This window comes from Azospirillum sp. SYSU D00513, from assembly GCF_017356015.1.
Classification (GTDB): Bacteria; Pseudomonadota; Alphaproteobacteria; order Azospirillales; family Azospirillaceae; genus Azospirillum.
In genome coordinates this window covers 55,351-111,689 of the sequence record NZ_JAFIQV010000011.1, presented here as the reverse complement: position 1 = coordinate 111,689, position 56,339 = coordinate 55,351, and the positions used below count along the sequence as shown (strand labels likewise).

At 68.8% G+C, this 56,339-nt stretch carries 54 protein-coding genes (1 of these 54 running past the window's edge); 39 read left to right on the top strand and 15 right to left on the bottom strand.

All coding sequences use genetic code 11. The features are described 5' to 3' along the window. Positions 1-7: 7 nt before the first annotated feature. The 12 genes from nuoN (at position 8) to JUB11_RS10670 (ending at position 11,578) form a co-directional block, all read left to right on the top strand. A complete protein-coding gene (gene nuoN, locus JUB11_RS10725) occupies positions 8-1,456 on the top strand; it encodes an NADH-quinone oxidoreductase subunit NuoN (protein ID WP_207458525.1) in 1,449 nt (482 codons plus the stop codon). Next, positions 1,453-2,280, top strand: a complete 828-nt coding sequence (locus tag JUB11_RS10720; protein ID WP_207458524.1) for a biotin--[acetyl-CoA-carboxylase] ligase — start codon at positions 1,453-1,455, stop codon at positions 2,278-2,280. Before nuoN ends, JUB11_RS10720 begins: the two co-directional genes overlap by 4 nt. A 1-nt stretch (position 2,281) precedes the next feature. Next, the gene (locus JUB11_RS10715) at positions 2,282-3,055 is read left to right on the top strand and encodes a type III pantothenate kinase (RefSeq protein WP_207458523.1); all 774 of its coding nucleotides are present in this window, start codon (positions 2,282-2,284) and stop codon (positions 3,053-3,055) included. Next, entirely contained in the window at positions 3,052-4,749 is a 1,698-nt protein-coding gene (locus JUB11_RS10710; RefSeq protein WP_207458522.1) for a ribonuclease J, read from the top strand. Before JUB11_RS10715 ends, JUB11_RS10710 begins: the two co-directional genes overlap by 4 nt. Positions 4,750-4,795: 46 nt before the next feature. Next, positions 4,796-5,200 (top strand): methylmalonyl-CoA epimerase, encoded by a 405-nt coding sequence (gene mce, locus JUB11_RS10705; RefSeq protein ID WP_207458521.1) that lies wholly within the window; start codon positions 4,796-4,798, stop codon positions 5,198-5,200. A 278-nt stretch (positions 5,201-5,478) separates the two neighbouring features. Further along, the gene (locus JUB11_RS10700) at positions 5,479-5,733 is read left to right on the top strand and encodes a DUF1467 family protein (RefSeq protein WP_207458520.1); all 255 of its coding nucleotides are present in this window, start codon (positions 5,479-5,481) and stop codon (positions 5,731-5,733) included. Positions 5,734-5,740: 7 nt separating this feature from the next. Further along, positions 5,741-6,340 carry a DNA-3-methyladenine glycosylase I gene (locus JUB11_RS10695; RefSeq protein WP_207458519.1) on the top strand — a complete coding sequence of 200 codons (600 nt, stop codon included), beginning with the start codon at positions 5,741-5,743 and terminating at the stop codon, positions 6,338-6,340. Positions 6,341-6,760: 420 nt separating this feature from the next. Next, positions 6,761-7,648, top strand: a complete 888-nt coding sequence (locus JUB11_RS10690) for a hypothetical protein (RefSeq protein ID WP_207458518.1) — start codon at positions 6,761-6,763, stop codon at positions 7,646-7,648. 19 nt (positions 7,649-7,667) lie between these two features. Then, positions 7,668-8,075, top strand: a complete 408-nt coding sequence (locus JUB11_RS10685) for a hypothetical protein (RefSeq protein WP_207458517.1) — start codon at positions 7,668-7,670, stop codon at positions 8,073-8,075. A gap of 99 nt (positions 8,076-8,174) precedes the next feature. Beyond that, a complete protein-coding gene (gene proS / locus JUB11_RS10680; protein WP_207458516.1) occupies positions 8,175-9,488 on the top strand; it encodes a proline--tRNA ligase in 1,314 nt (437 codons plus the stop codon). A gap of 169 nt (positions 9,489-9,657) precedes the next feature. Beyond that, complete coding sequence (locus JUB11_RS10675; RefSeq protein WP_207458515.1) at positions 9,658-10,905, top strand: lipoprotein-releasing ABC transporter permease subunit; 1,248 nt, start codon at positions 9,658-9,660, stop codon at positions 10,903-10,905. Next, a complete protein-coding gene (locus JUB11_RS10670) occupies positions 10,898-11,578 on the top strand; it encodes an ABC transporter ATP-binding protein (protein ID WP_207458514.1) in 681 nt (226 codons plus the stop codon). The genes JUB11_RS10675 and JUB11_RS10670 overlap by 8 nt, the downstream gene beginning before the upstream one ends. A gap of 403 nt (positions 11,579-11,981) precedes the next feature. Here the strand turns inward: JUB11_RS10670 and JUB11_RS10665 are convergent, their stop codons facing one another. Beyond that, positions 11,982-12,518, bottom strand: a complete 537-nt coding sequence (locus JUB11_RS10665) for a GNAT family N-acetyltransferase (RefSeq protein ID WP_207458513.1) — start codon at positions 12,516-12,518, stop codon at positions 11,982-11,984. 113 nt (positions 12,519-12,631) lie between these two features. Between JUB11_RS10665 and JUB11_RS10660 the strand changes: the two genes are divergently transcribed. Further along, positions 12,632-13,489, top strand: a complete 858-nt coding sequence (locus tag JUB11_RS10660) for a dienelactone hydrolase family protein (RefSeq protein ID WP_207458512.1) — start codon at positions 12,632-12,634, stop codon at positions 13,487-13,489. 19 nt (positions 13,490-13,508) lie between these two features. Here the strand turns inward: JUB11_RS10660 and JUB11_RS10655 are convergent, their stop codons facing one another. Next, positions 13,509-14,126, bottom strand: a complete 618-nt coding sequence (locus JUB11_RS10655; protein ID WP_207458511.1) for a hypothetical protein — start codon at positions 14,124-14,126, stop codon at positions 13,509-13,511. A gap of 157 nt (positions 14,127-14,283) precedes the next feature. On the opposite strand from JUB11_RS10655, the gene dnaE reads away from it, so the two are divergent. The 16 genes from dnaE (at position 14,284) to gloA (ending at position 32,176) form a co-directional block, all read left to right on the top strand. Next, entirely contained in the window at positions 14,284-17,778 is a 3,495-nt protein-coding gene (gene dnaE, locus JUB11_RS10650) for a DNA polymerase III subunit alpha (RefSeq protein ID WP_207458510.1), read from the top strand. 213 nt (positions 17,779-17,991) lie between these two features. After that, positions 17,992-18,780 (top strand): 30S ribosomal protein S2, encoded by a 789-nt coding sequence (gene rpsB, locus JUB11_RS10645; RefSeq protein WP_207458509.1) that lies wholly within the window; start codon positions 17,992-17,994, stop codon positions 18,778-18,780. Positions 18,781-18,897: 117 nt separating this feature from the next. Further along, positions 18,898-19,833, top strand: a complete 936-nt coding sequence (gene tsf, locus JUB11_RS10640) for a translation elongation factor Ts (protein WP_207458508.1) — start codon at positions 18,898-18,900, stop codon at positions 19,831-19,833. An 87-nt stretch (positions 19,834-19,920) separates the two neighbouring features. Next, positions 19,921-20,676, top strand: a complete 756-nt coding sequence (gene pyrH, locus JUB11_RS10635; RefSeq protein WP_207458507.1) for a UMP kinase — start codon at positions 19,921-19,923, stop codon at positions 20,674-20,676. Positions 20,677-20,679: 3 nt separating this feature from the next. Beyond that, positions 20,680-21,237, top strand: a complete 558-nt coding sequence (gene frr, locus JUB11_RS10630; RefSeq protein ID WP_207458506.1) for a ribosome recycling factor — start codon at positions 20,680-20,682, stop codon at positions 21,235-21,237. 7 nt (positions 21,238-21,244) lie between these two features. Continuing rightward, a complete protein-coding gene (locus tag JUB11_RS10625) occupies positions 21,245-21,994 on the top strand; it encodes an isoprenyl transferase (protein ID WP_207458505.1) in 750 nt (249 codons plus the stop codon). Continuing rightward, positions 21,972-22,802 (top strand): phosphatidate cytidylyltransferase, encoded by an 831-nt coding sequence (locus JUB11_RS10620; protein WP_207458504.1) that lies wholly within the window; start codon positions 21,972-21,974, stop codon positions 22,800-22,802. The genes JUB11_RS10625 and JUB11_RS10620 overlap by 23 nt, the downstream gene beginning before the upstream one ends. Positions 22,803-22,828: 26 nt before the next feature. After that, positions 22,829-24,007, top strand: a complete 1,179-nt coding sequence (locus JUB11_RS10615) for a 1-deoxy-D-xylulose-5-phosphate reductoisomerase (protein ID WP_207458503.1) — start codon at positions 22,829-22,831, stop codon at positions 24,005-24,007. 19 nt (positions 24,008-24,026) lie between these two features. Then, positions 24,027-25,160 carry an RIP metalloprotease RseP gene (rseP, locus tag JUB11_RS10610; protein WP_207458502.1) on the top strand — a complete coding sequence of 378 codons (1,134 nt, stop codon included), beginning with the start codon at positions 24,027-24,029 and terminating at the stop codon, positions 25,158-25,160. 35 nt (positions 25,161-25,195) lie between these two features. Further along, entirely contained in the window at positions 25,196-27,535 is a 2,340-nt protein-coding gene (gene bamA, locus JUB11_RS10605) for an outer membrane protein assembly factor BamA (RefSeq protein ID WP_348771407.1), read from the top strand. A gap of 3 nt (positions 27,536-27,538) precedes the next feature. Then, positions 27,539-28,198, top strand: coding sequence for an OmpH family outer membrane protein (locus JUB11_RS10600; RefSeq protein ID WP_207458500.1), 660 nt, complete (start codon positions 27,539-27,541; stop codon positions 28,196-28,198). A gap of 161 nt (positions 28,199-28,359) precedes the next feature. Further along, on the top strand, positions 28,360-28,830 hold the full coding sequence (gene fabZ, locus JUB11_RS10595) for a 3-hydroxyacyl-ACP dehydratase FabZ (protein WP_207458499.1): 471 nt from the start codon (positions 28,360-28,362) through the stop codon (positions 28,828-28,830). Beyond that, entirely contained in the window at positions 28,827-29,621 is a 795-nt protein-coding gene (gene lpxA / locus JUB11_RS10590) for an acyl-ACP--UDP-N-acetylglucosamine O-acyltransferase (RefSeq protein ID WP_207458498.1), read from the top strand. The genes fabZ and lpxA overlap by 4 nt, the downstream gene beginning before the upstream one ends. 26 nt (positions 29,622-29,647) lie before the next feature. Beyond that, the gene (lpxI, locus tag JUB11_RS10585; RefSeq protein WP_207458497.1) at positions 29,648-30,550 is read left to right on the top strand and encodes a UDP-2,3-diacylglucosamine diphosphatase LpxI; all 903 of its coding nucleotides are present in this window, start codon (positions 29,648-29,650) and stop codon (positions 30,548-30,550) included. Further along, the gene (lpxB, locus tag JUB11_RS10580; RefSeq protein WP_207458496.1) at positions 30,547-31,770 is read left to right on the top strand and encodes a lipid-A-disaccharide synthase; all 1,224 of its coding nucleotides are present in this window, start codon (positions 30,547-30,549) and stop codon (positions 31,768-31,770) included. Before lpxI ends, lpxB begins: the two co-directional genes overlap by 4 nt. 10 nt (positions 31,771-31,780) lie before the next feature. Beyond that, entirely contained in the window at positions 31,781-32,176 is a 396-nt protein-coding gene (gloA, locus tag JUB11_RS10575; RefSeq protein ID WP_207458495.1) for a lactoylglutathione lyase, read from the top strand. A 61-nt stretch (positions 32,177-32,237) separates the two neighbouring features. Here the strand turns inward: gloA and JUB11_RS10570 are convergent, their stop codons facing one another. The 4 genes from JUB11_RS10570 to gltX form a co-directional block, all read right to left on the bottom strand. After that, entirely contained in the window at positions 32,238-33,287 is a 1,050-nt protein-coding gene (locus tag JUB11_RS10570; protein WP_207458494.1) for a hypothetical protein, read from the bottom strand. A 118-nt stretch (positions 33,288-33,405) separates the two neighbouring features. Beyond that, entirely contained in the window at positions 33,406-33,585 is a 180-nt protein-coding gene (locus tag JUB11_RS10565) for a hypothetical protein (RefSeq protein WP_207458493.1), read from the bottom strand. Between the two features lie 16 nt (positions 33,586-33,601). Continuing rightward, the gene (gltA, locus tag JUB11_RS10560; protein ID WP_207458492.1) at positions 33,602-34,924 is read right to left on the bottom strand and encodes a citrate synthase; all 1,323 of its coding nucleotides are present in this window, start codon (positions 34,922-34,924) and stop codon (positions 33,602-33,604) included. 97 nt (positions 34,925-35,021) lie between these two features. Then, positions 35,022-36,434 carry a glutamate--tRNA ligase gene (gene gltX / locus JUB11_RS10555; protein ID WP_207458491.1) on the bottom strand — a complete coding sequence of 471 codons (1,413 nt, stop codon included), beginning with the start codon at positions 36,432-36,434 and terminating at the stop codon, positions 35,022-35,024. A gap of 138 nt (positions 36,435-36,572) precedes the next feature. On the opposite strand from gltX, the gene JUB11_RS10550 reads away from it, so the two are divergent. Then, positions 36,573-38,708, top strand: coding sequence for a ComEC/Rec2 family competence protein (locus tag JUB11_RS10550; protein WP_207458490.1), 2,136 nt, complete (start codon positions 36,573-36,575; stop codon positions 38,706-38,708). Between the two features lie 21 nt (positions 38,709-38,729). Here the strand turns inward: JUB11_RS10550 and lexA are convergent, their stop codons facing one another. The 7 genes from lexA to JUB11_RS10515 form a co-directional block, all read right to left on the bottom strand. Then, entirely contained in the window at positions 38,730-39,437 is a 708-nt protein-coding gene (lexA, locus tag JUB11_RS10545; RefSeq protein ID WP_207458489.1) for a transcriptional repressor LexA, read from the bottom strand. Positions 39,438-39,551: 114 nt separating this feature from the next. Further along, positions 39,552-40,778, bottom strand: coding sequence for a gephyrin-like molybdotransferase Glp (glp, locus tag JUB11_RS10540; RefSeq protein WP_207458567.1), 1,227 nt, complete (start codon positions 40,776-40,778; stop codon positions 39,552-39,554). Positions 40,779-40,789: 11 nt separating this feature from the next. After that, the gene (gene moaC, locus JUB11_RS10535; protein ID WP_207458488.1) at positions 40,790-41,275 is read right to left on the bottom strand and encodes a cyclic pyranopterin monophosphate synthase MoaC; all 486 of its coding nucleotides are present in this window, start codon (positions 41,273-41,275) and stop codon (positions 40,790-40,792) included. Further along, positions 41,272-41,748 (bottom strand): GNAT family N-acetyltransferase, encoded by a 477-nt coding sequence (locus tag JUB11_RS10530; protein ID WP_207458487.1) that lies wholly within the window; start codon positions 41,746-41,748, stop codon positions 41,272-41,274. Before JUB11_RS10530 ends, moaC begins: the two co-directional genes overlap by 4 nt. 11 nt (positions 41,749-41,759) lie before the next feature. After that, positions 41,760-42,548, bottom strand: coding sequence for an indole-3-glycerol phosphate synthase TrpC (trpC, locus tag JUB11_RS10525; protein WP_207458486.1), 789 nt, complete (start codon positions 42,546-42,548; stop codon positions 41,760-41,762). Next, on the bottom strand, positions 42,545-43,594 hold the full coding sequence (gene trpD / locus JUB11_RS10520) for an anthranilate phosphoribosyltransferase (protein WP_207458485.1): 1,050 nt from the start codon (positions 43,592-43,594) through the stop codon (positions 42,545-42,547). The genes trpC and trpD overlap by 4 nt, the downstream gene beginning before the upstream one ends. Beyond that, positions 43,591-44,181: an aminodeoxychorismate/anthranilate synthase component II gene (locus tag JUB11_RS10515; protein WP_207458484.1), complete on the bottom strand. Its 591-nt coding sequence runs from the start codon at positions 44,179-44,181 to the stop codon at positions 43,591-43,593. The genes trpD and JUB11_RS10515 overlap by 4 nt, the downstream gene beginning before the upstream one ends. A 164-nt stretch (positions 44,182-44,345) precedes the next feature. Between JUB11_RS10515 and JUB11_RS10510 the strand changes: the two genes are divergently transcribed. From JUB11_RS10510 to JUB11_RS10500, 3 genes are all read left to right on the top strand, one after another. Continuing rightward, the gene (locus JUB11_RS10510; protein ID WP_207458483.1) at positions 44,346-44,654 is read left to right on the top strand and encodes a BrnT family toxin; all 309 of its coding nucleotides are present in this window, start codon (positions 44,346-44,348) and stop codon (positions 44,652-44,654) included. Positions 44,655-44,709: 55 nt separating this feature from the next. Then, positions 44,710-45,000, top strand: a complete 291-nt coding sequence (locus tag JUB11_RS10505) for a helix-turn-helix domain-containing protein (protein WP_207458482.1) — start codon at positions 44,710-44,712, stop codon at positions 44,998-45,000. A gap of 179 nt (positions 45,001-45,179) precedes the next feature. Next, positions 45,180-46,349 carry a divergent polysaccharide deacetylase family protein gene (locus tag JUB11_RS10500; protein ID WP_207458481.1) on the top strand — a complete coding sequence of 390 codons (1,170 nt, stop codon included), beginning with the start codon at positions 45,180-45,182 and terminating at the stop codon, positions 46,347-46,349. Between the two features lie 98 nt (positions 46,350-46,447). Here JUB11_RS10500 and trpE read toward each other — a convergent pair whose 3' ends face one another. Together trpE and JUB11_RS10490 are read right to left on the bottom strand one after the other, a co-directional pair. Beyond that, a complete protein-coding gene (gene trpE, locus JUB11_RS10495) occupies positions 46,448-47,959 on the bottom strand; it encodes an anthranilate synthase component I (protein WP_207458480.1) in 1,512 nt (503 codons plus the stop codon). A gap of 55 nt (positions 47,960-48,014) precedes the next feature. After that, complete coding sequence (locus JUB11_RS10490) at positions 48,015-49,895, bottom strand: SurA N-terminal domain-containing protein (protein ID WP_207458479.1); 1,881 nt, start codon at positions 49,893-49,895, stop codon at positions 48,015-48,017. Between the two features lie 186 nt (positions 49,896-50,081). On the opposite strand from JUB11_RS10490, the gene tpiA reads away from it, so the two are divergent. The 6 genes from tpiA to JUB11_RS10460 all read left to right on the top strand — a co-directional run. Next, positions 50,082-50,837, top strand: a complete 756-nt coding sequence (gene tpiA / locus JUB11_RS10485; protein WP_207458478.1) for a triose-phosphate isomerase — start codon at positions 50,082-50,084, stop codon at positions 50,835-50,837. Between the two features lie 238 nt (positions 50,838-51,075). Further along, positions 51,076-51,408: a preprotein translocase subunit SecG gene (secG, locus tag JUB11_RS10480; RefSeq protein ID WP_207458477.1), complete on the top strand. Its 333-nt coding sequence runs from the start codon at positions 51,076-51,078 to the stop codon at positions 51,406-51,408. 196 nt (positions 51,409-51,604) lie between these two features. Next, a complete protein-coding gene (locus JUB11_RS10475; protein WP_207458476.1) occupies positions 51,605-53,233 on the top strand; it encodes a CTP synthase in 1,629 nt (542 codons plus the stop codon). Positions 53,234-53,398: 165 nt separating this feature from the next. After that, the gene (gene kdsA / locus JUB11_RS10470; RefSeq protein WP_207458475.1) at positions 53,399-54,229 is read left to right on the top strand and encodes a 3-deoxy-8-phosphooctulonate synthase; all 831 of its coding nucleotides are present in this window, start codon (positions 53,399-53,401) and stop codon (positions 54,227-54,229) included. Positions 54,230-54,375: 146 nt separating this feature from the next. Further along, positions 54,376-55,653, top strand: coding sequence for a phosphopyruvate hydratase (gene eno / locus JUB11_RS10465; protein WP_207458474.1), 1,278 nt, complete (start codon positions 54,376-54,378; stop codon positions 55,651-55,653). Between the two features lie 453 nt (positions 55,654-56,106). Next, a protein-coding gene (locus tag JUB11_RS10460; protein ID WP_207458473.1) for an ATP-binding cassette domain-containing protein crosses the window boundary here: on the top strand, positions 56,107-56,339 show its beginning. Its footprint extends 1,381 nt past the window's final position; the window shows 233 of its 1,614 coding nt (coding positions 1-233); its start codon is at positions 56,107-56,109; its stop codon lies beyond the right edge, outside the window.

The window sequence follows — 56,339 nt, the reverse complement described above, 5'->3', positions numbered from 1 at the left end:
TTCCGACATGACCGCAACCTTCCCCGATATCTGGCCGGCGCTGCCGGAGATCTTCCTGGCGCTGTCCGGCATGGCGTTGCTGCTGATCGGCGTGTTCCGCGGCGACGGCTTCACGCGCGGCGTCTCCTACCTGACCGTCGTGGCCATGCTGCTCGCCGCCGTCCTGGCGATGGGCTACGGCAGCGGCCGCGTGGTCACCTTCAACGGCCTTTTCGTGATGGACGCCTTCGGCGTCTTCATGAAGGTGCTGGTGCTGGTCGCGGCCGCGCTCTGCGTCATGCTCTCGCTCTCCTTCAACGAGCGTGAGCAGATGGCCCGGTTCGAATACCCGGTCCTGATGCTCTTCTCGACCGTCGGCATGCTGATGATGGTGTCGGCCAACGACCTCATCTCTCTCTATGTCGGGCTGGAGACGCAGAGTCTTGCGCTCTACGTCATCGCGGCCTTCCGCCGCGACAACGCCAAGTCGTCGGAAGCCGGCCTCAAGTACTTCGTCCTCGGCGCGCTTTCCTCCGGCATGATGCTGTACGGCGCGTCGATGGTGTACGGCTTCGCCGGCACCACGGCCTTCGACCGCATCGCCATCCTGTTCGCGCAGGGTCAGGTCCCGTCCACGGGCGTGATCATCGGTCTCGTGTTCGTGATCGCCGGCCTGGCCTTCAAGGTGTCGGCCGTTCCCTTCCACATGTGGACGCCGGACGTCTACGAGGGCGCCCCGACCCCGGTCACCGCCTTCTTCGCCGCCGCCCCGAAGGTCGCCGCCGTGGCGCTCTTCACCCGCCTGCTGATCGAGCCGTTCGGCGACCTGATCCAGCAGTGGCAGCAGGTCGTCGTCGTCAGCTCCATCCTGTCGATGGCGCTCGGCTCCTTCGCGGCGATCAGCCAGACCAACATCAAGCGCCTGATGGCCTACAGCTCCATCGGCCATGTCGGTTACGCGCTGGTCGGACTGGCCGCCGGCACCGAGGAAGGCGTGCGCGGCGTGCTGATCTACATGGCGATCTACATCGTCATGAACGTCGGCACCTTCGCGGTCATCCTGTGCATGCGCCACCAGGGCCGGAACCTGGAGGAGATCAAGGACCTCGCCGGCCTGTCCCGCAGCAACCCGCTGCTGGCCGGCGCCATGGCGGTCTTCATGTTCTCCATGGCGGGCATCCCGCCGCTCGCCGGCTTCTTCAGCAAGCTCTACGTGTTCCTCGCCGCCATCGAGGCCGGGCTCTACACGCTGGCGGTGATCGGCGTGCTGACCAGCGTCGTCGGCGCCTACTACTACCTGCGCATCGTCAAGATCATGTATTTCGACGAGCCGGTGGAGAGCTTCGACAAGGTCAACGATGACGGCATGACCGCCATCTTGGTCGGCACCAGCCTGTTCACGCTGCTGTTCTTCGTCATCCCGGCTCCGATCCTGAACGGTGCCGCCGCCGCCGCGACCGCGCTGTTCGCGGGATGACCCAGTCCCGGTCGCCGGGGGAGGGCGTTCCGCGCCTTCCCCCGGGCTACTCGCTCAAGGCCTTCGACTCCGTCGGCAGCACGAACGACGAGGCGAAGGCCTTTGCGCGTCTGGGAGCCGCCGAAGGCACGGTCGTTTGGGCACGCCGCCAGGAAACCGGGCGCGGCCGGCGCGGCCGTGCCTGGAGTTCGCCCGAGGGCAATCTCTACAGCTCCATCGTTCTGCGCCCCGGCCGCCCGCCGGCTGAGGCCGCGCAGATTTCCTTCGTCGCCGCCCTCGCCATCGCGGAGACCGCCTCCTCCGTCCTGCCGGACGGCGCCGACGTCCGCTGCAAGTGGCCGAACGACGTGCTGATCCACGGCCGCAAGCTGTCCGGCATCCTCCTGGAATCGGAGCCGGCGCCCGACGGCGGGGTCGCCTGGGTGGTGCTGGGCGTCGGCATCAACCTGCGCCATTTTCCCGAAGGCACGGAATACCCCGTCACCTCGCTGGCCGCCGAGGGCGCTCCGCGGATCGAGCCCGCGGCCCTGCTGGAAATCTACGCCGCCAATCTGGCGCTCTGGTACCGACGCTGGCTGGAGGGCGGGTTCGCGCCCATCCGCGCCGCCTGGATCGAGCGGGCGACTGGGCTTGGCGCGCCGGTGGTGGTGCGTCTGTCGGACCGGACGCTCACCGGCGTCTTCGCCGATCTGGACAGCGACGGCGTTCTGTTGCTTGATCCCCTGAAGGAACGGGGGGAAGGGGCCGGAACTGGCCGCCTGCGCATCGCGGCTGGCGACGTGTTCTTCCCGAACCCGTCCTCTCCTGGTCCGGCGGAGTCCTGACATGCTGCTCGCAATCGATGCCGGCAACACGAACGTGGTGTTCGCGATCTACGACGGCGACCGCCAGCGCGGTCTGTGGCGCATCGGCACCGACCGCAACCGCACCGCCGACGAGTACATGGTCTGGCTGATCCAGCTCATGGGCCTGAAGGGGCTGAAGGCCGTGGACATTCACGGCGCGGTCATCGCCAGCGTCGTTCCGGGCGCGACCTTCAACCTCAAGCGGCTGTGCAAGGATCATTTCGGCTGCGAGCCGGTCATCGTCGGCCAGCCGGAGGTCGAACTCGGCACCCGCGCCCTGGTGGACAAGCCCGAGGAGGTCGGCGCCGACCGGCTCGTCAACACGGTGGCGGCCTTTGCCGCGCACAAATGCGCGATGATCGTCATTGATTTCGGAACGGCAACGACCTTCGACGTGGTGGACGAGGACGGCAACTACCGTGGCGGCGTGATCGCGCCGGGCCTGAACCTGTCGCTGGAGGCGCTGCAACTCGCCGCCTCCAAGCTGCCGCGCATCGAGATCGCGCAGCCGCCCAACGTCATCGGCACCAACACGATCGAATGCATGCAGTCTGGCATGTTCTGGGGCTATGTCGGGCTGATCGAAGGGCTGGTCTCGCGCATCCGTGCGGAGTTCGGCCGCCCGATGAAGGTCCTGGCGACCGGAGGTCTGGCTGTCTTTTTCGCCAAGGCCACCCATGTGATCGAACACACCGACAATGAGCTGACGCTTCGCGGGCTTCTCCAGATCCACAAACGCAACATGGGCCAATGACCGACTCCGCAAAGGATCTTCCCAGCGCCGGCTTCGCGCCGGAGGGCGACGCCCTCTTTTTCCTGCCGCTCGGCGGTTCGGGCGAAATCGGGATGAACCTCAATCTCTACGGCCACCGGGGCAAGTGGCTGATGGTGGATCTCGGCATCTCCTTCGCCGACGAGACCCTGCCGGGCCTCGACGTGCTGATGCCCGATCCGGCCTTCATCGTGGAGCGGAAGGACGATCTCGCCGGGCTGATCATCACCCACGCGCATGAGGATCATCTGGGCGCGGTCCAATACCTCTGGCCTCAGCTCGGCTGCCCGGTTTATTGCACCCCCTTCACGGCCAACGTGCTGCGGGCGAAGCTCCAGGAGCGCGGGCTCGCGTCGGCCGTGCCGATCGTCGAGGTGCCGCTGGGCGGTTCCGTCGAGGTCGGCCCCTTCCGGGTGGATTACCTGTCGGTCACCCACTCCGTTCCGGAGCCGAGTTCGCTGGTGATCCGCACCGCCGCCGGCACCGTGCTCCACACCGGCGACTGGAAGATCGATCCGGAGCCGCTGGTCGGTCCGAACTTCGAGGAGGACCGTTTCCGGCGGCTCGGCGACGAGGGCGTGCTGGCGCTGGTCGGCGACAGCACCAACGCGCTCCAGGCCGGCACCTCGGGGTCGGAGGCGATGGTGCGCGAGGCGCTGGTCGAGCTGATCGGGCAGCATCCCAAGGTCCGCATCGCGGTGAGCTGCTTCGCCACCAACGTCGCGCGGCTGGAGAGCATCGCCAGGGCGGCGGCCGCGCACGGCCGGCAGGTGGCGCTGGTCGGGCGTTCCCTGTGGCGCATCCATATGGCCGCCCGGCAGACCGGCTATCTCGCCGACCTGCCGCCCTTCCTGAGCGATCAGGAAGCGGCCATGCTGCCGCGCGAGAAGATCGTCCTGATCTGCACCGGCAGCCAGGGGGAGCCGCGCAGCGCGCTCGCCCGCATCGCCGCAGGGGACCACCCGACGGTGGAGCTCCAGCGCGGCGACGTGGTGGTCTTCTCCTCCCGCGAGATCCCCGGCAACGAACGGGCAATCGGCCGCGTGCAGAACCAGCTCGTGGCCCGCGGTGTCGAGCTTGTGACCGCCGACGATGCGCCGGTCCATGTTTCCGGCCACCCCGCGCGGGACGAGCTGGTGCAGATGTACCAGTGGGTGCGGCCGGCGCTCGCCGTGCCGGTCCATGGAGAACAGCGCCACCAGCTCGAACACGCGAAGCTGGCCATCGACTGCCAGGTTCCGGCCACGCTGGTGCCGTCCAACGGCGAGATCGTCCGGCTCGCCCCCGGGCCGGCGGAGGTGGTAGGCCATGTCCCCACGGGCCGCGTCGCGCTCGACGGCAAACGGCTGATCTCGGTCGAGAACACCGGCATCGTGCGGTCCCGTCAGCGGATCATCGGCAACGGCGCCGCCGTCGCCACGCTGGTTCTGAACGGCAAGGGGGAACTGGTGGCCGCACCCCAGGTCGCCGTCATGGGCGTGCTCGACGAGGCGAGCGAGCGCGACGCCCTGCTGGACGTCGTCGATGCCGTGCGCGAGTCGGTCGCGGAATTGCCCAAGACCGCACGGCTCGACGACGAGCAGGTGCGGCAGGCCGTGCGCATCGCGGTCCGCCGAACCTTGAACGCGTCGCACGGCAAGAAGCCGGTGACCGACGTCCATCTGGTCCGGGTCTGAGCGCAACGCCGGCGGTGCAAGCGCCGGAAGAGCAGGGGAGTGCAGCATGATCGGCCGTCTCAATCACGTTGCCATTGTCGTGCCGGATCTTCCGGCGGCCACGGCGCTCTACCGCGACACGCTCGGTGCCCGGGTGTCGGAACCGGCGGACCTGCCGGCCCACGGCGTCACCGTGGTGTTCGTGGAACTGCCGAACACGAAGATCGAACTGCTGCACCCGCTGGGGCCGTCCTCCCCGGTCGCCGCCTTCCTGGAGAAGAACCCCTCGGGTGGGATGCACCATGTCTGCTATGAGGTCGATGACATACTGGCCGCCCGGGACCGGCTGAAGGCGCGGGGAGCGCGGGTGCTCGGCGACGGCGAGCCGAAGATCGGCGCCCACGACAAGCCGGTGCTGTTCCTGCACCCGAAGGACTTCGCCGGGACTCTGGTGGAGCTGGAACAGGTGTGATCTGCCTCCGGGGACGGCGAACGGGGAAAAGCAAAGGCGCTGACTTGGATGGCCGTTCTCCTCCCTCTCCCCACCGGGGAGAGGGAGGGGCCCAGCCCTTACGGGCTGGGAAGGTGAGGGCCGGCGTCCATAGGACGCCGCAAAGGAGCCAAAGGCTCCTTTGACCAAATTTGCACCCTCACCCTGACCCTCTCCCGGGACGGGAGAGGGGATCGAGCCGCGCCGGTGCGGTTTCGCGCTGGCGGCGGCCACTGTGAACGACTTGAGGAGAGACCGAGGTGGGTTGGGTAAGCGGTATCGCGACGTACATCGTGGTTTGGTGGATCGTTCTGTTCGCCGTGCTGCCCTGGGGAGCGCAGGCACCGGAGACGCCCGAGCCCGGCATGGCCGACGGCGCGCCGGAGAGGCCGCGGATTCTGCTGAAGTTCGCTGTGACCAGCGTCGTCGCGCTGGTCGTGTGGTTCGGTATCTATCTGCTGGTGAATTCCGACCTGATCTCCTTCCGGGAGATGGCGAAGGGGCTGGCGAAGTGAGGGCGACGTGAGCCTCACCTACTGCGCGGCGGCGCCCGGCCACCCGTTCCACGGCCCTTATCACGACACGGAATACGGCTTCCCCAGCAGCGACGACCGCGTCCTGTTCGAGCGGCTGGTGCTGGAGATCAACCAGGCCGGCCTGTCCTGGCTGACCATCCTGAAGAAGCGCGACGCCTTCCGCGCCGCCTTCGAAGGGTTCGATATCGACCGGGTCGCCTCCTACGGCGAGGCGGAGAAGGCGCGCCTGCTCGGCGACCCCGGCATCATCCGCAACCGGCTGAAGGTCGAGGCCGCGATCGAGAACGCCCGCCGCATCGTCGCGCTGCGCGCGCAGCACGGCTCCTTTCACGGCTGGCTGCGCGCGCACCATCCCCTGAGCAAGGCCGAGTGGGTCCGTCTGTTCAAGCGCACCTTCCGCTTCACCGGCGGCGAGATCGTGGGCGAGTTCCTGATGAGCCTCGGCTACCTGCCGGGAGCCCACCAGCCCGACTGCCCGGTCTGGACCAAGCTGGAAGCGCAGAGTCCCCCGTGGCTCGAAGCAAAGCGGCAGGGATTTACTGGTTACGATGCCTCAATATGTAGCAAAGAAGAGCAAAACAAGTAATCAAACGCACGAATAATAGGCAAAAGCCGGAAAATATTACGAAACCGCGTAGGTAACCCGGATTTACTGTTGCCACGCCGGGCCGGCCGGGAGCACACTTCCAATCAGTGATGAGGGGAGCGTTGCTCCTCTTCTCCGACTCCTGGTGGCGATTCCTCCCTAGCCTTGGGCCGCGCGGCAATGCTCGCGCGGCCTTTCTTTTTGGCGGAATTCCGGAAAGGATGCGCCTGTGCGCCGGATGGAAGATTTCGAAGAGGTTTTCCGCCTGAGTTAACGGTTTACTCGGCATTGCTGCTTTTAATATGGAAACAGGGACGGGCGCGGAGCCGGTGCTTCGCGGTGCCCTGTAGCATGCGCCGCCCGGGCGGAGGCCCGGCGGGTGGCGCGGCCCCGAAGCGAACAGTCGAGACCGAGGCGACGATGACCGCGAACGAGAACGAGCGCTTCGATCAATTCGCGGCGGTGCTGCTGACCGAGTTGCTGGACCGCACCCGCAAGAACATGGAACTGCTGTCGCCCGAGCAGCAGCCCGCCTCCCTGCTGCCCTTCGCGCTCACGCCCGCCTTCCAGGATCTCTACGCCGAAGTGGTGCGCGTCGGCATCTTTCCCGTCGTGCTGAGCCGCCGCCCGGTGCGCGCCATCGTCGGCGACGTCGATTGGGCGCAGGAGGGGCGCGAGTACCTGCTCACCGTGCTGGACGACCGCTCCAACCCGATCTTCACCGCCTGGGACTATGCCTGGGACGCCCTGTGGGACGAGCGGCGGGTGACCGTCGAGGGCGGCACCGGCGCCGCGCCCGCCAAGAAGAAGGGCTTCTTCAGCTCCCTTTTCGGCCGCAGGGGCAAGAACAAGGGGAATGAGAAACCGTCGGAGGAGACCGGGGAAAGCGTGCTCGCCGGCCTCTACACGATGCTGGGCGAACTGGCGGAGAAGCGCGGCTTTCTCCCGCTGTTTCCCGACGACCTGAAGGTGATGAAGGGGCTCGTGCGCGTGAAGCCGCCCCGGATCTTCCAGGCCTGGAAGGAAATCAACCAGTACCACCACCAGGAATTCCTGCTGTCCGGGCTCGACCAGGCCAAGCCGGGCGTGACGTCGGAATGCCTTCAGAAATGGCACTACACCCTGCCCGACCGCATCGGGGAGTTCCTGGTGCTGAAGGCCGCGGTGGACCTGGAGCACTTGAACAAGGCCTTCATCGGCAAATACATCCGCCAGTCCGCCCGTACGCAGGAGGAGGCGGAGAAGAACATGCCCTATCTGGCGATCTACTGGAAAAGCATGCGCAACCAGGCCACCGTGCCGGCCTGACCAACATAAGGGGAAAGCGGTGCGGCTCCGGACGACACTCCTGCTTGGCGCGCTGGGCTTGCCCGCGCTGGCGGCCTTTCCCGGCGCCGCGCCGGCGCAGATCGACCTGGGCGCCTGCCGGTACCTGACGCATCACCGCCCGGCCCCGGACGTCGATTACGTGCCCGGCGTGGACGCGCAGGGCCGGGCCGTCGTCCCGGCGGACCTGCCGGGCTCGGCCGCCGTGGCACCGGTGCAGCGCCTCGACATTCCCCTGACCGTCGGCATCGCCCGCCGCCTCGGCTATCCGGTGCCGTCCGGCGGCCTCCCTCCGGGAGCGGAGATCGGCACGCTGACGCTCGACCGCGACCGGCTGTATTTCAACGGCCAGCCGCTGGGTGCCGCGCGCGAGGCGCAGCTCTACGCGCTCTGCCGGGCGCCCGGCTAGCCGCCGCAGGGGACGCGAGGATGGACAAGTCCGGGCGTCCTTCCTAAAGTCCGACACCCGATTTCCGGATCACCTGTCCTCGCAAACGAGAGCAAAGCCATGCGGCTGTCCCGCTTCTTCCTGCCGACCCTCAAGGAAACGCCGACCGAGGCGCAGATCGTCTCCCACCGCCTGATGCTGCGCGCCGGCATGATCCGCCAGACGAGCGCCGGCATCTACGCCTGGCTGCCGCTCGGCTACCGCGTGCTCCGCAAGATCGAGCAGCTCGTCCGCGAGGAGCAGGACGCCGCGGGCGCGCAGGAGCTGCTGATGCCGACCATCCAGTCGGCGGAGCTGTGGAAGGAAAGCGGCCGTTACGACGATTACGGCAAGGAGATGCTGCGCATCACCGACCGCCACGACCGCGAGATGCTGTTCGGCCCGACGAACGAGGAGATGATCACCGACATCTTCCGCAGCTTCGTGAAGAGCTACAAGCAGCTGCCGCTGAACCTCTACCACATCCAGTGGAAGTTCCGGGACGAGATCCGGCCGCGCTTCGGCGTCATGCGCGGGCGCGAGTTCCTGATGAAGGACGCCTACAGCTTCGACATCGACCCGGACAGCGCCAAGCGCGCCTACCACAAGATGTTCCTGGCCTACCTGCGCACCTACGCCCGCATGGGGCTGAAGGCCATCCCGATGCGCGCCGACACCGGCCCCATCGGCGGTGACTTCAGCCACGAGTTCATCATCCTGGCCGAGACGGGCGAAAGCGGTGTCTTCTGCCACAAGGACTGGCTGGACCTCGACGTGCTGAAGGACGCGCCGGGCACGGACGACGACCTCCAGGCCTTCTTCGACAAGTACACCTCCATCTACGCGGCGACCGACGAGAAGCACGACCCGGCCAACTGCCCGGTTCCGGAGAGCGATCTGGTCTCGGCCCGCGGCATCGAGGTCGGCCACATCTTCTACTTCGGCACCAAATACTCCAAGGCCATGAACGCCACGGTCACCGGCCCGAACGGCGAGCAGGTTCCGGTGGAGATGGGCTCCTACGGCATCGGCGTGTCGCGCCTGATGGCCGGCATCATCGAGGCGAGCCATGACGAGAACGGCATCATCTGGCCGGACGCCGTGGCGCCCTTCCGCGTGGGGTTGGTCAACCTGAAGGCCGGCGACGCCGAGACCGACCGCGTCTGCCAGGAGATCTACGACGCGCTCGAGGTGAAGGGCGTGGACGTGCTGTACGACGACACCGACGAGCGTCCGGGCGTGAAGTTCGCCAACATGGACCTGATCGGCCTGCCCTGGCACCTCGTCGTCGGCCCGCGCGGTCTGAAGAACGGTGTGGTGGAGCTGAAGCGCCGCGCCACCGGCGAGCGCGAGGAGCTGTCGGTCGAGAGCGCGCTGGCCAAGCTGACGGCCTGAGCGCCGCCGGGACCATCCGCATCGGAAACGCGCCGGCAGGTCCGGCGCGTTTTTCGTATGGCCTTATCGCCCCGCTTCCGCCTTTAAGCCGCCTTTTCCTGGCCGGAGCTTGGCCCTATGGTGCGGGCGCGCCGGTCGGCGCAGGTGCCGTTTTCCCCGAGGCTTTTGCATGATCTTCTCCGCCTTCGAACGCATGGTCGCGATGCGCTATCTCCGGGCGCGCCGGCAGGAAGGGTTCATTTCGGTCATCGCCGCCTTCTCGCTGCTGGGCATCGGGCTCGGCGTGGCGACGCTGATCATCGTCATGGCGGTGATGAACGGTTTCCGGGCCGAGCTGCTGGGCCGCGTGCTCGGGCTGAACGGGCATCTGAACGTCTATTCGTCGCGCGGCGGGCCGCTGGTCGATTTCGACGCGCTGGCCGACGTGCTGCGCGGCACGCCGGGGGTGATCACGGTCACCCCCACGGTGGAGGGGCAGGCCCTGCTCTCGGTGCGGGGTGTCGCCTCGGGTGCGGTGGTGCGCGGCGTGCGGCCGGAGGATTTCAGTGTCCGCCCGACCCTGTCGCAGAACATCGTCCGCGGCTCCGTGCAGGATTTCGGCGAGGACCGCGTCGCCATCGGCGTGCGCATGGCGCAACGGCTCGGCCTCTCGGTCGGCGACCAGATCACGCTCATCGCCCCGCAGGGCAACGTGACCGCCTTCGGCACCGTGCCGCGCATGCGCAGCTATCCCGTCGGCGCGATCTTCGACGTGGGCATGTTCGAATACGACAACAGCTTCGTCTTCATGCCCCTGCCGGAGGCGCAGGCCTTCTTCCGGCTGCCCGACGCGGTCAGTTCGCTGGAGGTGTTCGTCCAGGACCCGACGCAGATCCAGGGCGCGCGCGCGTCGATCCAGAACGCCGTGGCCGGGCAGGGGCGGGTGGTGGACTGGCAGCAGTCCAACGCCAGCTTCTTCACGGCGCTCCAGGTCGAGCGCAACGTGATGTTCCTGATCCTGTCGCTGATCATCACGGTGGCTGCCTTCAACATCATCTCCAGCCTGATCATGCTAGTGAAGGACAAGGGGCGGGACATCGCCATCCTGCGCACCATGGGGGCCTCGCGCGGGATGATCATGCGGATCTTCTTCCTCGCCGGGGCCAGCGTCGGGGTGACGGGGACGGTCTTCGGGCTGATCCTCGGCGTCTCCTTCGCCCTGAACATCGAGACGATCCGCCAGGTCATCCAGACGCTGACCGGCACGAACCTCTTCTCGGCCGAGATCTATTTCCTGTCGCAGCTTCCCGCGAAGATCGAGTGGGACGAGGTGCTGCATGTGGCGCTGCTCGCCCTCGGCCTGTCCTTCGCCGCCACGATCTACCCGTCCTGGCGCGCCGCCCGGCTCGATCCGGTGGAGGCGCTGCGCTATGAGTGAGACGATGCTGGAACTCTCGAACATCGTGCGCAGCTTCGAGCAGGCGGGGACCCGCCTGGACGTGCTGCGCGGTGCCGCCCTGACCGTGCGGGCCGGCGAACTGGTGGCGCTGGTCGGCCCGTCGGGCGCGGGCAAGTCCACGCTGCTGCACATCGCCGGCCTGCTGGAGCGGCCAACCAGCGGCACCGTGCGCATCGGCGGCACCGACGTGTCCACGCTGGATGACGCCAAGCGCACCGAGGTGCGCCGCCGCTCCGTCGGCTTCGTCTACCAGTTCCATCACCTGCTGCCGGAATTCTCGGCACTGGAGAACATCGTCCTGCCGCAGATGATCGCCGGCGTCGCGCGCCGCGAGGCGGCCAAACGCGCGGCCGAGCTGCTGCGCATGGTCGGGCTGGAGGCGCGCGGCGACCACCGCCCGGCCCGCCTGTCCGGCGGCGAGCAGCAGCGCGTCGCCATCGCCCGCGCGCTCGCCAACGCGCCGGGCCTGCTGATCGCCGACGAGCCGACGGGCAACCTCGACCCCAACACGGCCGAGGGCGTCTTCTCCATGCTGACCAATCTCGTCCGCCAGTCCCGCGTCGGCGCCCTCGTCGCCACCCACAACCTCGACCTCGCCCGGCGCATGGACCGCGTGCTGGAAATGCGCGACGGCCTGCTGGTGGAGCATTGAGGGGGCAGTCAGTGGCTTTCTCCCCCTGGGGCTGTGTTGGTTATAAAAACCACTTACACGTCATCCCCGCGAAAGCGCATGGGCGCTAACTTTGACGGCCGTTTTCTCCCTCTCCCCGCTGGGGAGAGGGCGGGGCCCAGCCCGCCAGGGCTGGGAGGGTGAGGGGGACCGCGATTGCCGAACGCAAATGTTCCCCTGCAACCCCCTCACCCTAACCCTCTCCCCAAGGGGAGAGGGGATTAAGTTAGCCCCTATGCGCGAAAGCGGGGATCCAGGCTTTCCCAAAACAGCACGTGACGGCAAGTTCTGGACCCCCGATTTCGCGGGGATGACGGAGTAGTGCTGAAATACTGTTGGTAGTTTCTGGCAGGAATAGCGGTCCCGGCATTTTGCCAACCGGCGGCTATCTCGGCTCCTTCCCTTCAAACCCCTCGCGCATCGCCTCATACACCTTGCACGGCTCGCCCAAATAGTCGCCGTCGCCCGCAAACCGCAGGCCGGCCTTTTCGGCGACGCGGAAGGACTGGATGTTCTCGGGGTGGACGGTCGCGATGACCCTGTCCAGTCCGACGGTGACGAAGGCATGGCGCAGCAGGGCCGCGGCCGCTTCCGGGGCGTAGCCCTTGCCCCAGTCGGACGGCACGATGCGCCAGCCGATCTCGATGTCGGACCCGGGAGCGTCGTCGCAGGGGACGAGCGAGACCCAGCCGATGAGGCGGTCCGGTTCCGCCCTGGCGAAGACCGACCAGTAGCCGAGTCCCGGCGGGTGGGTCTCCTCCATGCGGCGGGCCAGCTCCTCGCGGTAGGCCACGGGGTCATCCGGCATCCCGCCGACGAAGGCCATCACCACCGGGTCGGAGTTCATGGCGAGGCAGGCGTCGAAATCCTGCATCCCGCGCGGGCGCAGGATGAGCCGGGCCGTCACGATGGTCGCAAGCACGATCGCGTCTCCCCGCTCCTGCTTTCGTGCGGCTTCGGCCTGACCGTCCGCGCCGTTGCCGCCCTGTTTTCCCTCATGCACACTCCCCCGCAAAACGGGCAGACGAGGGACGCATGGACCAGAGGATCATAGAGCTTTACGACGAATACACCCACAAGCCGCTGCCGCGCCGGGTGTTCCTCGAACGTCTGGCGGTGCTGGCGGGCGGTGTCGCCGCCGTGCCCGCGATCCTCGCCGGGCTGGAGCCCAACTACGCCTTCGCCGCCCAGGTGCCGCCGGACCATTCCGACATCACGGCCGAGAGGGTCAATTACCAGGGCGCCACCGGCACCGTTCAAGGCTACCTCGCGCGCCCGAAAATGGCGGAGCAGGCGCCGGCCGTCGTCGTCATCCACGAGAACCGCGGTCTCAACCCCTACATCCAGGACGTGACGCGCCGGCTGGCGCTGGCGGGCTTCGTGGCGCTGGCGCCCGACCTGCTGTCGCCGCTCGGCGGCACGCCGGAGAATCCGGACGAGGCCCGCGACAGGATCGGCAAGCTCGACATGGACAAGGCGGTGAACGACGCCGTCGGCGCCATGAGTCACCTCATGGCCTATCGCTATTCCAACGCCAAGGTGGGTGCCGTGGGCTTCTGCTGGGGCGGCGCCATGGTCAACCAGCTCGCCATCAAGGCGCCCGACCTGAAGGCCGGGGTCGCCTTCTACGGCCGCACGCCGGACCCGGCGGAGGTCGGCTCGATCCGCGCGCCGCTGATGCTGCACTACGCCGGGCTGGACCAGCGCGTGAACGAGTCGGTGCCGGCCTACGAGGAGGCGCTGAAAAAGGCCGGCGTCGATTACCAGGTGCTGATGTACGAGGGCGTGAACCACGCCTTCCACAACGACACCTCGGCCGAACGCTACAACCGCGAGGCCGCCGAGCTGGCCTGGTCGCGCACGGTGGAGTTCCTGAAGAAGAACCTCGCCTGAGCGAGCGGGCGGATGCCGCTCATTCCTCCGTGTGGAGGATGCGGCACTCGTCCAGCGCGTTGATCGCCCAGAGCGAGCCGGACAGGTTCAGGTCGGACACCGGCTTGTCCAGCAGGTCGCTTTCCAGCGTCACGCTCTTGGAGGAGGCGAAGGGGTCGAGCACGTCGTAATAGGCGGGAAGCTCGACCGGCACCAGCACCCGCCCGTCGGGCAGGGGGCGCGCCTCCAGCGCCATCTTCCCGCCGCCCTCGAAGGTGGCCGTCAGCTTCGCCTTGTCCTCGGCCGGGTCGCTGCCGGCCGCCCCGCGCACCAGCATGGCGGCTTCGTCCGCCGTGGCGCGGAAGGAGAGGCGGGGCAGGGCCTCGCCCTTGGGCGTGGCCAGGCAATAGGCGGCGGACCCGTTGAGCGCGGGATGGGCGCGGACCACCCAGCCCTTGTTCTGCGCGACGATCTCGCCCGTCCCTTCGGCCTGGGCGGGCTGAAGCGTGGAGGTGGCGAGAACAGGTGCAGCGGCAAGCGTTGTCACCGGCGCCCCCGGTCCCGCGTCCGGCCCGGTCCCCGTCGTCTGGCAGGCGGCGAGCGCCGCGCCCATCAGGGCGAGGGCGGCAAGCGCGCGCGGCGCCGGGTGTCGGCTCATCGAACTCCTCGCGTCCTGTGGAAGGCTCTATCCATTTGGATAGCAGAAACGGTCCCCGACGGCGAATCACTCCGAACGTTTTGGCTGTTGCATCGGAGGGGCCGGATGGGCGACCACTAGGAGTCCACGCTCCGCAGCCCGGACCCGGAAGCCCTCCATGCCGCATGCCGATTTCGTCCATCTCCGTGTTCATTCCGCCTATTCGCTGTCCGAAGGCGCCATAAAAATCAAGGAGTTGGTGAAGCTCTGCCACAAGCAGGAGATGCCGGCGGTGGCCGTCACCGACACCGGCAACCTGTTCGGTGCGCTGGAGTTCGCGCTGGCCGCGGCGGACACCGGGGTGCAGCCGATCATCGGCACGGTGCTTGGCATCACCCGCGTCATGCCCTCGGCCGGAAAGCCCGCGGGCAAGCTGCCGCTGCCGGGCAAGGCGGCCTCGCAGCCGGACCAGCTCGTCCTGCTCTGCCAGACGGAGGAGGGTTACCGGAACCTGATGAAGCTCGTCTCCAAGGCCTTCCTGGAGTCGGACCCCATGGCCGGCCCCCAGGTGACGCTGGAGGCGCTGAAGGGCCACAGCGAGGGGCTGATCGCGCTGACCGGCGGGCCGGCCGGCAGTCTCGGGCGGTTGCTGGGGGAGGGGCAGAAGGACCTGGCGCTTGAGGTTCTGGAAAACCTGAAGGGCCTGTTCCCCGGGCGCCTCTACATCGAGCTTCAGCGGCACAGCGGCCATTTCGCGGAGATCGAGGACGCGGTCGAGCCCGCGCTGATCGACCTCGCCTATGCGCATGACCTGCCGCTGGTCGCCACCAACGACTGCTATTTCGCGACCGCCGACATGTACGAGGCGCACGACGCGCTGCTCTGCATCGCCGAGGGCGCCTACATCAGCCAGACCGAGCGCCGCCGCCTGACCCCCGACCACCGCTTCAAGTCGGCGGAGGAGATGCGCCTGCTCTTCGCGGACCTGCCGGAGGCGGTGGACAACACGGTCGCGATCGCACGGCGCTGCTCCTTCCTGCTGAAGCCGATCAAGCCGATCCTGCCCGCCTTCCCGACGGAGGAGGGCCGGACCGAGGACGACGAGCTGCGCGCCCAGTCCCGCGCCGGGCTGGAGATGCGGCTGGAAAAGGCGGTCTACTCCCCGGACATGACGCCGGAGCAGCGGGCGGAGACCCGCAAGACCTATTTCGAGCGGCTGGAGTTCGAGTTGGACGTCATCGTGAAGATGAAGTTCCCCGGCTACTTCCTGATCGTGTCCGACTTCATCAAATGGGCGAAGGCGCACGACATTCCCGTCGGGCCGGGGCGCGGTTCGGGTGCCGGCTCGGTCGTCGCTTGGGCGCTGACCATCACCGACCTCGACCCCTTGCGCTTCGGCCTGCTGTTCGAGCGCTTCCTGAACCCCGAACGCGTGTCGATGCCCGACTTCGACATCGACTTCTGCCAGGACCGCCGGGAAGAGGTGATCCGCTACGTCCAGGACAAGTACGGCTACGACCGCGTCGCCCAGATCATCACCTTCGGTAAGCTCCAGGCGCGCGCCGTGCTGCGCGACGTCGGGCGCGTGCTGCAGATGCCCTACGGGCAGGTCGACAAGATCTGCAAGATGGTGCCGAACAACCCGGCCAACCCGGTGACGCTCCAGCAGGCGCTCGACAGCGAGGAGATGCTGCGCCAGGCGCGCGACGGCGACGAGACGGTGGCGCGCCTGGTCAACATCGCGCTGAAGCTCGAAGGCCTGTACCGCCACGCCTCCACCCACGCCGCCGGCGTGGTGATCGGCGACCGTCCGCTCGACCAGCTCGTGCCGCTCTACCGCGATCCGCGCTCCGACATGCCGGTCACCCAGTTCAACATGAAGTTCGTCGAGCAGGCCGGGCTGGTGAAGTTCGACTTCCTGGGCCTGAAGACGCTGACGGTGCTCCAGACGGCGGTGAACCTGATCCCGGAGAAGCCGGACCTGGCGCAGGTGCCGCTCGACGACGAGAAGAGCTACCAGCTCCTCAGCCGGGCGGAGGCGACCGGCGTGTTCCAGCTCGAAAGCTCGGGCATGCGCGACGTGCTGCGCCGCCTGAAGCCGAACCGGCTGGAGGACATCATCGCGCTGGTGTCGCTCTACCGCCCCGGCCCGATGGACAACATCCCGAAATACATCCGGGTGAAGAACGGCGACGAGGACGCCGACTACATGCACCCGTCCCTGGAGGGGATCCTGAAGGAGACCTTCGGGATCATGATCTACCAGGAGCAGGTCATGCAGATCGCCCAGGTGCTGTCCGGCTACACGCTGGGCGGCGCCGACCTTCTGCGCCGCGCCATGGGCAAGAAGATCAAGGAGGAGATGGACGCGCAGCGCGCCCTGTTCGTGCAGGGCGCGGAGGGCCGCGGCGTGCCCGGCGAGCAGGCCAGCATGATCTTCGACCAGGTCATGAAGTTCGCGGGCTACGGCTTCAACAAGAGCCACGCGGCGGCCTACGCGCTGGTCGCCTACCACACGGCCTATCTCAAGGCGAACTACCCGGTGCAGTTCATGGCGGCGTCGATGACGCTCGACCTCGGCAACACCGACAAGCTGAACGTCTTCCGGCAGGAGCTGTCGCGCCTGAAGGTCCGGCTGCTCACGCCCGACATCAACAGGTCCCAGGCGATCTTCAGCGTCGAGGACATGGGCAACGGCGAACTCGCCATCCGCTACGCGCTGGCCGCCGTGAAGGGGGTGGGCCTCGCCGCCATGAAGACGCTGGTCGAGGAGCGCGAGAAGAACGGGCCGTACCGGAGCCTGTTCGATTTCGCCCGGCGGCTCGACCTGAAGACCATCAACAAACGCCAGCTCGAAAACCTCGCCTGCGCCGGCGCCTTCGACGGGCTGAACCCGAACCGGGCGCAGGTGCACGCGGCGCTGGAGACGATCATCCGCTACGCCCAGGCCGAGGCGGCCGAGCGGGAGAGCGGGATCGGCAACCTGTTCGGCGGGGCCGCCGGCGGGCTGAAGGAGCCGGACCTGCCCAAGCTAAAGGAATGGGAGCCGCTGGAGAAGCTGAAGAACGAGTTCCAGGCGATCGGCTTCTACCTGTCGGCCCACCCGCTCGACGCCTTCGCCGGGCCGCTCGGCCGCATGCAGGTGAAGAAGTCGGCGGAGCTGACCGCCGCCATCTCCAAGGGCGGCTCGACCCGCTACAAGATGGCGGGCATCGTCGTCAGCCGGAAGGAGAAGACCGCCAAGTCCGGCAACCGCTTCGCCTTCGTCGAGCTGTCCGACGCCACGGGCGGCTTCGAGGTGACCTGCTTCTCCGAAATCCTGTCCGCCAACCGCGAGCTGCTGGAAGCCGGGCGCCCCGTGCTGATGACGGTGGACGCCCAGCTGAACGGGGAGGAGGTCCGGCTGACCTGCCAGGAGGTCCGCCCGCTGGAGGAGGCGGTCGCCTCGGTCAGCGAGGGGCTGCGCATCGTGGTGCGCGACGACAAGCCGCTCGACGGCCTGCGCGGCATGCTGGACCGGCTCGGGCGGGGCAAGGGAAAGATCCACCTGCTGGTCGAGCTGGACGCGCTGAAGGAGGTCGACATCCAGCTTCCCGGCGCCTACGCGATCACCGCGCAGAGCCGCGCCGCCCTCAAGGCCGTGCCGGGAATCGTCGAGGTCGTGGAGCTGTAAAGAGCGCCCTTTCCGGGCCGGGTCCGCGCCGCCGGAAAGCGTGCCGGACGCTTGTCAACACTGTTGCCAAAGCGGGGCGACCGGGCTATGTAAGCGCCCGTCGTCAAAACCTCACGCGGGTTGGCGGACCCTCGGCTTTACCCGAAGGCCCGCTCCGGTGTCCTTGCCAGGACAGTGCCCGCGGCGGAGCAACCGGAAAAGGGATTTTCCAAAATGGCAATGCCGTCCTTCACCATGCGCCAGCTGCTCGAAGCTGGTGTTCACTTCGGTCACCACACCCGTCGCTGGAACCCGAAGATGGCCCCGTACATCTTCGGCGTGCGCAACGGCGTGCACGTGATCGACCTCGAGCAGACCGTGCCGATGCTGCACCGCGCCATGCAGGCCGTGCGCGACGTCGTCGCCGGCGGTGGCCGCGTCCTGTTCGTGGGCACCAAGCGCCAAGCCCAGGAGCGCGTCGCCGACGCCGCCTCCAAGTGCGGCCAGTACTACGTCAACCACCGCTGGCTCGGCGGCATGCTGACCAACTGGAAGACCATCTCCCAGTCGATCAAGCGCCTGCGCGAGATGGAAGAGCAGCTGGCCGGCGACACCTCGGGCCTGACCAAGCGCGAGATCCTCGAGCTGACCCGCGAGCGCGACAAGCTGGAGCGCGCGCTGGGCGGCATCAAGGAAATGGGCGGCCTGCCGGACGTGCTGTTCATCATCGACACCAACAAGGAGTCGCTGGCCGTCAAGGAAGCCAACAAGCTCGGCATCCCGGTCATCGCCGTCCTCGACAGCAACTCCGATCCGGAGGGCGTGGCCTTCCCGATCCCCGGCAACGACGACGCCCTGCGCGCCATCGACCTGTACTGCGAGCTGGTCCAGGGCTCGGTCCTGGACGGGCTGCAGGCCGAGATGAGCGCCGCCGGCATCGACGTGGGCGCCCGTGAGGATGCCCCGGCCGAGGCCCTGCCGGAAGACGGCGAGGACGCCGAGGCCGAGACGGCCCAGGCCTGAGGCTTCTTGTGTTGAAGGGCAGCCGGGCCGTACCACTTTAGGCCCGGCTGCCTTTTTTATGAGTTGATTGGCTGAATTCGATCCGCTTGGATCCGACCTGAACGAAGAGGGCGAAACATGGCCGAGATTACTGCCGCGCTCGTCAAGGAACTGCGCGAGAAGACCGGCGCGGGCATGATGGACTGCAAGAAGGCGCTGAACGAGACGGGCGGCGACCTCGAGGGCGCCGTCGACTGGCTGCGCAAGAAGGGCCTCGCCGCCGCCGCCAAGAAGTCCGGCCGCGTCGCCGCCGAGGGCCTCGTCGCCGCCGCCACCTCCGGCACCACCGGCGCGCTGGTCGAAGTGAACGCCGAGACCGACTTCGTCGCCCGCAACGACAAGTTCCAGGGCTTCGCCGCCAAGGTCGCGGAGATCGCGCTGGGCACCGACGGCGACGTCGAGGTCATCAAGCAGGCCGGCTATCCGGGCGCCGCGCACAGCGTGCAGGACGAGCTGACCAGCCTGATCGCCACCGTCGGCGAGAACATGAACCTGCGCCGCGCCGTCAAGCTGTCGGTCGCCTCGGGCGCCGTGGTGAGCTACATCCACTCGGCCATCGCGCCGGGCCTGGGCAAGATCGGCGTGCTGGTCGCGCTGGAGTCGACGGGCGCCGCCGACAAGCTGGCCGAGCTGGGCAAGCAGATCGCCATGCACATCGCCGCCGCCCGCCCGGAGGCGCTGGACATCGCCGACGTCGACACCTCCGCGCTCGACCGCGAGCGCAACGTGCTCTCCGACCAGGCCCGCGCCTCGGGCAAGCCGGAGAACATCATCGAGAAGATGGTCGAGGGCCGCATCCGCAAGTACTACGAGGAAGTGGTGCTGCTGGAGCAGACCTACGTGATCGACGGCGAGACCAAGGTCCGCGCCGTGGTCGAGAAGGTCGCCAAGGAGATCGGCGCCCCGATCAAGCTGACGGGCTTCGCCCGCTTCGCGCTGGGCGAGGGCATCGAGAAGGCCGAGACCGACTTCGCCGCCGAAGTCGCCGCCGCGGCCGGCCAGCAGGGCGCCTAAATGGACGTACACCCCCGGACCGCCTTGCGGTCCGGGGGCTGAACGGCTGAAAAAGGGAAAAGCTCAACCAATCGGGAGACCTCCTCCATGGCCCAGACCTCCGGGACACCGGCGCCCACCGACGGCATCCGCTACAAGCGGGTCCTGCTGAAGGTGTCCGGCGAAGCCTTGATGGGTCAACGCGAATACGGCCTCGATCCGGAGGTGGTCAACCGCGTCGCCAGCGAAGTGAAGGCCGTCGTCGAACTCGGCGTCCAGGTCTCCCTCGTCATCGGCGGCGGGAACATCTTCCGGGGCGTCAAGGGCGCCGCGAGCGGGATGGAGCGGGCTTCGGCCGATTACATCGGCATGCTCGCCACCGTGATGAACGCGCTCTCCATGCAGAGCGCCCTGGAGCGGATGAACGTGACCACCCGCGTCCAGTCCGCCATTCCCATGGCCTCGATCAGCGAGCCCTACATCCGCCGCCGGGCCATCCGGCACATGGAAAAGGGCCGCGTCGTGATCTTCGCCGCCGGCACCGGCAACCCCTTCTTCACCACCGACACCGCCGCGGCGTTGCGCGCCTCGGAAATGGGCTGCGACGCGCTGCTCAAGGGCACGCAGGTGGACGGCGTCTACACCGCCGACCCGAAGAAGGACCCGACCGCCACGCGGTACGAGCACCTGACCTACCTCGACGTGCTCGCGCAGGACCTTCAGGTGATGGACGCCTCGGCGATTTCCCTGGCGCGCGAGAACCACATACCCATACTCGTCTTCTCCATCCACACGCCCGGCGCCTTCGCCGAGGTGATGGCGGGCAGGGGCCGTTACACAATCGTTTCAGAAGAGAGGGAGTAAGTCGTGGCCGCGCCCGAAATTTCCGATCTCAAGCGCCGCATGGAAGGCGCGATCGAGGCGTTTCGCAAGGAACTGAGCGGTCTTCGCACCGGTCGCGCCTCCGCCGCCCTGCTCGAGCCGGTCATGGTCGAGGCCTACGGCAGCAAGATGCACCTCAAGGAGGTCGCCTCCGTCAGCGTGCCCGAGCCGCGCATGATCTCGGTCCAGGTCTGGGACCGTGGCATGACCAAGGCGGTGGAGAAGGCGATCCGCGACTCCGGCCTGGGGCTGAACCCGCAGGCCGAGGGGCAGACGATCCGCGTTCCCATTCCCGACCTGTCGCACGAACGCCGCCAGGAGCTGGTGAAGGTCGCCAACAAGTACGCCGAGCAGGCCCGCGTCGCCGTGCGCAACGTGCGCCGCGACGGCATGGACATGCTGAAGAAGGCGGAAAAGGCCAGCGAGATCTCGCAGGACGAGCACAAGACCGAGGCCGAGAAGGTCCAGACCCTGACCGACCAGTACATCAAGCAGGTCGACGACGCCTTGTCAGGCAAAGAAAAGGAAATCATGCAGGTCTGACGACGAAATGCCCGACGCCTCAAACGACAGCAGCCACCATCCGGCCACGCACGTGCCCACGCACGTGGCGGTCATCATGGATGGCAACGGCCGCTGGGCCAAGGCGCGCGGCCTGCCGCGCACCGCCGGCCACAAGAAGGGCGTCGATGCCGTGCGCCGCACCGTGGAAGCGGCGCGAGAGCTGGGCATCGGCTATCTGACGATCTTCAGCTTTTCGTCCGAGAACTGGCGCCGCCCCGAGGAGGAGGTCTCCGACCTCATGCAGCTCCTGCGCTTCTATCTGCGCAGCGAGATCGCCGAGCTGCACAGGGGCGGCGTGCGCCTGCGCGTGATCGGCGACCGGACGCGCCTGTCCAAGGACATCGTCCAGCTCATCGAAAAGGCGGAGGCCCTGACCGACGGCAACCGCGCGCTGACGCTCGTGGTGGCGCTCAGCTACGGCTCGCGCCAGGAAATCGCCCAGGCCGCCCGCCGCCTCGCCGAGGAGGTCTGGAAAGGCCAGCGCGACCCCGCGAGCATCGACGAGGACGCGCTCGAGGCCCGCCTGTTCACGGCGGACATCCCCGATCCCGACCTGATCGTGCGGACCAGCGGCGAGAAGCGGATCAGCAATTTCCTGCTCTGGCAGGCGGCCTATTCCGAGTTCGTCTTCCTCGACACGCTCTGGCCCGATTTCGGGAAGCGCGACCTGGAAGCGGCGATCGAGGAATTCCACCGACGGGAGCGCCGTTTCGGTGCCATCGCCGAGTCCCGCTGACGCGACGCCCCGCAAGGGGGGGGACCTCAGGACGCGCGCCCTGTCGGCGGTCGTCCTGGGTCCGCTGGTGTTGGCCGCCGTCTGGATCGGCGGCTGGACCTTCCACATCATGATCGCGCTGGTCGCCGTGCTGGCCGTGGCCGAATGGATCGGCCTCGTGCCGCAGGACCGGCGCGTGCCGGCCCTGGTCGTGGCCGCCGCCGGCGTGCTCGCCGCGATCGTCGCGCAGATCGCGCTGGGGCCGGTGCTGGCGGTCGTGCTGGCGCTCGCCGCCGCCGTCGCCCTGTCGATCGCCGGCGGCGGCCGCGAGCAGCGCCTCCTCGGCTTCGGCGCCACATACGTGGCGCTCGGCGGGATCGGGCTGGTCTGGCTGCGCGACCTGCCGGACGACGGCCTGGCGCTTCTCCTCTTCGCGATGCTCGCCGTCTGGGCGACGGACATCGGCGCCTACGCCGCCGGGCGCAGCATCGGCGGACCGAAGCTCGCCCCACGGATCAGCCCGAAGAAGACCTGGGCCGGCCTGATCGGCGGGATGGTCAGCGCGGCCCTGGTGGGCTGGGCCGTCGCGCTCGCCTTTGGGGCGGAGATGCCGGCGCTGGCGCTGCTGGCCGGGGCCGTCGTCGCCGTCGTCTCCCAGGTCGGCGATCTTTTTGAATCCGCGGTCAAGCGGCGCTTCGACGCCAAGGACAGCGGCCGGCTGATTCCCGGCCATGGCGGCATTCTCGACCGCATCGACGGGCTCCTGGTCGCGGCTCCGGTGGTGGCAGTCTTTCACGCGACCGTCGGAACGGCATTGGCATGGTGGTGATGGGCGGTATGACGCAGGGGGCGGGGATGGCGGAAACGGATAGCGCCCCCCGCCGGGTCACGATTCTTGGCTCGACCGGTTCCGTCGGGACGCAGACCGTCGATCTCGTCGCGCGCGACCCCGAACGATTTCCCGTCGAGGCGCTCACCGCGAACCGCAACGTGGCGCTGCTGGCCGAACAGGCCAGGATGCTGCGCCCGCGCGTCGCCGTGGTCGCCGACCCCGCCGCCTACGGCGCCCTGAAGGACGCGCTCGCCGGCACCGGCGTGGAGGCCGCCGCCGGCCCGCAGGCCGTCGAGGAGGCCGCGGCGCGGCCGTCCGACTGGGTGATGGCGGCCATCGTCGGGGCGGCCGGGCTGGAGCCGACGCTCGCCGCCGTGCGGCGGGGCGCCTGCGTCGCCTTCGCCAACAAGGAGGTCCTGGTCTGCGCCGGCGCCCTGATGATGGAGGAGGTGAAGGCGCGCGGCGCCACGCTGCTCCCCGTCGACAGCGAGCATTCGGCCATATACCAGGTCTTCGACTTCGCGCGCCGCGAGAGCGTCGAGCGGCTGATCCTCACCGCGTCCGGCGGCCCGTTCCGCACGCGCGACCGCGCCTTCATGGCGGCGGCGACGCCCGAGCAGGCCGTGGCCCACCCGACCTGGGACATGGGGGCCAAGATCTCGGTCGACAGCGCCACGATGATGAACAAGGGACTGGAGCTGATCGAGGCGCATTTCCTCTTCGGCATCCCCGAAGGGCGCATCGACATCCTGGTCCATCCCCAGTCGGTCGTGCATTCGCTGGTCGAGTATGTGGACGGGTCGGTGCTCGCCCAGCTCGGCACGCCGGACATGCGCACCCCCATCGCCTACGCCCTGGGATGGCCGGCGCGGCTGGCGACGCCGGCGGCCCGGCTCGACCTTGCGCGCTCCGCCTCCCTGACCTTCGAGGCGCCCGACCCGGAGCGGTTCCCGGCCCTGCGCCTCGCCCGGGCCGCCTTGCAAAGCGGGGGGGCCGCTCCTACTATTCTCAATGCCGCCAACGAGGTCGCCGTGCAGGCCTTCCTCGACCGCCGAGTCGGGTTCCTCGGAATCGAGCGGATCGTCGAGGACACGCTTGCGGCGCTGCCCCACCGGCCGCTCGGCGCGCTCGCCGACGTGCGGCAGGCGGACGGCGAGGCGCGCCGGGTGGCCGCCGGCCGGGTCGCGGCGATCGGGCTCTGACGGGGTTTCAAGGGGCATAATGGACATGTTCGGCGGTTTCGGGACCTCGTTCCTCGCCTTCCTTCTGGTTCTGACCGTGCTCGTCTTCGTGCACGAGCTTGGCCATTATCTCGTGGCGCGCCGCAACGGCGTGCGGATCGAGGTCTTCTCCATCGGCTTCGGCCCGGAGCTGTTCGGCTTCCACGACCGCGCGGGCACGCGCTGGAAGTTCAGCGCCATCCCGCTCGGCGGCTACGTGAAGATGTTCGGCGACGCCGACGCGGCGAGCACGCCGTCGTCGGGCCTCCAGGGACTGACGGCGGACGAGCGCGCGGTGTCCTTCCACCACAAGCGGCTCGGCCAGCGCGCCGCCATCGTCGCGGCCGGCCCGATCGCGAACTTCCTCTTCTCCTTCGTCGTCTTGGCGGTCCTGTTCGCCACGGTCGGTCAGTCCTTCACGCCGGCCGACGTCGGCGGGGTGCAGCCGGGCAGCGCGGCCGAGCGCGCCGGCCTCCAGCCGGGCGACCTGATCGTCTCGGTCGACGGCACGGGCATCCAGCGCTTCGAGGAAATCCGCCAGATCGTCTCGATCCGGCCGGGCGAGACGCTGGAGGTGGTGGTCGAGCGGGAGGGGCAGCGCCGGACCCTCCAGGTCACCCCGGACGTGTCCGAGGTCCAGGATCGCATGGGCAACACGCACCGCATCGGGCTGCTCGGCATCACCCGCAGCGGGGCGGAGATGGTCCGCCACGATCCGCTGACGGCCGTCTGGCAGTCGGGCCGCGAGATCCTGGGCATGGTCGGCGGCACCTTCACGGCACTCGGCCAGATGATCGAGGGGACCCGCGGCACCGAGGAGCTGGGCGGCCCCCTGCGCATCGCCCAGATGTCGGGCGAGGTTGCCCAGACCGGCTGGTACCCGCTGGTCTGGTTCATGACCTTCCTGTCGATCAATCTCGGCATGATCAACCTGTTCCCCGTCCCCATGCTCGACGGCGGCCACCTGCTGTTCTACGCCATCGAGGGGCTGCGCGGCCGCCCGCTCGGAGCGAGAGCGCAAGAATACGGTTTCCGCATCGGACTGGCTTTGGTATTAACGCTCATGGTTTTCGCCACGTGGAACGATCTCGTTCAACTTCGCGTGGTCGATTTCTTCCGGGGCCTGATCTCCTGAACAGGATCGCCCAAGCCAGGGAGCGTGCTTTGCGGGTGTCGAGCAGGGTTCTGGCGCTCAGCCTGATGGCTGGTTGCGCCATGACGACGGTTTCTCTTGCCCTTGCACAGACGAGCGGATCACGGCCCGGCGGCGCGCCGCCGGCGGCCGACCGTTCGCTCGTGTCGCAGGTTTTCACCGGTGGCACGGTGAACGACATCCGCGTCGAGGGGACGCAGCGGATCGAGACGACCACGGTCCTCTCCTACATGACGATCCGGCCGGGCGATCCCTTCGATCCAGAGCGCATCGACGAATCGCTGAAGGCGCTGTTCGCCACCGGCCTGTTCGGCGACGTTGTGCTCCGGCGCGAGGGGAACACGCTGGTGGTCGCGCTCGTCGAGAATCCGATCATCAATCGGATCGCCTTCGAGGGGAACCGCCGCATCGAGCGCGAGAACCTGGAGTCGGAGATCCAGCTCCGTCCGCGCACGGTGTACACGCGCACCCGCGTGCAGAACGACGTGCAGCGCATCCTGGACATCTACCGCCGCCAGGGCCGCTACGCCGCGACGGTCGAGCCGAAGATCATCGAACTCGACCAGAACCGCGTCGACCTCGTCTTCGAGATCAACGAAGGTGACCGCACCGGCGTGCGCGGCATCAACTTCGTCGGCAACTCGCATTTCTCCGACGGCCGGCTGCGCGAGGAGATCCAGACGCGCGAGACGGCCTGGTGGAGGTTCCTCTCCTCGGACGACAGCTACGATCCGGACCGGGTGAACTTCGACCGCGACCTGCTGCGCCGCTTCTACCTCGAGGAAGGCTACGCCGACTTCCGCGTCGTGTCCGCCGTGGCGGAGCTGACACCGGACCGCGAGGACTTCTTCATCACCTTCACGGTGGAGGAAGGGGAGCGCTACAAGTTCGGCAAGGTCGGCATCGAAAGCTCGCTGAAGGCGCTCGACCCCAAGGAACTCGAAAGCGTGATGACCACGCGGGAGGGTGACTGGTACAACGCCGTCCGGGTCGAGGACACCATCACGAAGCTGACCCAGGCGGTCGGCGACCTTCAATACGCCTTTGTCGAGGTCCGCCCGCGGATCAACCGCGACCGCGAGAACCGCACCATCGACCTGATCTACGAGATCAACGAGGGGCCGCGCGTCTTCGTCGAGCGCATCGACGTGACGGGCAACGTCCGCACGCTGGACAAGGTCATCCGCCGCGAGATGCAGCTTGCCGAAGGCGACCCCTTCAGCAACACCAAGCTGCGCCGGTCCGAACAGCGCATCCGTGACCTGGGCTTCTTCGAGCGCGTCAACGTCACGACCCAGGAGGGCACGACGCCCGACCGTTCGGTCGTGAACGTCGACGTGACCGAACAGTCCACCGGCGAGGTGTCTCTGGGCGCCGGCTTCTCGACCACGGACGGCGTCCTGGCCGACTTCGGCATCCGGGAGCGCAACCTGCTGGGCCGCGGACAGGACCTGCGCTTTGGCGCGACCCTGTCGGGCCGCCGGCAGGAGTACGACATCTCCTTCACCGAGCCGTACTTCATGGACCGCGACGTCTCGGCGGGCATCGACCTTTTCCGCATCACGCGCGACTACCAGGACGAAAGCTCCTACGACGAGAAGAACACGGGCTTCGCCCTGCGTCTGGGCTTCCCCTGGTCGGAGCGTCTGCGCCAACGCCTCTACTATCAGCTCCAGAACACGTCGATCTCGGACGTTCCCTCGACAGCCTCGATCTACATCCGTGACCAGATCGGCAGCCGCCTCGTTTCGCTGGTCGGCCAGGAGCTGACCTACGACCGCCGGGACAGCCGCCTGACACCGACCGACGGCTATTTCCTGCGGCTGACGACGGACCTTGCCGGCCTTGGCGGCGATGCGCGGTTCGTGCGCACCAAGCTGGCCGGCGGCTACTACGTCCCGCTGTTCGGCGACGGATGGGTGCTGGGGACGACGGGCGAGGTGGGCTACATCGCCGGCCTCGGCCAGGATGTCCGCCTGAACGACCGCTTCTTCATCGGCGGCGACACGCTGCGCGGCTTCAGCACGGCGGGCATCGGCCCGCGCGACCTGCGGACCGACGACGCGCTCGGCGGCCAGCGCTACGCCCGCGCTTCGGTCGAACTGGCCTTCCCGCTCGGCTTGCCGGAAGAGCTGGGCCTGAGCGGCCACACCTTCTCCGACGTGGGAACGCTCTCCGACATCGACGTCGACGACCCGAACGTCGTGGATGGCAGCGCCATCCGTATGTCGGTCGGCGCCGGCGTGGCCTGGCGTTCGCCGCTCGGGCCGATCCGTTTCGATCTGGCCTTCCCTCTGTTGAAGGAAGACTATGACGAGAAAGAGATTTTCCGCTTCAGCTTCGGAACCAGGTTCTAAATCATGCAGTTCAGCAAAATCAGGGCGGTGCTCGGTGCGACCGCGCTTCTGACCGGCGGCCTCGCGGCCGTGGCGCTCGCCCCCCAGCAGGCCCACGCCCAGGCCGCCGCTCCGGCCCCTGCCGCTCCCGCCGCCCAGAGCGGCGCGGAGCTGAAGGCCCCGGTCATCGCGGTCATCGACGTCCAGCGCGTCATGCAGGAATCCGAGGCGGCCAGGGGCGTCAGCAAGTCCTTCGACGAGCTGCGCGAGAGCTACCAGAAGGAAATCTCCTCGCTCGAGGACAAGCTCCGCAAGGGCGAGGAGGAGCTGCGCAAGCAGCAGACCGTCCTCGCGCCGGACGCGCTCGCCTCCAAGCGCCGCGATTTCGAGAAGCAGGTCGCCGAGGTCCAGCGCACGGTCCAGAGCCGCAAGCGCGGGCTGGAGATGTCGCTGAACGAGGCCATGGGCGTCGTCCACAAGACGATGGTCGAGGTCGTCGCCGAGGTCGCCCGCGAACGCGGCGCCAACCTGGTGCTGGCGCGCCAGCAGTTCGTACTGGTCGACACCGCGCTCGACGTCACCACCACGGTGATGGAGCGGGTCAACAAGAAGCTGCCGAAGGTCGCGCTGAACACGCCCAAGGCCGAAGAGCCGCCGGCCAAGCCGGCCGCGGCCAAGAAGTGACCGGACGGCCCTGATCGGCCATAGCCGATGGGGTAGCCGACCGCCATGATTGCGGCTGGCCGCGAAATGAGGCAGAAACACGCGTCTCCCGCCCGGCCGGCGTGCCTGGCGGGAGACGTGACCTATTGCATTCCAAGGCGTTGAAAGGCGGACGGCCAACAATGGAAGTGGCGGCGGAAAAGGCCAGGATGGCCGACATCGACATTTCGCGGATCATGCAGATGATCCCGCATCGCTACCCGATTCTCATGATCGACCGCGTGATCGACGTGTTCCCCGGGGAAAGCGCGACCGGCGTCAAGAACGTCTCGATCAACGAGCCGCACTTCCAGGGGCACTTCCCGTCCCGTCCGGTGATGCCGGGCGTCCTCATCATCGAGGCGATGGCCCAGACCTCGGCCGTCCTGGTGGTCGGCACGCTCGGCGCCGAGGCGGAAGGCAAGCTCGTCTATTTCATGACGGTGGACGAGGCCCGCTTCCGCAAGCCGGTCACGCCGGGCGACGTGCTGCACATCCACGTCACCAAGCAGCGCCAGCGCGCCAACGTCTGGAAGTTCAAGGGCGAGGCGAAGGTCAACGGCGTGCTGGTTGCCGAGGCCATCTATTCCGCGATGATCCTGGACGAGAAATGAGCGTGTCGATCCATCCGTCCGCGGTCGTCGATCCGGCGGCCAAGCTGGGCGAGGGCGTGTCCATCGGTCCCTTCTGCGTTGTCGGGCCGGCGGTCGAACTCGGCGATGGCGTGCGCCTGACCTCCCACGTCGTGGTCGAGGGGCGCACCCGGATCGGCGCTCGGACGGTGGTCTATCCCTTCGCCTCGCTCGGCCACGCACCGCAGGACCTGAAGTTCAAGGGTGAGCCCTCGGAGCTGATCATCGGCACCGACAACACCATCCGCGAGCATGTCACCATGAACCCCGGCACCGAGGGCGGCGGCATGGTGACCAGGGTCGGCAGCCACTGCCTGTTCATGATGAGCGCCCACGTGGCCCATGACTGCGTGGTCGGCGACCACGTCATCCTGGCGAACAACGCCACGCTTGGCGGCCATGTGACCTTGGGCGACCATGTCATCCTTGGCGGCCTCTCGGCGGTCCACCAGTTCGTCCGCATCGGCGCGCATGCGATGATCGGCGGCATGTCGGGGGTCGAGCAGGACGTCATTCCCTTCGGCCTCGTGATGGGCGACCGTGCGCGCCTGGCCGGGCTCAACCTCGTCGGGCTGGGCCGGCGGGGCTTCGCCAAGGACGACATCAGCGGGCTGCGCACCGCCTACCGCCACCTGTTCGGGCCGGAGGGCACCTTCGCGGAACGCGTGGAGCAGGTGGCCCGCGACTATGCCGGCCAGCCGCTGGTCGAGGACGTGCTGGGATTCATCCGCGCCGACGCATCGCGTTCGATCTGCCAGCCGCGCGACCGCTGAGCGGCCGCCACAGCCAGGAGGGCGCCATGCCGGCATCCCCGAACCCATCCGGCGAGGATCAGGGGAACGCCGTGGTTGGCCCCGGCGCCGGTTCCATCCCCGGCGCCAAGCTCGGCATCCTGGCCGGCGGCGGCACCCTTCCGGCGCGGATCGCCGAAGCGGTGCGCGGCCAGGGGCGCAACCTGTTCATCGTCGCCTTTGAGGGCCACACCGACCCCGCCGCCGTGCGCGGCTACCCTCATGTCTGGAGCCGCTTCGGCGCGGCCGGCAGCATCATGGAGCGCCTGCACGCCGAAGGGGTGGGGGAGGTGGTCTTCGCCGGCCCCGTCCGCCGCCCCTCGCTGGGAGAACTGCTGCCCGACTGGCGGACCACGAAGTTCCTGGCCCGCGTCGGAACGCGGGCGCTTGGCGATGACGGGCTTCTGCGGGCGGTCGCGCGCGAACTCGAATCGGATGGGTTCCGGGTCGTCGGGCTCCATGACCTGCTGAACGGGCTTCTCACCACCGCAGGACCGGTCGGGCGGCTCCTCCCCGACGAGGAAGCCGGGCGCGACATCGCCCGCGGGCTGGAGGTTGCGCGCGGGCTGGGGGCGCTCGACGTCGGGCAGGGCGCGGTCGTGCAGCAGGGCATCGTTCTCGCCGTGGAAGCCGTGGAGGGCACCGACGCCATGCTGGACCGTTGCGCGGCGCTCGCCCGGCCCGGAAAGGGCGGGGTGCTGGTGAAGGTCTGCAAGCCGCAGCAGGACCGCCGCATCGACCTGCCGACCATGGGGACGGTCACGCTGGAAAAGGCGGCGCGGGCGGGCCTGCGCGGGATCGCGGTGCAGGCCGGCGGCAGCCTGATCGTGGACAGGGCCGCCGTCGCCGAGCTGGCAGACCGGCTCGGGCTGTTCGTGGTGGGCGTCGAGGTTCCGGAGGCCGGCCGGTGAGCGCGCCCCTGCTGTTCCTGATCGCCGGGGAGCCTTCCGGCGACGCGCTCGGCGCCCGGCTCATGGCGGCGCTGAAGCGGCTGACCGGCGGCAACGTCCGCTTCGCCGGCATCGGCGGGGAGCGCATGGCCGCCGAGGGGCTGCGCAGCCTCGTGCCCCTGTCGGAGCTGGCGCTGTTCGGCATCGTCGAGCTGCTGCCCCACCTGCCGAACCTGCTGCGGCGGATCGACGAGACGGCGAAGAGCATCGTCGCGGCGCGTCCGGACGCCGTCATCGGCATCGATTCGCCGGGCTTCACCGTCCGCGTGGCCAAGCGCGTGCGCAAGGCGGCGCCCGAAATTCCTCTGGTGCATTACGTCGCCCCGACCGTCTGGGCCTGGCGGCCCGGGCGCGCGGCCAAGTACGCGGCGCTCTACGACCACCTGCTGGCGCTCCTCCCCTTCGAGCCTCCCTACTTCGAGCGCGTGGGGCTGCCCTGCAGCTTCGTAGGCCACCCGGTCGTCGAGGGCGGGGCCGGAAAGGGCGACGGCGCCCGCTTCCGGGCACGGTTCGGCCTGTCCGAGTCGTCGCGGGTCGTGGCCGTGCTGCCCGGCAGCCGGCGCGGGGAGGTGAACCGGCTGCTGCCGGACTTCCGCGCCACGCTGGAGCGCCTGCTGCCCGACCACCCCGACCTCGTGGCCGCCGTGCCCACCGTGTCCACGGTCCGGGACCGCGTCGCGGGCGAGATCGCCGGCTGGCCTATGCGCACCATCCTGGTGGAGGGGGACGAGGCCAAGTACGACGCCTTCGCGGCGGCGGAGGTCGCGTTGGCGGCGTCGGGCACGGTGGCGTTGGAGCTGGCGCTGTCCCGGCTTCCCGCGGTCATCGCCTACCGGCTCAACCCGGTGACGGTCGCCCTGTACCGGCGGCTGATCCGGGTTAGATATGTGAATCTGGTCAATCTGATGCTCGACCGGATGCTGGTGCCCGAACTGCTCCAGCGGGACTGCCGGCCCGACCGGCTGGCCGCCGAGCTGGGACGGCTGCTCGACGACCGCCAGGCGCGTGCGCGCCAGGTGGACGGGGTGGCTGAGGTCGCGCGCTGGCTCGGCCAGGGCGGGCTCCCGCCCAGCGAACGCGCCGCGCGGGTGATCCTAGACATCGTCTCGGGCGCCGCGCAAAACAGCTTGGGGCAAAACCGCCCTGGCTGGACTGAAACGACTCAGGCTCAAGAACGATAAGGAACGGACCATGAGCGAATTTCGCCTTCTGCACACGATGCTGCGCGTGCTGGATCTTGAGAAGTCCCTGGACTTCTACACGCGTCTCATGGGGATGCGGCTGCTGCGGCGGACCGACTACGAGGGCGGGCGCTTCACGCTGGCCTTCGTCGGCTACGGCGAGGAGTCCGACACGGCGGTGCTGGAACTGACCCACAACTGGGACCAGGCGGAGCCCTACAGCATCGGTTCCGGCTATGGGCACATCGCCATCGGCGTGCCGGACATTTACGCCACCTGCGAAAAGCTGGCCGCCGAGGGCGTCAAGATCCCGCGCCCGCCCGGCCCCATGAAGCACGGCACCACCGTCATCGCCTTTGTCGAGGACCCCGACGGTTACAAGGTCGAGCTGATCGAACGCAAGTGACGGCACACCGGCGGACCAAGGTCCGCCGGTTTTTCTTTATCAGGGGCTGGACCGAAGCCCTTCAGCGCGCGTGCGGCGGGCGCAACGCCTTCGCCGATGGCGGCAGCCGGCGGCCCATCCAGGCCTGAAGGGCGGGGAGCCGGCGCTGGAGGGCGATGCCGGCCATGATCACGGCCACGCCGATCAGCGACAGGGCGAAGGGGAAGAGGAGCGAATCCTCGAAGACCGCGTTCGCCAGGTAGCCGAGGTAGAGCACCACCCCTATGGCCCCGAGCGCCGCGTAGACGCGGCGGCCGAGGAAGACCGACAGGGCGAGAAGGGCCACGTTGAACAGGGCGTAGCCGGCGCGGGCGATCTCGTCCCCATTGTCCAGCGCGGTGATGCCGGCCCACAGGGAGAGCGCGCCGGAGAGGTGCAGCCAGAAGGCGGAGCCCCGCTCGTCGCGCAGGTCCACGATCCAGGCCAGGAGGCAGATCACGCTGCCCATGATGGCCGCTATGCCCGAGCGGAAGGTCAGGGAGCCCCCGTCGCCGAGGAGCCAGTTGCCGAGGTCCTGCGACATCAGCCAGAGCGCGACCGACACGGGCATCAGGAGGAAGGGGAAACGGATGCTGCGGAAGACCAAGGTGCCGATGAAGGCCGTGGCGGTCCCCATGGGGATCGAACTGCCGCAGAGGTACTCGACGAAACCCGCCTCGGGGCCGGGCCAGTCGTTGCTCCACCAGCCCAGGAGATCTTGCACGGCGAAGGTCGCCAGCGGGACCATGGAGACGGCGACGGCGAACAGCAGACCGCCCACGGTGCGGAGGCCGGGCTGCCCGATGACGCGCCGGCCGGCCAGGGCGAAGCCGGCCATATAGAGAAGTGCCACGGTGAGCAGGAAGCCGTTGCCGAAACTGAGGAAGCCGATGGTCGTGAAGAGGCCCATGGCGGCCATGACGATCAGCGCGCCGACATACCAGAGCAGATGGACCGTGTTGAAGACCGGGGCGTCGCCGGCGGAGGTGCGCTCGGCCAGATGGCGCCAGAGCGGGTCGATGTCCTCTTCGCGGAGCAGTCCGCCTTCGGCGGCCGTTTCGAGGTCGCGTCGCGTGATGCGGATGGAGGACATGGGAGTCCGTGGTGGGACGTGAGCGTCCTTCAGCGGGGGCAGGCCACCGGACGTGGCGTCATGCCCGGACCATTCGGAGCCGCATCGGACAGGCGCAGGTCCATCGGACCCGGTTCGATCAAAGCAGGACCACCGCGGCGATCAGTGCCAGAACGACCAGATAGAAGATGGCGCGGCGAATGCGCCGGCCCAGCGGCGCCCGATTGTCGTTCGCCGGCGCGGCGAAACGGATTCGCCGTGCCGGAACGATGCACGCGGTGGGGCTGCGGGTGGCTCCGTTGGAGCCACCCGTTCCCATATGGGCCGTCGGCCGGTTAGCCACGCTCGGCCAGCGGCACGAACGGCCGCTTGGTTTCGCCCGTGTACAGCTGACGCGGACGGCCGATCTTCTGCTGCGGGTCCTCGATCATTTCCTTCCACTGCGAAATCCAGCCGACCGTGCGGGCGACGGCGAACAGCACGGTGAACATGCTGGTCGGGAAGCCCATGGCCTTCAGGATGATGCCCGAATAGAAATCGACGTTCGGGTAGAGCTTCTTCTCGATGAAGTACTCGTCCGACAGGGCGATCCGCTCCAGCTCCATGGCGATGTCGAGCAGCGGCTCGTCCTTGATGCCCAGTTCCGCCAGCACTTCGTGGCAGGTCTGGCGCATCACCTGGGCGCGCGGGTCGTAGTTCTTGTAGACCCGGTGGCCGAAGCCCATCAGGCGGAAGCTGTCGTCCTTGCTCTTGGCGCGGCGCACGATCTCCGGAATGCGATCGACGCTGCCGATCTCCTCCAGCATCTTCAGCACGGCCTCGTTGGCGCCGCCGTGCGCCGGGCCCCACAGAGAGGCGATGCCCGCCGCGATGCAGGCGAACGGGTTGGCGCCCGAGGAGCCGGCCAGACGGACGGTGGAGGTCGAGGCGTTCTGCTCGTGGTCGGCGTGCAGGATGAAGATCTTGTCCATCGCCTTGGACAGGATCGGGTTGACCTTGTACGGCTCGCAGGGCGTGCCGAAGGTCATGTAGAGGAAGTTCTCCGCATACGACAGGTCGTTGCGCGGATACATGAACGGCTGGCCCATGTTGTACTTGTAGGCCATCGCCGCGATGGTCGGCATCTTCGCGATCAGGCGGTGCGACGCGATCTGGCGCTGCCGCGGGTCGGTGATGTCCGTCGAGTCGTGGTAGAAGGCCGACAGCGCGCCGGTCACGCCGCAGAGCACCGCCATCGGGTGCGCGTCGCGGCGGAAGCCGCTGAAGAAGCGGCTGAGCTGCTCGTGCACCATCGTGTGGTAACGGATGGTGGTCTCGAACTCGGCCTTCTCCTTGGCGTTCGGCAAGTGGCCGTTCAGCAGGAGATGGCAGACTTCGGGGAAGTCGCAGTTGTCGGCCAGCTCATCGATGGCGTAGCCGCGGTGCAGCAAGACACCTTCGTCGCCGTCGATGTAGGTGATCTTGGATTCGCAGCTTCCCGTGGAAGTGAATCCGGGATCGTAGGTGAAATGTCCGGTTTCGGAATAAAGTTTCCGGATGTCGATAACGCTCGGACCCGTGGAGCCCGGCAACACAGGCAGAGTAACCTGTTTGCCCGTGCGATTATCGATCAAGGTGAAGCTATCGTTCGAGGCCTTGCCGTCCGTGGTCTGGGTCATATCGGCACGTCCTTGTCACTTAGGGTTGGAGCTTTGCGCTCTTTTTGGAATGTGCGCAGCATAGTTGCATGTGCGAAGGATATCAACGCGGGCCGCATCAGCCCAGACCGTCCCCCGATGCATCCCCCATACGCCCCAAAGTCTCCTCCCGTCCCAGCAGCTCGGCCACCTCGAAGATGGGTGGCGACACGGTCGAACCGGTCAGCGCCGCGCGCAGTGGCTGGGCGATCTTGCCCAGCTTCTCCCCGCGTTCCTCGGCGAACTGACGGACCTTCGCCTCCAGCGCTGCGGCGGTGAAGGACTCCTCCGCCTGGAAGAGCCCGGCCAGTTCCTTCAACACGGCGCGGCCCTTTTCGTCCAACAGCGCCGCCGATTTTTCGTCGAGCGGCAGGGGACGCGCCGTCACGTAGAAACGCGCGCTCTGGGCGAGGTCGACGACCGTCCGCGCGCGCTGCTTCAGCCCGTTCATGGCCCGCGTCAGGAGGGCGGTCTCATCGTCATTCAGGGCGCGGCCGAGGTCGGCCTCCAGCCGCGGGCGGATCAGCCCGACCAGCCGCGCGTCGTCCGCTTGGCGCATGTAATGGGCGTTCAGGTTCTCCAGCTTCGCGAAGTCGAAGCGGGACGGCGAGCGGCCGATGCCTTCCAGGTTGAACCATTCCACCGCCTGCTCGGTCGAGATGATCTCATCGTCGCCGTGCGCCCAGCCGAGTCGCAGCAGGTAGTTGCGCACGGCCTCCGGCAGGTAGCCCATGTCGCGGTAGGCATCGACGCCCAGGGCGCCGTGGCGTTTCGACAGCTTGGCGCCGTCCGGGCCATGGATCAGCGGGATGTGGCCGAACTCCGGCAGGTCCCAGCCCATGGCGTTGTAGATCTGGATCTGGCGGAAGGTGTTGGTGAGGTGGTCGTCGCCGCGCACGACATGGGTGACGCCCATGTCATGGTCGTCCACCACCACCGCAAGGAGATAGGTCGGCGTGCCGTCGGCGCGCAGCAGGATCAGGTCGTCGAGCTGGGCGTTCTGTACCCGCACCTCGCCCTGGACGCGGTCCTTCAGCACGGTCTCGCCCTCCTGCGGGGCGCGCAGCCGGACCACCGGGGCGACGCCCTCCGGCGCCTCGGACGGGTCGCGGTCGCGCCAGCGGCCGTCGTAGCGGACCGGCTGTCCAGCGGCCTTCTGGGCGGCGCGCATCTCCTCCAGCTCCTGCGGGCTGGTGTAGCAGTGGTAGGCGCGGCCGGCGGCGATCATCTGCCGTGCGACCTCGGCGTGCCGGTCCTTGCGTTCGAACTGGCTGATCGCCTCGCCGTCCCACTCCAGCCCGAGCCACTTCATCCCGTCGAGGATGGCGTCCACCGCCTCCTGGGTCGAGCGCTGCCGGTCCGTGTCCTCGATCCGCAGCAGGAACTTGCCGCCCTGGCCGCGCGCATACAGCCAGTTGAAAAGGGCGGTGCGGGCGCCGCCGATGTGGAGGAAGCCGGTGGGCGAGGGGGCGAAACGGGTGACGACAGTCATCGCGGGCTCAATTCCGGGGTGATCGCTGCTAAGGTTGGTCCGAGGTTTATCACATTCGCTGCCATGTGGGGCATTGCCATGCACACATGGGTGGAGAAGCGGGGGTGGATGGCCGGGCCGGGATAAGGGGCGGGCGCCGTGGCGGACGGGCTCTTCGACGGGGATTCACCGGAGTTCGGGGAGGAGGCGCCCGCCAGCGGCCGGGCGGCGCGCGCCCTGTCGGCGTTCCTGGAGCTGCTGCGGGCAGAGCGGGAGCGCTGGGTGCTGTGGGTGCCCGTCGGAGTCGGCACCGGCATCGGGCTGTATTTCGCCCTTCCCCTGGAGCCGCCGGGATGGGCCGGGCCGTTGCTTCTCGCTCTGTGCCTCCTGCCGCTCTGGCCCGTCCGCCGGCGTCTTGGCATGCTGGCGGCCTGCCTGGCGCTGTTGGTGCTCGCCGCCGGTTTCGCCGCCGCGCAATGGCGCGCCCAGCGCGTCGCCGCGCCGATGCTGGAGCGCCAGGCCGGGCCGGTGGCGGTGACCGGGCGCGTGGTGAGCGTGCAGCGGCTTCCCAACGCAACCCGCGCCGTGCTGGAGGACCTGTCCATCGAGCGGGTCGCCGCCGGGGCGACTCCGGCGCGGGTGCGGCTGCGGCTGACGGGCAAGGCGCCCCCGCCGCGCAGCGGGGAGCGGATCCGCCTGCTCGCGGTTCTCCATCCCCTTCAGGGACCGGCGGAACCCGGCGCCTTTGATTTCCAGCGCCACGCCTTTTTCGACCGCTTGGGCGGGGTCGGCTACGCGCTCCGTGCCCATGAGACCTTGGAAGTGCGGCCGCCCGGCCCCTGGCGGAGCCTGTCGGACGGCTTCGACCGGGCGCGCGGCGTCATCGCGGAGCGGGTGCGGGCGGCCATCGCCGATCCCGGGGAGGCCGCGGTCACCGCTGCCCTGATGAACGGGGAGCAGGTGGCGATCCCGCAGCCGGTGATGGAGGCCTTCCGCGACAGCGGCCTCGCCCATCTCCTGTCGATCTCCGGGCTGCATGTCGGGATCGCGGCGGGGATCGTGTTCTTCACCGTGCGCGCCCTGCTGGCGCTGGTTCCGCCGCTGGCGTTGCGCTGGCCGATCAAGAAGATCGCGGCGGTCTTCGCCATCCTGGCGGCGGCCGCCTACACGATGCTGGTGGGAGCGCCCCTGCCGACGCTGCGGGCGCTGCTGATGACGGGCGTGGTCATGGCGGCCATCCTGGTCGAGCGCGACCCGCTGAGCATGCGGCTGGTCGCCTTCGCAGCGCTGGTCACGCTGCTGATCCTGCCGGAGGGGCTGCTCGGTCCGAGCTTTCAGATGTCCTTCGGCGCGGTCGTGGCGCTGATCGCCGCCTACGAGCTGGCGAGCCCTGTCCTGGCGCGCTGGCGGCAGGAAACCGGGTTCCTTGGCCGGAGCGTGCTCTATCTCGGCGGAATCGCCTTCACCAGCCTCGTGGCGACGCTGGCGACGACGCCCTTCGCGATGTTCCACTTCCAGCAGATCGCCTTCTACGGGCTGCTGGCGAACATGATCGCAGTCCCGGTGACCAGCCTCTGGGTCATGCCCTGCAGCCTTCTGGCCTACCTGCTGATGCCGCTGGGGCTGGAGGGGCCGGCTCTGGCCGCCATGGGCTGGGGCGTGGCCGTTATCATCTGGACGGCGGAACTGGCCTCCTCCCTGCCGGGGGCGGTCCTGCGGGTGCCGGCCATGCCGCTCGCGGGGCTGGTCGCGGTGACGCTCGGCGGGGTGTGGCTGGCGATTTGGACGCGGCCCTGGCGCCTGCTTGGCGCCGCCGCCGTGCTGGCGGGGCTTCTGTCGCCGCTGGCGACCGTCCGTCCGGACGTGCTGGTGTCGCGGGAGGGGACGCTGATGGCCGTGCGCGGCGCCGACGGTGGCCTCGCCCTGTCGGGGCGGGTGAATCGGACGGCGGAAACATGGCTGGAGCGCGACGGGGCGGCCGAACCGGAGGGACGCTGGCCGGAGGCGGGGAGCGGCGTTGGCGGGCGGCTCGCCTGCGACGCACTGGGCTGCCTCTACCGGGAGGCGGGGCAGAGCGTCGCCCTGCTGCGCGACCCGTCCGCCCTGCCGGAGGACTGCGCCGCCGCCGATGTGGTGGTGAGCGCCGAACCGGCCCGCCGCTGCGGCGCTCCGGTGGTCATCGACCTGTGGCGCCTGCGCCGCGAGGGCGCCCATGCGCTGTACCTGTCGCCCGAAGGCGTGCGGGTCGAAAGCGTACGGGACCGCCGGGGCGATCGGCCCTGGACGGTCCCGTGACGTGCGGCTGCCGGCTGCGGCTCAGTACTTGCGAACGAGACCGATGAGCTTGCCCTGAACGCGCACGCGGTCGGCGCCGAAGATGCGGGTCTCGTAGGAGGCGTTGGCGGGCTCCAGCGCGACGGTGTTGCCCTTGCGGCGCAGCCGCTTCAGCGTCACCTCGTTCTCGTCCACCAGGGCCACCACGATGGTGCCGTTTTCGGCCGTCTCGCAGCGCTGGATGATGACCGTGTCATGGTCGAGGATGCCCGCCTCGACCATCGAGTCGCCGGCGACCTCCAGGGCGTAATGGTCGCCCGCGCCCAGCATGGTCGCCGGGATGTCCACGAAGCCCGAACCATCGCGCAGCGCCTCGATCGGCGTGCCGGCGGCGATGCGTCCGTAGAGCGGAAGCTGGATGGTTTCCGGGGTCGCGGCCTCCGCCGCCGCGGCGACCTCGCGGCCGGCGAAGCTGAAGTCGGCCTTGATGACGTTCGGCTGGAACTTGGCGCGCGGCGGGCGGGCGTTTTCGGCGCCCTCCGGCAGGCGCAGCACCTCCAGCGCGCGGGCACGGTGGGGCAGGCGGCGGATGAAGCCGCGCTCCTCCAGGCCCGTGATCAGCCGGTGGATACCCGACTTGGACTTCAGGCCGAGCGCGTCCTTCATCTCGTCGAACGAGGGGGACACCCCGCCTTGGCCGAGTCGCTCGTGTATGAAGAGCAGCAGCTCGTGCTGCTTGCGTGTGAGCATTCGTGCCTCCCGGCGCTGGCCGTGCGATATCTGGAACAAAAGCAAAACGTTTGATTCTGTTCTAGTTTGGTTCCCGGCGGGCGTCAAGCCCCTAACCCGGAGGATACGGCTAAGTCACAGGCTGACGGCGCCGCCCGACAGGGGCAGGATCTCCACCCGGTCACCGGGCTCGGCGGGGGGGGCGTGCGGCGGGCGGAGGATCAGGCAGTCGGCCTTCGCCAGCAGCGACATGAGCGCGGTGTCCTGGCGCGCGAAGGGCGTCGCCACCAGTTCCCCGCCGGCCTCACGGGCGAGCGTCGCCTGCAGATGGTCCTGGTTGGGACCGTTGGCCCTCAGGGGCGCGCCGAGCCGGGCGGTGACCGTGTCCTCGCCGGGCGTCAGACCCTGAAGGGCGAGCAGGGCGGGTTTCAGGAAAAGCAGCGCGCAGATGCCGGTGGAAACCGGGTTGCCGGGCAGGCCCAGAAGAGGGACCCTTCCGGCTCCTTCCAGCGCGGCATGGCCGAACTTCACCGCCTTGCCGGGCCGCATGGCGACGCCGTCGAAGAGCAGGGTGAGCCCCCCCCCGCCCAGCACGTCGCCGACGAAGTCGTAGTCTCCCTTGGAGGCGCCGCCGGTCGTGACCAGCAGGTCGCAGCCAGCGGCGGCGGAGGCCAGGGCGGCGACGCTCTCCGCCCGGTCCCCGGCGACCCCGAGGTTGAGGGCGGTGCCGCCGAGCGCGGTCACCATGGCGCAGAGCCCCAGAGCGTTGGAGCTGACGATCTGATTCGGCCCCAGCGGCTCGCCGGGCAGGGCGATTTCATCGCCGGTGGCAAGCACCGCCACGCGCGGGCGGCGGCGCACGCGCAGCCATGGCCAGTTGGCGCCAGCGGCGAGCGCCACGTCGCGGGCGGTCAGGCGCCGGCCTTCCGGAAGAAGCGTGTCGCCGGCGGAGAAGTCGTGGCCGGCGGGCCGCACGAACCGGCCTTCGGCGACGGACCGGCGGATCAGGACGCGGTCGCCGTCCTCCTCCGCATCCTCCTGCATGACCACCGAATCGGCGCCGCCGGGCAGGGGGGCGCCGGTGAAGATTCGTACGGCCTCGCCAGGGCCGACCCGGCCGGGGAAGGCGTGGCCGGCCGACGCCTCGCCGATGCGGCGGAGCGCTGCGGGGACCTCGGCCACGTCGGCGGCGCGCACGGCCCAGCCGTCCATGGAAGAGGCGGCGAAGGGTGGCTGCGTCAGGCGGGCGGTCAGCGGCTCGGCCAGCACGCGGCCGAGCGCGTCGGTCAGGGTCACCGTCTCGGCGGGCAGGGGCCGCAGCGCGCCGAGCAGGCGAGCCCGCGCCTCAGCCACTGGAAGCAGGGCCTCCCGGCTCAAGGCTGCGGGGCGGCGCCCCAGTCGCCGCTCTTGCCGCCGGCCTTGTGGAGCAGCTGGATGCCGGTGATGGTCATGCCCCGGTCCACCGCCTTGCACATGTCGTAGACGGTGAGCGCCGCGACCGACACGGCGGTCAGCGCCTCCATCTCAACCCCGGTGCGGCCCTTCAGCTTGCAGGTGGCGGTGATGTCCACGGCGTTGTGGTCGGGGTCGGCGGTCAGCTCCACCTTCACCGAGGTCAGGGCCAGCGGGTGGCAGAGCGGGATCAGGTCCGGCGTGCGCTTGGCGCCCATGATGCCGGCGAGCCGCGCCACCGACAGCACGTCGCCCTTCTTGACGCCGCCCTCCAGGATCAGCCGCAACGTTTCCGGCTGCATCAGAATCGAGCCGCGCGCGGTGGCCGTCCGCTCCGTCTCCGCCTTGTCGGAGACGTCCACCATCACGGCGCGCCCCTCGGCGTCGAAATGGGTGAAGCCGCTCATGACACGGGCTCCGCGAGAAGGGACTTTTCCATGAAGACGCTCAGCGGGTCAGGCGCGTAACCGCCGAAGGGGCCACGGTCGGCGAAGCCCACCGCACGGTAGAGGCCGAGCGCTTCGGGCTGGTGTATGCCGGCCTCAAGCCGCAGGAGGGTCAGCCCGTCGGCGCGGGCCTGCTCCTCCAGCCGGTCGATCAGGCGGCGACCGATGCGGCCGCCCCGCGCCTTGGGATCGACATACATGCGCTTGATCTCGCCGTACCCCTCGGCGTCCACGCGCAGGGCGACGCAGCCGACGGCCACGCCGTCCCGCCGTGCCACCAGAAAGCGGATGTCCGGGGCGGCGAGGCTGTCGATGTCCAGCAGGTGGTTGCTCTCCGCCGGGTAGAGGGCACCGAGATAGGCGTCCAGCTCGCCGATGAGGCGGACGATCTCGTCCTGGCGGGGGCTTTCGGGCGCGATGGTCACGTCGGGCATGGTTCGTTCCCTCAGGCCAGCAGCGCGCGGGTGGCGGCGGTCACATCGTCCTGCCGCATCAGCGATTCGCCCACGAGGAAGCAGCGGGCGCCCACCGCCGCCATGCGGGCGAGATCGGCCGGACCGTAGAGCCCGCTTTCCGCGACGAGCATGCGGTTCGCCGGGACGTTGCGCGCCAGCTCCTCCGTGGTCGCGATGTCCACGGCGAGCGTCTTGAGGTTGCGGTTGTTCACGCCGAGCAGCGGGGTCTTCAGCGCGAGCGCGCGGTCCAGCTCGGCGCGGTCGTGCACCTCCACCAGAACGTCCAGCCCGTACTCGATGGCCGCGGCCTCGATCTCCGCGGCCTGGGCGTCGGACAGGGCGGCCATGATGATGAGGATGCAGTCGGCGCCCAGAGCGCGGGCCTCGGCGATCTGGTAGGGATCGACCATGAAGTCCTTGCGCAACGCCGGCAGGTCCACCGCCTCGCGGGCGGCGACCAGATACTCGTCCCGGCCCTGGAAATAGGGCTCGTCCGTCAGCACCGACAGGCAGGTGGCGCCGCCGGCCTTGTAGGCGCGGGCGAGTGCCGGAGGATCGAAGTCGGCGCGGATCAGCCCCTTGGACGGGCTGGCCTTCTTGATCTCCGCGATCAGGCCGTAGCGGCCCTCTTCCACGGTCCGGCGCAGCGCCTGGATGAAGCCGCGCGCCGGCGGGTTGGCGCGGGCCGCCGCGTCCACCTCCGCGAAGGAAGTGTTGACCTTGCAGGCGGCGACATGGGCGCGCTTGTCGTCGCAGATCCTCGCCAGGACGTCGCTCATGCCATCACCGGCTGGTTGGTGATGGCGACGAGCCGTTCGAGCACGAAGCGGGCCTTGCCGCTGTCGATGGCGTCACGGGCCATGGCGACCCCCTCCTTCAGGACCAGCGCCCGGCCGGCCACGACCAGGGCGGCGGCGGCGTTCAGCAGCACGATGTCGCGGTAGGGACCCTCGGCCCCGTCCAGCAGGGCGCGGATCGCCTCGGCGTTGACCTGGGCGTCGCCGCCCTTCAGGTCGTCGATTGTGGCGCGGGGCAGGCCGGCCTCTTCCGGGGTCACGTCGAAGACGGTGACCTCGCCGCCCATGAGCTGCGCCACGCGGGTCGGGCCGGTGGTGGTGATCTCGTCCAGCCCGTCGGAGCCGTGGACGATCCAGGCCGCCTCGGACCCCAGCCGCTTCAGCACATGGGCCAGCGGCTCCACGAGATGGGCCGAATAGACGCCGAGCAACTGGCGCTTGGCGCCGGCCGGGTTGGACAGGGGGCCGAGCGCGTTGAAGATGGTGCGGGTGCCCAGCTCCACGCGGGTCGGGCCGACGTTGCGCATGGCCGTGTGATGGCGGGGCGCCATCAGGAAGCCGATCTCGGCCTCCCACAGCGCCTTGCGGACCAGCCCCATGTCGCAGTCCAGATGGACGCCGAGCGCGCCCAGCACGTCGGCCGCGCCCGATTTGGAGGAGATGGAGCGGTTGCCGTGCTTGGCGACCGGAACACCGCAGGCCGCGGCGACCAGTGCGGCCGCCGTGGAGATGTTGTAGGTGCCGGCGCCGTCGCCGCCCGTGCCGCAGGTGTCGATGGTGCCCGGCGGCGCCTCGATCGGCACGGCCTTGGCGCGCATGACGCGGGCGGCACCCGTGATCTCGTCCACCGTCTCGCCGCGCACGCGCAGCGCCATCAGGAAGCCGCCCATCTGCGAGGGCGTGGCGTTGCCCGACATGATGATGTCGAAGGCGGTGCTGGCCTCCGCCTCGTCCAGCGCCGCACCCGTCGCGACCTTCGCGAGGATGGTCTTCATGTCGTTGAGATCGCCGTGGAAGGGCGTGTTCATGCGGCCTTCTCCACCGGGCGGGTCAGCGTCAGGAAGTTGCCGAGGATCTCGTGGCCGTGCTCGCTCTCGATGCTTTCCGGGTGGAACTGGACGCCGTGGATCGGCAGCTCCTTGTGGGAGAGCGCCATGATCAGCCCGTCCTCCGTCTCGCCCGTCACCTCCAGGCAGTCGGGCAGCGTGTCGCGCTCGACGATCAGCGAATGGTAGCGGGTGGCGCGGAAGGGGGTCGGCAGCCCGCGCAGCACGCCGCGGTCGGCGTGGCGCATGCGGTCCACCTTGCCGTGCATCGGCACCGGCGCGCGGATGACCCGCCCGCCGAAAGCCTGCCCGATGGCCTGGTGCCCCAGGCACACGCCCATCAGAGGCACGCGCGCCTCGGCCGCCGCGGCGATCAGGGGCAGGCAGATGCCGGCCTTATCCGGATCGCAGGGACCGGGCGACAGCACGATGCCGGCCGGGTTCAGGGCCAGCGCCTCCTCCACCGTCATGGAGTCGTTGCGCCGGACGTTCACGTCCGCCCCCAGCTCACCCAGATAATGGACGAGGTTGTAGGTGAAGCTGTCGTAGTTATCGATGAGCAGAAGCATAGCGGACCCCGGCGAAGTTCCGGCCTTGTTCCAAAGGCGGTTACCCTAGCGGGTGGGGCCGCGGATTTCCAGCCTTGCGGCGCCTCGGGTCCCTGATTGGTCATGGGGGCGAACAGTGCGCTCTCCGGCGGTCCCCGTTGCTGCGCCGGACACGGCATCAATGCATGGCCGGCCTTGCCCCTGCTGCGTCATTGCCGTACTGTTCTCTTATGGAATACGAGTGGGACAACGGCAAGGCGAACGCGAACCTAGGGAAGCATGGGGTCGATTTCACCGCTGCCGTTGAGGTCTTCGCCGATCCGCGCCTGCTGGTGATCGTCGATCGCCGGTATGGCGAGGACCGTTACCGGGCCATCGGGCTGGTGAACGACGTTGTCCTCTCCGTTGCCTACACCATGCGCGGCGAGCTGTGCCGCATCATCAGCGCCAGGAGGGCAAGCCGCCGTGAGCGACGCGAATACGACACGCTATAAGCCAGGGCGTGATACGAAGCCTCAAGACCGCACGGATTGGAACCGTCTGCGCGCCATGTCCGACGAAGGGGTGGAAGCCGCGGCCCTGTCCGATCCCGATGCGTCGCTCCTCACCGACGAGCAACTGGCGCGTGGAGCCTTCGGCCGCCGGGTCCGCCTTGTCCGGGAGCGGCTTGCGCTCTCGCAGAAGGCCTTCGCAGAGCAATTCCGGCTTCCGGTCGCCAGCCTGCGCGAATGGGAACAGGGCCGGCGGGTTCCGGATGCGGCCACGAAAGCCTACCTAACGGTGATCGAGCAGGAGCCCGACGCCGTGCTCCGCGCCCTTACGGCCGGCAAGGCGGCCTGAACGGAAACTCGCGTCCACGCAGGTCTGCGGGAATGATGGAAGTGTAGGTTTCTGCCAAGCCGCGCCGCCGTCCCAGAGATGCCACACGGGGCCGGCGTTCCGCTGTTGCGGTGCCGGGGTGGCGGTGCCACCTTGCGGGCCGCGCCACTGTGATGGCCGATCTCGGGGACCATGCCGCGATGACCGCGAAGAAGCCCGGCAAGGGCAAGAAGAAGGCCGCCGCGCGGCGCTCGTTCAATCCGTTCCTTCTGGCGCTTGCCGCGGTCGGGCTGGTGTTCGCCGTCGCCTTCGGCGCCTCCGCCCTGCTGGACATGCTGGCCGGCGGGCCGCAGGCCCCGCGCAAGCCGGCGGGACAGGTCGCGCAGGTGACCGTGCCGGCCCCGCCGGCCCCCGTTCCTGTGCCGCCTCCGCCAGCTTTGCGCGACGTGCCGGCGGCGCCCGCTCCGGCCATGCCTCCGCCAGCCGAATCACCCCGCGCCGAAGCGCCCGCCGGCCCGGCGGTGCCGGAACCGCACAAGCCGGAGCCTCACCGCCCGGAGCCGGTGAAGCCCGAGCCCGCCAAGCCGCAGGAGGCATCGCCCGCGCCGGTTCCGGAGCCCCTGCCTGTGCCGCCGCCGGGCACGCCGGCCTGGCAGAAGAACGCGGTGGCTGGGGCGGTTTCACCGGACCATCCGGCCATCGCCATCGTCATCGACGACATGGGGCTGGACCGCAAGCGCTCCAAGCGGACGGTGCAGCTTCCCGGCCCGCTGACGCTGGCCTGGATACCCTACGCCCAGGACCTCGCCGCCCAGACCCGCGCCGCGCGCGCCGCCGGGCACGAGCTTCTGCTGCACATGCCGATGCAGCCGCAGGGGAACGAGGATCCGGGACCCGGAGCGCTGCTGGTCGGGCTGGGGCGGGAGGAGATCCAGAAGCGCTTCCGCACGGGTCTCGACAGCTTCGAGGGCTTCGTCGGGGTCAACAACCACATGGGAAGCCGCTTCACCGCCGACCGCGAGTCGATGGCGCCGGTGATCGCCGAGATCCAGCGGCGCGGCTTGCTCTGGCTCGACAGCCGCACGACGCCGAAGAGCGCCGGGATCGGCCTCGCCCAGGAGATGAAGGTGCCCTTCGCCGGGCGCGACGTCTTCCTGGACAACGAGATGACCGTCGGGGCCGTGCGGGCGCAGCTCGCCAAGACCGAGCAGGTGGCGCGGCAGCAGGGCTACGCCGTCGCCATCGGCCATCCGCACGACGCCACGATCCAGGCGCTGGCCGACTGGCTGCCCGAGCTTCGCAAGCGCGGCTTCGCCCTGGTGCCGGTCAGCGCCGTCGTCCGCGCCCGGTCCCGCACGCCGGGCGGGTGAGGGAAGGGCCGCTCCAGGCTGAACCCCGAAACGGGAAGCGGCGCGCCGGACCAGCCGGCGCGCCGCTTTCTTGCTTCAGGGCGGGGTGGAACGCGCGTTCAGCGTTCCATCGTCGCGCGGACGGTTTCCTCGGCGGCGCGGACCAGGGCCTTGGCCTTGTTGACCGTTTCCTGGTACTCGGCCTCCGGATCGCTGTCGGCGACCACGCCGCCACCCGCCTGCACATACATGGTGCCGTCCTTCAGCACGGCGGTGCGCAGCGCGATGGCGGTGTCCATGGCGCCCGACGCGCCGAAATAGCCGACGCAGCCCGCATAGACGCCGCGGCGGGCCTTCTCCAGCTCGTCGATGATCTCCATGGCGCGGACCTTCGGCGCGCCCGACACGGTGCCGGCCGGGAAGCCAGCGCAGAGCGCGTCGAGCATGTCGTGGCTCTCGTCAAGTTCGCCCTCCACGTTGGAGACGATGTGCATCACATGGCTGTAATACTCGACCACCATCTTCTGGGTGACGCGGACGGTGCCCGTCTTGGCGACGCGGCCCACGTCGTTGCGGCCCAGGTCCAGCAGCATCAGATGCTCGGCCAGCTCCTTGGGGTCGCTCAGCAGGTCGGCCGCCAGCGCCTCGTCCTCCGCCTGGGTGGCGCCGCGCTTGCGGGTGCCGGCGATGGGGCGGATGGTCAGCTTGCCGTCACGCACCCGCACCAGGATCTCCGGGCTGGAGCCGACGATGGACAGCTCGCCGAAATCCAGGTGGAACAGGAAGGGCGAGGGGTTCAGGCGGCGCAGCGTGCGGTAGAGCGCCAGCGGCGTCGGCTTGAAGGGGATGCGGATGCGCTGCGAGGGCACGCACTGGAAGATGTCGCCGGCGCGGATGTACTCCTTCGCCCGCTCCACGATGGCGTGATACTCCTCGCGCGTCGTGTTGCTGGTCCAGGCGAGCGGGAGCCCGTCCTCGCTGCGCGGCTCGCGCCGGTGGGGCAGGGGGCGCTCGATGTCCGCCACGGCGTCGGACAGCCGTTCCCGCGCGCGGGCGTAGGCGGCCTGCGAATCAACGCCCGCCTCCGGCCAGACCGGCGTGACCAGCGTCACGAGATCGGCATGGCTGTCGAAGATGGCGACGATGGAGGGACGCGTCAGGATGGCGTCCGGGACGTTCAGCTCGTCCGGGTTGTTGTCCGGCAGCTTTTCCATCAGCCGGACCATGTCGTAGGTGAGGTAGCCGAACAGGCCGGCGGCCATCGGCGGCAGCTCCGCCGGCAGGTCGATCCGGCTTTCCTTGATCAGCGCGCGCAGGGATTCCAGCGGCGGCAGCGGGCAGGGCTCGTAGGCGTCACGGTCGTGCAGCGCCCTGCGGTTGACCGAGGCCTGGGTCCGGTTGCAGCGCCACACAAGGTCCGGTTTGAAACCGATCACCGAATAGCGGTCGCGGCGGGAGCCCGCCCCGCGCTCCGCCGATTCCAGAAGGAAGCCGAAGGGGCGCCCGTCGGCCAGCTTCATGTAGGCGGAGACGGGCGTCTCCAGGTCGCTGACCCGCGTGGTCCAAACCACCTGCGGCTTGCCCGCGGCATAGGCGAGGTCGAAGGCGGTGAATTCGGGCTGGACGTTCACGGCGGTACCCTTGAAAGGCGTGATCGGTTTGATGCGTGATCGGTTCGGGGCGGGATCAGTTGGGGGTGGCGAAGAACTGGTCGATGCGGTCGCGGTAGACCTCGACCGGGTAGTCCTGCTGGAGTGCCGCGCCGAGCTGCGCGACGATGTCGCCCTCCAGCCCCTGGGACACGGTCGCCTCCACCGGGGCGATCTCGGCGCCGGGCGCGGCCGGGTCGGCGGGAATGACCTCCTTCAGACGGGCGACGGTCTGGACCTGCGGACCGGATCCGGTCACCACCTCGCCGGGCTTCGCGGCGAACAGGCGGCGCACCAGATCGCCGGGCAGGGTCTCGACCGCGCGGGCGTCGCGGGTGAAGGGCGCCGTGACGGAGAGGACGCCGCCGGCTTCCGCGGCGACGGTCTCGATGGCGGCACCCGGCTCCTGCTTCAGGCGGTTGGCCAGCTCCTCGGCCTTGGCGGCGGCGCGCTTGGCGCGTTCTTCCCCCTGCCAGGCGGCGACGACCTCGGCGCGAACCTGGTCCAGCGGCTTCGGCGCCGCCGGGGTGATGCCGTCGACGCGCACCGCGTAGAAGGCGTTGCCGGTACCCTCGGTCAGGTTCGAGGTGGTGCCGGACGCCTGCTGGAAGGCCGCCGGCAGGATCTCCGCCAGGTTGGGCACGCCCTCGGCGGCCTTGCCCTCGGGGGTCTGGCCGCTGTTGTCCACAGCCGGGATCTTCACGAGGGTCAGGCCCTTGGACTGGGCGACCTCTTCCAACGGAGCGCCGCTGGCGAGCTGGTCGTCGGCGCCGTTCGCGATGGAATAGACGGAGTCCACGGCCTTCTCGCGCTTCAGCGTGGCGAGAAGCTCATCGCGGACCTCCTCGAAGCTCTTGGAGGAGCCCGGCTGCACCTCGGTCACGCCCAGCACGTGCCAGCCCAGCGCGGTCTTGATCGGCTCGCTGACGGCACCGCTGTCCAGCGCGAAGGCGGCGTCTCCCAGCTCCGGCAGCTCGTTGCGGGCCACGTTGTCGAGCGCGATCGGTTCGACGCCGGCCTCCTTCGCGGCCTCTGCGAGGCCCTTGGTCTTGGCGGCCTCGGCGATGCGCCTCGCCAGCGCTTCGTCGTCGGCCAGCACCATCTGGATGGAGCGGCGTTCCGGGGTGCCGAACTCGTCCTCGCGCTCGGTGTAGGCGGCGCGCAGCTCCTCGTCGGACACCGGGATGTCCTTGGCGACCTCCTCCGGCGAGAGGCGCGCGACGGTCAGGGCGCGGTATTCCGGCGCCGTGAAGCGGACCTGATGGTCATCGTAGTATTTCTGGACCGCCGCGTCGTCCGGCGTGCCGACGTCGCCCACCACCGCGTTCGGCAGGGTGATCACCTCGGCGACGCGCTTCTCGGCGCGGTGGCGGTAGAGAGCCTCGGTCAGCGGCTTGGGCGCGCTGACGCCGGACAGCACCCCGGCCACGGCCAGCTCGCGCGCGATCTCGCGGCGCATGATGCTGACATAGGCGTCCTCGGTGAGCTGGTTGTTGCGCAGGACGGTGCGGAACTGCTCCGGGTCGAACTGGCCCTGCGGGTTCCGGAAGGCCGGCTCGTCGGCGATGCGCTGCCGGATCACCTCGTCGCTGACGACGATGCCCAGGTCACGCGCCACCTGGTCGTAAAGGGCGCGCTGCACCAGCGTCGACAGGGACTGGTCCAGCAGGCCGAACTGGCGCGCCTGCTCCAGGGTCAGGCTGCCGCCGACCATCGGGCGCAGCCGTTCCACCTGCCGGCGGAATTCCAGGTCGAGTTCGGCGCGGTCGACCGGCTTGTCGCCGACCTTGGCCACCGTGCTGGAGGTGCCGGCCGTCGTCATGTCGCCGATGCCCCAGGCACCGAAGCTGAGGATCAGGAGCACGAACAGGATCTTGGTGACCCAAGAACCGGCAAAGCCGCGGATGAGCTGGAGCATGGGACCCGGAAATTAGCAAGAACTCGGCCATAGGCCGCAAGGCGGCGCATCATAGATAGGGTGGACTGGCCCGGCAACCTCCCTTTTCCCCCGGATTGGTACCCTTGGACGAATGGCAAAGGGCTTCCCGCCTTGCTAGACAGGGTGCGCTTACAAGAAACATTTGCCTTGGGGGACCGCATGGCCATGGCCGAGCGCCGCAAACTGATCGCCGGGAACTGGAAGATGAACGGCCTGAAGGCCGATGGGCTGGATCTGGCGTCGAGCCTCGCCGGCCGTCTGAACGGGGCCGGAGCCGTGCCGTTCGACATGCTGGTCTGCCCGCCCTTTCCGCTGCTGTTCCCGGTCGGGGAGGCCATCAAGGGAAGCCCGTTGGCGCTGGGCGGCCAGGACTGCTCCTTCAAGACGTCCGGCGCCCACACCGGCGACGTCAGCCCGGTGATGCTGAAGGACGCCGGCTGCGCCTTCGTCATCCTCGGCCATTCGGAGCGCCGCGCCGACCACGGCGAAAGCGACGCGCTGGTCGCCGCGAAGGCGAAGGCGGCCCATGCCGAGGGGCTGGTCGCCATCATCTGCGTCGGCGAAACCGAAGCGCAGCGCGACGCCGGCCAGGCCGAATCGGTCGTGGCGGGGCAGCTCGCCGGCTCCCTGCCGGAGGGGGCGAACGCCTCCAACACGGTCATCGCCTACGAGCCGGTCTGGGCCATCGGCACCGGCAAGACGGCGACGCCGGACGATGTCCGGGCCATGCACGCGCACATCCGCGCGGAACTGGGCAAGGCCCTGTCCGACGCCGGCGCGGTGCGCGTCCTCTACGGCGGTTCCGTGAAGCCGTCGAACGCGGCGGAGCTGATGGCGGTGGAGAATGTGGACGGCGCGCTGGTCGGCGGCGCGTCGCTGAAGGCCGAGGATTTCTGGGCCATCGCCGCCGCCTGCCGCTGACCGACCAGCTTCAGCGCCCGACCGTGGGATGCGGCGGAACGCCGCGCCGGAAGGCCGGTCCGGAAGGGGATCGAAATACGCTCTGGCGTCCGCCGCCGGAGCGCGCTAGATATGGCCGGCACGCGCCCGGGTCCCGACGAGGGATCCGTGGCGCGTTATCGGTTTGGGCGCTCCCCCGCACCGCGATGGCGGACGGGTGGCAAGGCGCTCTCAAGGGAATGGGCAAGGAACGGGTTTCATGGAAACGGTGATACTGGTCATCCACCTCCTGCTCGCGGTGACGCTGATCGGCGTCATCCTGATCCAGCGGTCGGAAGGCGGCGGGCTCGGGATCGGCGGCGGCAACATGGGCGGCATGATGAGCGCCCGCGGCACCGCCAACCTGCTGACCCGCACCACCGCGATCATCGCCGGCTGCTTCATGGTCACCAGCATGGTCCTGGCGATCCTGTCCGGCAGCCACAGCCGCCCGGCCTCGATCATCGACACGCTGCCCGCCACGCCGGCGCAGCCGACCGCGCCGGCCCAGCCGGCGGCGCCCGCGCAGCCCGCCCCGCCGGTCGCCCAGTAAGGCGCCGCGGCGGACAGTCCCGCGGAGGCGGTCACACGCCTCCCGCACGGCCCGTAAGGCCGGATGCTTGACGAAGAGGCGGCACCCCCGAAAGCCGCCTCTTTCCTTTGGGGAGCGTGCCATGGCCGGGAGATTTCCCGGCGGTGGCGGTTACCTATTTCGGGAACGGAACAGGCTCTAAGGTCCTCGGACGAACATGACGCGCTACATCTTCATCACCGGTGGTGTCGTTTCCTCGCTTGGCAAAGGCCTGGCGTCGGCGGCGTTGGGCGCTCTCCTGCAGGCGCGCGGCTACAAGGTCCGGCTGCGCAAGCTGGACCCGTACCTGAACGTCGATCCGGGCACCATGAGCCCCTATCAGCACGGCGAGGTCTTCGTGACCGACGACGGCGCCGAGACCGACCTCGACCTCGGCCATTACGAGCGCTTCACCGGCGTTCCGGCCCGCCGCGGCGACAACATCACGACCGGCCGGATCTACTCGACCGTGATCGCCAAGGAGCGGCGCGGCGACTATCTGGGCGCCACCGTCCAGGTCATTCCGCACATCACCGACGAGATCAAGGAGTTCATCCGCGCCGACGCCGGCGAGGAGGACTTCGTCCTGATCGAGATCGGCGGCACGGTCGGCGACATCGAGTCGCTGCCCTTCCTGGAAGCCATCCGCCAGTTCGGCAACGAGGTCGGGCCGGAGCGCGTGCTGTTCGTGCACCTGACGCTGCTGCCCTACATCCCGACGGCGGGCGAGCTGAAGACCAAGCCGACCCAGCATTCGGTGAAGGAACTGCTCGGCGTCGGCATCCAGGCGAACATCCTGCTCTGCCGCGCCGACCGCCCGATCCCGGAGAACGAGCGCCGCAAGATCGCGCTGTTCTGCAACATCCGGCCGGAGCGCGTCATTGCGGCTCTGGACGTCGATTCGATCTATCAGGTGCCGATCAGCTACCACGAGGAAGGCTTCGACACCCAGGTGCTGGAGTATTTCGGCCTGACGCCGAAGGGCCCGCCCGACCTGTCGCGCTGGACCGGCATCATGGAGCGCGTGCGCAAGCCGCAGGGCGAGGTGACCATCGCCGTCGTCGGCAAGTACACGAGCCTGCTCGACAGCTACAAGTCGCTGGCCGAGGCGCTGGTCCATGGCGGCATCGCCAACAACGTGAAGGTCAAGCTGGACTGGATCGATTCGGAGATCTTCGAATCGGACGAGGCCGTGCAGCGGCTGGAGAACGTCCATGGCATCCTGGTGCCGGGCGGCTTCGGGTCGCGCGGGACGGAAGGCAAGATCCGCGCCGTGCAGTTCGCGCGCGAGCGCAAGGTGCCCTATTTCGGCATCTGCTTCGGCATGCAGATGGCGGTGATCGAGGCGGCCCGGAACCTCGCGGGCATCGTGGACGCCGGCTCGACCGAGCTGGGCAAGCCGGGCAATCCGGTCGTCGGGCTGATGACCGAGTGGATCCGCGGCAACTCGCTGGAGAAGCGCAGCGACGGCACCGATCTCGGCGGCACGATGCGCGTTGGCGCCTATCCGGCCAAGCTCGTCGAGGGCAGCAAGGTCGCGGACGTCTACGGCACGACCGACATTTCCGAACGGCACCGTCACCGCTATGAGGTGAACGTCTATTACCGCGAGCGGCTGGAGAAGTGTGGCCTGCTCTTCTCGGGCCTGTCGCCCGACGGCGAACTGCCGGAGATCGTCGAGATCCCGGATCACCCCTGGTTCATCGGCGTGCAGTTCCACCCCGAGCTGAAGTCGAAGCCCTTCGAACCGCACCCGCTCTTCACCGCCTTCGTGAAGGCGGCGTTCGAGCAAAGCCGGCTGGTCTGATCGGCGGTCCCCTCCCCACGGGGAGGGGGCCGTTGTTCCAGGCAACGCCGCGTTGACGGCTCAGTGAATGTCTTTCAGAAGAATTTCGTACTGAAGAACATGCAGGCCCCGTAAAGCGGATGCGGGAATGACGCACAAGTTTCCGCCTCTCCGGAAGGACCCATCATGACCAGCCCGAAGACCGTCCAGATCGGCAGCATCTCCATCGCCAACGACCGGCCCTTCGCGCTGATCGCCGGCCCCTGTCAGATGGAAAGCCGCGAGCACGCCATGGAGATGGCCGCGGCGCTGACGGAGATCTGCGGGGGTCTCGGCATCGGGCTGATCTACAAGTCCTCCTTCGACAAGGCGAACCGCACCTCCATCAGCACGGCGCGCGGGCTCGGCATCGACAAGGCCTTGCCGATCTTCGCGGAAGTGCGGGAGCGGTTCGGCTGCCCGGTGTTGACCGACGTGCATGAGGCCGACCAGTGCGCCGCCGTCGCCGAGGCGGTGGACGTGCTCCAGATACCCGCCTTCCTGTGCCGGCAGACCGACCTGCTGATCGCGGCGGCGAAGACCGGCCGGGCGGTGAACGTGAAGAAGGGCCAGTTCCTGGCGCCCTGGGACATGAAGAACGTCGCCGCCAAGCTGTCCTCCTCGGGCAACGAGAACATCCTGCTCTGCGAGCGCGGCGCCAGCTTCGGCTACAACACGCTGGTCTCCGACATGCGGTCGCTGCCGATCATGGCGGAGACGGGCTATCCCGTGGTGTTCGACGCCACCCATTCCGTCCAGCAGCCGGGCGGGCAGGGGACCACCTCCGGCGGCCAGCGGGAGTTCGTTCCGGTGCTGGCCCGCGCGGCCATCGCGGTCGGAGTCGCCGCCGTCTTCATGGAAACCCACGAGGCGCCGGACACCGCCCCCAGCGACGGCCCGAACATGGTCCCGCTGAAGGAGATGCCGGCCCTGCTTGCGCGGCTCCAGGCCTTCGACCGGCTGGCGAAGGCCGCCTGAGGCACCCCTTTCCCGCCCGCATAGCACGAAGTTCATTGCGGTGTTCCCTCCGGGCGGCCTTGCGCCGCCCCTCCCGTAGGGCTATCAAGCCTGCGCGCCCCAATTTGGCCGGGCACGCCTGCCTGCACGCGGAGGAAAGACCGAACATGAGCGCCATCACCGACATCCACGCCCGCGAAATCCTGGACAGCCGCGGCAACCCCACCGTCGAGGTCGACGTCACGCTGGAAACCGGCGCGTTCGGCCGCGCCGCGGTGCCGTCGGGCGCCTCCACGGGCGCGCATGAAGCGGTCGAGCTGCGCGACGGCGACAAGGGGCGCTACGCCGGCAAGGGCGTCCTGAAGGCCGTCGAATCGGTCAACGGCGAGATCTTCGACGCGCTCGCTGGCATGGACGCCGCCAACCAGCGCGCCATCGACATGGCGATGATCGAGCTGGACGGCACGCCGAACAAGAGCCGGCTCGGCGCAAACGCCATCCTCGGCGTGAGCCTCGCGGTCGCCAAGGCCAGCGCGGAAGAGGCCGGCCTTCCGCTCTACCGCTATGTCGGCGGCGCCTTCGCCACGCTGCTGCCCGTGCCGATGATGAACATCATCAACGGCGGCGCGCACGCGGACAACCCGATCGACATCCAGGAATTCATGATCATGCCGGTGGGTGCCACGACCGGCGCCGAGGCCGTGCGCATCGGCTCGGAAATCTTCCAGCAGCTCAAGAAGAAGCTGAAGGACGCCGGCCACAACACCAACGTCGGCGATGAAGGCGGCTTCGCCCCGAACCTCGCCTCCACGGACGAGGCACTGAACTTCGTCATGCAGGCCATCGAGGCCGCCGGCTACAAGCCGGGCGACGACGTCATGCTGGCGCTGGACGCCGCCTCCACCGAGTTCTTCAAGAACGGCAAGTACGAGCTTGCCGGCGAGGGCAAGTCGTTGACCCCGGCGGAGATGGTGGCCTACTGGACGGACCTGGTCGGCCGCTACCCGATCATCTCCATCGAGGACGGCATGTCCGAGGACGACTGGGAAGGCTGGAAGGCCCTGACCGGGGCCATCGGCGACAAGGTCCAGCTCGTCGGCGACGACCTGTTCGTGACCAACCCGAAGCGCCTGGCCGAGGGCATCCAGATGGGTGTGGGCAACTCGATCCTCGTGAAGGTCAACCAGATCGGCACGCTGTCGGAGACGCTGGAGGCCGTGGACATGGCCCACAAGGCCGGCTACACGGCCGTCCTCTCGCACCGCTCGGGCGAGACCGAGGATTCGACCATCGCCGACCTGGCGGTCGCCACCAACTGCGGCCAGATCAAGACCGGCTCGCTGTCGCGCTCCGACCGTCTTGCCAAGTACAACCAGCTGATCCGCATCGAGGAGCAGCTCGGCACCGCCGCCCGCTTCGCCGGCCGCGGCATCCTGAAGGCCTGATCGCGCGTCTTCCCGGCTGGCTTCGCCGGCCGGGGGGAATGAAGCGTCCCTGCCACAGGGAAGAGGAAAGCCCTCTCCGGAATCCGGAGAGGGCTTTCGCTTTTTCTGGTTCCCGGCGGAGAAAAGATAAGCAGTTGCAATGGCTTGGAGGACAGCGCGGCGGCTGCGACCACCTCCTTCTTCCCTCTTTCGGTGGGGCGAGAAAGGGGTAAATGTGGTGGCATTCCTGTGACGTTCCTCAATTTTAAGATCCCGTTTACCATGGTGCGTCACCTTCCACCTGCCTGCATTGAGCGGGATTGACGTTGAATGGTGACAATAGGAGGGCTTCAAATGCCTCGCCTTTTCGGGAAGAAGCCGGTTCAGGCCGGAAACGACGTTGAATTCAAGGCTGGATATTTTACCAGGGTACTTGTTGGTTCCTTTGTCTTCAGTGCCGCCATCAACCTTCTGATGCTGGCCCTGCCACTCTATTCGCTTCAGGTATTCAGCCGCGCCATTCCGTCCGGCAACTATGACACGTTGATCATGCTGACGGTCGTCGTCGTGATCGCCCTGTCGCTGACCGCGGCTCTCGAGGTTGTCCGCTCCCGCCTGCTGTCGCGTGGCGGCAACGCGCTGGAGGTGGCCTGGCGCCGCCGCCTGACGGCGGACATGCTGGACAGCGTCGGCCGCGGCCGGCCGGA

Excerpts from the sequence above, each read along its gene's own strand:
- moaC (WP_207458488.1), bottom strand. The coding sequence starts at position 41,275 with ATGAGCGGCTTCACCCATTTCGACGCCGAGGGGCGCGCCGTGATGGTG.
- JUB11_RS10510 (WP_207458483.1), top strand. The coding sequence starts at position 44,346 with ATGGCCGGCCTTGCCCCTGCTGCGTCATTGCCGTACTGTTCTCTTATG.
- lpxI (WP_207458497.1), top strand. The coding sequence starts at position 29,648 with ATGCCGGCATCCCCGAACCCATCCGGCGAGGATCAGGGGAACGCCGTG.
- JUB11_RS10710 (WP_207458522.1), top strand. The coding sequence starts at position 3,052 with ATGACCGACTCCGCAAAGGATCTTCCCAGCGCCGGCTTCGCGCCGGAG.
- JUB11_RS10675 (WP_207458515.1), top strand. The coding sequence starts at position 9,658 with ATGATCTTCTCCGCCTTCGAACGCATGGTCGCGATGCGCTATCTCCGG.
- lexA (WP_207458489.1), bottom strand. The coding sequence starts at position 39,437 with ATGCTCACACGCAAGCAGCACGAGCTGCTGCTCTTCATACACGAGCGA.
- JUB11_RS10625 (WP_207458505.1), top strand. The coding sequence starts at position 21,245 with ATGCCCGACGCCTCAAACGACAGCAGCCACCATCCGGCCACGCACGTG.
- nuoN (WP_207458525.1), top strand. The coding sequence starts at position 8 with ATGACCGCAACCTTCCCCGATATCTGGCCGGCGCTGCCGGAGATCTTC.
- secG (WP_207458477.1), top strand. The coding sequence starts at position 51,076 with ATGGAAACGGTGATACTGGTCATCCACCTCCTGCTCGCGGTGACGCTG.
- proS (WP_207458516.1), top strand. The coding sequence starts at position 8,175 with ATGCGGCTGTCCCGCTTCTTCCTGCCGACCCTCAAGGAAACGCCGACC.
- tpiA (WP_207458478.1), top strand. The coding sequence starts at position 50,082 with ATGGCCGAGCGCCGCAAACTGATCGCCGGGAACTGGAAGATGAACGGC.
- JUB11_RS10530 (WP_207458487.1), bottom strand. The coding sequence starts at position 41,748 with ATGCCCGACGTGACCATCGCGCCCGAAAGCCCCCGCCAGGACGAGATC.
- JUB11_RS10720 (WP_207458524.1), top strand. The coding sequence starts at position 1,453 with ATGACCCAGTCCCGGTCGCCGGGGGAGGGCGTTCCGCGCCTTCCCCCG.
- JUB11_RS10515 (WP_207458484.1), bottom strand. The coding sequence starts at position 44,181 with ATGCTTCTGCTCATCGATAACTACGACAGCTTCACCTACAACCTCGTC.
- JUB11_RS10660 (WP_207458512.1), top strand. The coding sequence starts at position 12,632 with ATGGACCAGAGGATCATAGAGCTTTACGACGAATACACCCACAAGCCG.
- JUB11_RS10600 (WP_207458500.1), top strand. The coding sequence starts at position 27,539 with ATGCAGTTCAGCAAAATCAGGGCGGTGCTCGGTGCGACCGCGCTTCTG.
- JUB11_RS10715 (WP_207458523.1), top strand. The coding sequence starts at position 2,282 with ATGCTGCTCGCAATCGATGCCGGCAACACGAACGTGGTGTTCGCGATC.
- JUB11_RS10505 (WP_207458482.1), top strand. The coding sequence starts at position 44,710 with ATGTCCGACGAAGGGGTGGAAGCCGCGGCCCTGTCCGATCCCGATGCG.
- JUB11_RS10475 (WP_207458476.1), top strand. The coding sequence starts at position 51,605 with ATGACGCGCTACATCTTCATCACCGGTGGTGTCGTTTCCTCGCTTGGC.
- JUB11_RS10565 (WP_207458493.1), bottom strand. The coding sequence starts at position 33,585 with ATGGGAACGGGTGGCTCCAACGGAGCCACCCGCAGCCCCACCGCGTGC.
- kdsA (WP_207458475.1), top strand. The coding sequence starts at position 53,399 with ATGACCAGCCCGAAGACCGTCCAGATCGGCAGCATCTCCATCGCCAAC.
- trpD (WP_207458485.1), bottom strand. The coding sequence starts at position 43,594 with ATGAACACGCCCTTCCACGGCGATCTCAACGACATGAAGACCATCCTC.
- rpsB (WP_207458509.1), top strand. The coding sequence starts at position 17,992 with ATGGCAATGCCGTCCTTCACCATGCGCCAGCTGCTCGAAGCTGGTGTT.
- fabZ (WP_207458499.1), top strand. The coding sequence starts at position 28,360 with ATGGAAGTGGCGGCGGAAAAGGCCAGGATGGCCGACATCGACATTTCG.
- eno (WP_207458474.1), top strand. The coding sequence starts at position 54,376 with ATGAGCGCCATCACCGACATCCACGCCCGCGAAATCCTGGACAGCCGC.
- pyrH (WP_207458507.1), top strand. The coding sequence starts at position 19,921 with ATGGCCCAGACCTCCGGGACACCGGCGCCCACCGACGGCATCCGCTAC.
- gltX (WP_207458491.1), bottom strand. The coding sequence starts at position 36,434 with ATGACTGTCGTCACCCGTTTCGCCCCCTCGCCCACCGGCTTCCTCCAC.
- JUB11_RS10655 (WP_207458511.1), bottom strand. The coding sequence starts at position 14,126 with ATGAGCCGACACCCGGCGCCGCGCGCGCTTGCCGCCCTCGCCCTGATG.
- JUB11_RS10690 (WP_207458518.1), top strand. The coding sequence starts at position 6,761 with ATGACCGCGAACGAGAACGAGCGCTTCGATCAATTCGCGGCGGTGCTG.
- JUB11_RS10490 (WP_207458479.1), bottom strand. The coding sequence starts at position 49,895 with ATGCTCCAGCTCATCCGCGGCTTTGCCGGTTCTTGGGTCACCAAGATC.
- JUB11_RS10570 (WP_207458494.1), bottom strand. The coding sequence starts at position 33,287 with ATGTCCTCCATCCGCATCACGCGACGCGACCTCGAAACGGCCGCCGAA.
- gltA (WP_207458492.1), bottom strand. The coding sequence starts at position 34,924 with ATGACCCAGACCACGGACGGCAAGGCCTCGAACGATAGCTTCACCTTG.
- lpxA (WP_207458498.1), top strand. The coding sequence starts at position 28,827 with ATGAGCGTGTCGATCCATCCGTCCGCGGTCGTCGATCCGGCGGCCAAG.
- mce (WP_207458521.1), top strand. The coding sequence starts at position 4,796 with ATGATCGGCCGTCTCAATCACGTTGCCATTGTCGTGCCGGATCTTCCG.
- trpC (WP_207458486.1), bottom strand. The coding sequence starts at position 42,548 with ATGAGCGACGTCCTGGCGAGGATCTGCGACGACAAGCGCGCCCATGTC.
- JUB11_RS10615 (WP_207458503.1), top strand. The coding sequence starts at position 22,829 with ATGGCGGAAACGGATAGCGCCCCCCGCCGGGTCACGATTCTTGGCTCG.
- JUB11_RS10500 (WP_207458481.1), top strand. The coding sequence starts at position 45,180 with ATGACCGCGAAGAAGCCCGGCAAGGGCAAGAAGAAGGCCGCCGCGCGG.
- tsf (WP_207458508.1), top strand. The coding sequence starts at position 18,898 with ATGGCCGAGATTACTGCCGCGCTCGTCAAGGAACTGCGCGAGAAGACC.
- gloA (WP_207458495.1), top strand. The coding sequence starts at position 31,781 with ATGAGCGAATTTCGCCTTCTGCACACGATGCTGCGCGTGCTGGATCTT.
- dnaE (WP_207458510.1), top strand. The coding sequence starts at position 14,284 with ATGCCGCATGCCGATTTCGTCCATCTCCGTGTTCATTCCGCCTATTCG.
- rseP (WP_207458502.1), top strand. The coding sequence starts at position 24,027 with ATGGACATGTTCGGCGGTTTCGGGACCTCGTTCCTCGCCTTCCTTCTG.
- JUB11_RS10670 (WP_207458514.1), top strand. The coding sequence starts at position 10,898 with ATGAGTGAGACGATGCTGGAACTCTCGAACATCGTGCGCAGCTTCGAG.